Origin of the sequence: Sinorhizobium terangae (genome assembly GCF_009601505.1) — a bacterium.
GTDB classification, from domain to species: Bacteria; Pseudomonadota; Alphaproteobacteria; order Rhizobiales; family Rhizobiaceae; genus Sinorhizobium; species Sinorhizobium terangae.
In genome coordinates this window covers 1-54413 of record NZ_WITC01000135.1, presented here as the reverse complement: position 1 = coordinate 54413, position 54413 = coordinate 1, and the positions used below count along the sequence as shown (strand labels likewise).

Below are 54413 nucleotides of genomic sequence, written 5' to 3'. Positions count from 1 at the left end.
CACTATCTACCCTGCCGGACTATGTCGGGAAGCTTTTTCCTCAACAGTAAATGACTGAGGAATAAGGATATTTCTTACAGAATCTCCCAAGCTACCCGACATAATCTATCCGATTTACAGGCTGTTCAAGAACCCCAACAAATTGTCGTCAGGTCGGTAGCGGGATGATTTGCCGGAATATGGGGAGGTCTTTGCCAAGGCGGCCTCCTTCATCGCCAATGTCGCCTCGAGATAGATTTGTGTGGTCTCGACCGATTCATGGCCGAGCCACAAGGCAATCACGGCGCGGTCGACGCCCGCTTGCAGCAGGTCCATGGCCATTGTGTGCCTCAGGCGATGAACAGTGACGCGCTTTCCGTTCAGCGATGAGCATGTGCCAGAAGCAGTCTGGCGGTGCTTGTTCAAGATGTACTGGACACCATGAACGCTGAGCCGCTCGCCTCTGGCGCTGGGAAACAGGATGCCCTCTTCTCCGCGCTGAGGTTCCTTCAGCCAGCTTCTCAACACTTCGGTTGTCGACTTGGCGAACGGGGTGCATCTTTCCTTGCGCCCTTTGCCGATGACGCGCAGATGAGCGCCTGCGCCGAAGAACAGATCGTCCCGCTTGAGACCGGTGATCTCCGATAGCCGCAAACCGGTCTGCACGGCGACCAGGAGAAACGCGTGATCACGCCGCCCGGCCCATGTCGATCGATCTGGTGCGGCCAGCAGTGCATCCACTTCAGGGCGGGTCAGGAAGCTGACGAGCGTTCGAGTGAAACGCTTGCTGGGAATGGCAAGAATACGTTGAATTTGAGCGGAATGTTCCGGTACCTCGAAGGCCGCGTAGCGAAAGAATGAATGAATTGCCGTGAGGCGTAGGTTGCGGCTGCGGACGCTGATCCCTTGGTTGCTCTCAAGCTCATCAAGAAAGGCCGTAATCAACGGGGTGTCGATCTCCTCGAAGCTCAGGCGAGACGGCGCCTTATGCAAAGTTCGTTCGGCGAACTTCAACAACTGCCGAAACGTGTCCCTGTAGGAACTGATCGTATGGGGGCTTGCCTGACGCTGTTGCATCAGGCGTTGAATAAAAAAGCGCTCTAAAAGCGGCGCCAGACTGGCATACTTGATCATGTCCGATCCTCCCAGCGGCGTTCAAGACGGCGCATCGCCTCTGTCATCAGCTCAGGCGAGGCGCTCAGATACCATTGCGTATCGGCCACGTGGGCATGGCCGAGATAGGTGGATAAAATGGGCAAAAGCCGCTCTGGATCTTGCTCGGCTTGATACCAGCGCAACAGCGTATTTGTGGCGAAGACGTGCCGCATGTCGTGCAGACGCGGGCCGTGACTGTCATCGATCCCGCGCAGGCCAATCCGCCGGGACAGAGCATAAAATGTTCGATGAATGTCACCCACGTCGAGGCGATTACCTCGATAGGATGTGAACAAATAAGGGGACGCCGCCAGGGCCGAGTTATGTCGTTGTCGGCGTTTAATCAGATCTTGTAGCACCGCGCACGTTGATGCGTGCATGGGCACGAGACGGGACTTTCCGAACTTCGTGCCGCGGATCGTCAGCACCATGGCGTCGAAATCGATGTCCGAAAGCTTGAGGTTCCGGGCTTCGCCGAGGCGCAGGCCAGCAACGCTTAGCAATCCGAACAGGCAGTAGAATGTCAACGGCCTGAGCTTGCAGCAGGTGTATCGGCACGGCATCTCAAGTGCGGCGGACAGAAGACGCCGGATGTCGGCATGGGAGTAAAGATAGGGTAGCGCCCGCTTCGGGCGAAAAGGCAGCAGCCCGTCAGGCGGAATTTGTGTCCGCGGATCGGTGGCGACCCAATGACGGGCAAATCCGCGCACGTAACCCAGCCGTGCCGCCCAGTGAGAGGGCTGCGTATGGGATGGCCGCTGGGCCCATTCGAGGGCCAGTTCCATGGTGATATATGGGGCATCGTTGGCTTCCAAGAAACTGACGAAATCGATCAATCCTCTTCCCGCTTCTCGTAGCTTGAACCCCAATCCGCGGCGCATCTCGATATAGTCGTGGGCAGCCTGTCGGAGTGCGCTCATTGAACTTCTCCCGGCCATGCCACAGCCAATGTTCGCAGGGCGTTGAGGTCAACCTTGGCGTAAATCGCCGTTGTCTCCATATGACGGTGCCCCAGAACTTCGCCGATCTCACCGAGCGAGGCGCCGCCACGCAGCATCTCTGAAGCGAGGCCGTGGCGGAACTGGTGCGCTCCTGTTGTGGGGGCATTGATATCGGCCCGCCGAAGGCAACGGCGGATGACGCATCCAAACCCACTCGGACCCTCGAATCCCCGGATCGGGGCCTTGTCGCGCAAAAAGACACGGCGGCAGGCACTTCGTGGCCGCCCGTTCCGTAAGTAATCGGCGATAGCCTCACCAACATCAGCTGATAACGGCAAGTCATTGCGTTGACTGCTCTTGCCCCGGACACGGATCTGCCCGGCGACCCAATCGATATCGTCAAGATCAAGCGTGATCACCTCGCTCGAACGAAGGCCGAGCCGCGCCAGCATGAGGATCATGGCATAGTCGCGGCGTCCCATGGGTGTCTGGCGATCGATGCTGGCAAGCAACCGGGTTACATCGTCACGGCTGATCGCACGAGGAATAGACGAAAGCCTCCAGTTGGCGACGATCGGGACCGCGGCAGCCAAATCTGAGGTGATATCCCCGTTATAGCGCGCATAGGAAAGAAATGATCGCAACGCGGTGGTCATGATCTTCGCGCGTCTTATGTTCAAACGCGAAGTTCTCTTTTGAACAAAGTCGGTCACGTCGACAGCGCGCAACTCTGCGAGCAAAACAGCACCATCACTGAAGCAGAAATTGAGGAAATCCCGGACGACTGGCCGGTAATTTACAATTGTTTTGCGGTTCAGGGCGCGGGCGTCTCGCAGATACGACTCGTATGCCTGCACATGCAGTTCGATCGGCGACGGCTGATACTCGTCCTTGACCTCTTCGGGCATGGCACCGACACTTCGCAAAAAATCCAGCAAGTGTCGGAGAGCGGCGTCATCTCCACGCTTTGGCCGGCGAAATTGTGCTCGCTCCCGCAAATAACGTCCTGGGTGTTCTCCACTTATGCCAGCTAGAGCAATCCGGTTTTGCCAAAGCCAACTGCTGAAACCGGCCGCCATAAGCACCTGGTTCCTCGTTGAGACAAGACTGTAGCCCCGACCAACGAGCCATTCAGCAAACGAAATAATATAACTCGCGACGGGCCCTTCAGGAGGCCGCGACAACGCAAATTGATCATTGATGCGATACTTCATTGTTTGCTCCCTTCCCAAGCTGAATTGCTGGAAGGGCTACGAACTATCTCTACACGCTATCTATAAATCCTTGATACCTCTGATCGAAATCTAGTTACCCGACATAGTCCGGCAGGGTAGATAGTGCCTCAGATAATGCAAGGTTCCCGTCACACCGGCCGCCCGGAACGCCTCAGCAAACACCGCCGTCAATCGTGTCTTGCTGACGGCGTTTCCCTGAAGGTTGAGAAAGAGCGTGGAGGGCGGCCGATAATCCGGCCGCTGGCGCCGCAACGCCCGGGCCTGCGGCGTGCGAACCTCGTCGATATAGCGCTGCGTGCGGTCGACCAGGCGGATCGGCGGGTAGATCGTGCGCGGCTTGTCACCCTTGGTGATCGTCAGCGGCACGCCGATCAGAGGATGATCGTCGTCATCCAGATGCGCCGTCTCCGGAACCTGGAAGACAGCCAGGCCGCAGAGCTCCTTGCGCCGCAGTCCCGTCGCCAGCGCCCATTCCGCCATCAACCGGTAGGGCATCTCCAGATGCGCAAACACCCGGCGCAACTGATCGACACGCAAGGGTCGCGGCAAACGTTCGTGCTCGGCGACCGTCAGGATGTTCGCCGCCATGACACCCGGACGCCCATCCACATGCGCCAGGAACGATTGTCGCCGGCCAGAGCCCACCCGCACATCGACAAAGTGGAACGGCAGGGTCTCGATCCATCCGCGGCCCTGCGCCCACGCATAGAACCGGCAGACCGTGCGGACTCGATCGTTCACCGTCGACCGAGCATATGGCCGTTTCGTATGCGGGCTCGGCTGTGACAGCATGCGATTGCGCCAGGCAGCAATCTCAGCCTCGCTCACGCCGCGCCAGTCGAGACCAGATTGCTCCAGGCTGTCGAACCAGTCATGCAAGTGCTCGCCATAAGTCCGGATAGTTTCCGCCGCGTGGCTGCGGCCCGGGATCGTCGCCAGTTCCATCAGCCAGGCGAACGCCGGCTCGATGATCGCCATCCGTTCCGACACCAGGATCGGAAAGCCGGCCGGGATCGCGGCATAACCCATCGCCGCCTTGATAATCCGCACCACGATCTGTCCCCTTTGCTCGCGACCGCTCGAAACAGCAAAAGACATCGGCCAAGACTCAAAGCCCTGCACAGCAACAAAGAAGACAGTTTCTCGAACAGGATGTTATCTTGAGCGGAGCGCCTTCGGCGCACTCTTCTCTTTTGATTGCGAGGGGTTCCCCTCGCGCTCTCCCGTTCGCCACGTGGCAGGGGTGCAGGACTTCGCCTGCACCCCATCAAAAAGCTTGTGGTGTCGCCGCCGCCTCAAGCATTGTCCTCGCTACGCTGCGGGAACGCTTGACCCGGACGTCTGTGTGCCTTCCTCGATATGCCCCGCGAATATCGCCCACAACCATGACGGTCGTACGAACCCAACAGGACAGTTGCGACGCAGAACCTAAGAGTTGTTCGCGGGCGATGTTCTCGACCATCGAGCGCATGGCGCCGTTGTCGTTGGCAGCCTCGCGCACAAGGACCTCGATCTCCTTGAGTCCAGCGGCGATGGCCTGCTTCACCCGCCGGTGACCGGCCTGGATGGTGTAGCCGTTGCCGCCATCCACCTCAGGGGAAACCACGGGTGGCTGGATAATGCCGACGGCCTTGACCGTAGCGAGCAGCAGCGCGTCGGCTTGCGGCGAAGATTTCGAGCGGCGGGCGTCGTCGGGATTGTCCTTCAGGGCACGCGGGTCGATCTTGATGATCTGCATGGGAAACTCCTTCTATGGGGTTCTGGGACGCGGCTTCTTGCCGCTTCGTCCAGCCTTCACTCCTTTGCGAAGGCACTTCCCGGACCGCGGGGCGGGCGGACCTGCGCAACTGCGCACGAGCATTCCTGCCGCGAAGCACTAGCGGGGCTAACAGCCCTGCGCGGGGCGACTGGCAGGGGTGAGGAGGGCGCGGTTGAGCGTCAGCGGCGCAGCGAGGACCGCTCCGCGATCGCTTCCTCTTTTTCCTTTTCCTCTTCTTCCCCGAAACCGTCAGCTAATACTTTTGCTAGTTCACGCCGCCGGAAACGAGCCGTAGACAGTGCCATCGCTCAAGGAGACGCCGATGCACGCTGCCAAAGAGATTTTTGCTTACCAGGTCATTCCGGGAACCGACGAAGTCTTGGCGTTTGCCGAGACCTTGGCGACCGCCCGTCGGGAGGCCTCTGAACACTGCGAAGGCTTGAAAGCGATGGGCGAGAGCGTTGAAGGCGGCATTGCGATCTACAGGGTCCGCCTGAAGGATCCGAGCCTTTCCGACCTCGTGACTGTCCTGAACTATCCTGAGGATACCAGGGAGCGGTTGGTTCAAGCGATCGAACGCCTCGCTGTGGTCTCTTGAAGGACTGGCCCGTAACCGTCCTGGATCCGTTGCGCCCGTCGGACCCTCGTGGGAATACAGAGATAGACGCTGTGTGCTGGGACGAACACCGATACGTCGTTTGACAGAAAAAAGGGCCAGCGGAAACCGCGGCCCATAAGGTGTGAAGGTCAAAACCTCCAGAGGGGAACAGCTGGTGCGGCGGTACTGGGAGGAGAAAACCGCCATGTGCATCAGCTGCAAGCACTATGCTCATTTTTTGACCGGATGGAAAACATTTATTGTGCAAAGCAGCTATGCAAATGCTGCGTTGCTCGCAAATCACCCCTTGCAACGGCTTTCGTATAATGCGGCCTTTTGCATCACTTCGTGATCGTCACGTGCCGCCGCCGCAAGAGCTTCGTCGACCTCGCGGAGCCGGCGGCGCTTTTCTGCCAATTCGCCGGCGAAGGCGAAGCTACCGCCCTCGCGCGACCGATAGGAAGAGAGCCGCCGACGCGCTTCCTCCAGTCGTTGGCGATGGTGCTCCCTCTCCTCCTCGAAGCCGTTCAGCGCGTGTTCAAGCCGGGCGATGGCGCGGAGCGGCGTGACGGTGACGGCGAGATCGATCTCCTGCGTCGCGCCAGTGCGCTGTAGCACCGTCTGATAATGATAGTTGTCTGCCTTGCCGAAGCGCTCTCCCTCAAAGACGAGATCGAAGCCGCCGATCGATGCGATGGGGACCGCGCCTTCCTTCTGAAGCTGGACAAGCATGAGGATTTCCTTCATCAGGCCTCGACCGGCTACTTTGCGCTCGTCGTAGTGCTGGTCCGCCACAGTCATCGCGAAGGCGTCAGCGGCAGTGGGGACGAGGCGCTCGATGTCCTTGCCGACGTCGCCGATGCGCCGGGTCGAGATTTCGATGTCGCGCTCGGCATCACGGATCTGCCGCCGCACCGCGAACAGGTCGTCGTCATGGGCGGCGCGCAAACGTTCCAGCCGAGCGATGTCGGCCTCGAGCCCCGCCTTCTGCATCAGGCGCTCATCGCCCGATGCGATCGCCTTTGCCATGGCGAACTGATTTGCGGCACCCTCACCAAGGTCTTCGAGCCGCCGGATCGAGGTGTCGCCGGAGAGCGCCGCGGCGATGAAGCGGGCTTTGCGCTCGTTGTTCTGCCACATCGAGGCATCGAGCGAGCCTTGCGTTGCATAGGCGAAGATATCGACCTCGTCATGCTGGTTACCCTGGCGGACGATCCGACCTTCGCGCTGCTCGATCTGCGACGGCAACCACGGGACGTCGAGATGATGCAGTGCCTTCAATCGGAGCTGCGCGTTGACGCCGGTGCCCATCGTTTCCGACGAGCCGATCAGGAAACGGACCTTGCCGGCGCGAACGTCGCCGAAAAGACGCTGCTTCGCCTCGGTCTTCTTGTAGTCCTGCATGAAGGCAATCTCCGCCGCCGGCACGCCGAGGCGGATCAGTTCGTCGCGGATCCAGCGATAGGCCGAGAAGCCGCGCGATTTCTCGACATTGATCGTGCCGAGATCGGAAAAGATCATCTGGGCGGCGCCGGGCAAATCGAAGGGCTTGCCGTCCGGCCGGACATAGGCGTGTTCGCCGGTCTCCTGCCAGATGCGGAAGGCATTATCGACGAGCAGATTGAGCTTGTTGTCCGGTTCGTTGTCGCTGTCGGGATCGACCAGGCGCAGATCGATCGCCGCATGCCGACCGTCGGTGATGACGGAGAGTAGGATGTCGTCGCCCGGCTTGGCCGGCCCCTCACGCTTCTCGATCGCCTTGATGCGGGCGTCGAGAATCGTCTGGTAGCTCCTGAAGGCCTGGGTCGGCTTAGCCGTCAGGATCTGGCGCCGGCCGGTCGAGATCGCCGGCACCTTCACATATCGGCGAAGATCTTCCGGCATGACGACGTCCGCGAAAGAGCGGAACATGGCGATCAGTTCCGGGACGTTGACGAAGCTCGCGAAACGGCTCACCGGCTTGTACTTGCCTGACGGCTGGATCTCCAGTTCGGTGGTCGTGTCGCCGAAGGTCGACGCCCAGGCATCGAACTCATGCAGGCCGCGCTCGCGCAAAGCCTCGTGGCCGAGCATCCGTTGGACCGAGAACATTTCGCCGAGCGTGTTGGTGATCGGCGTGCCCGAGGCGAGCACCAGCGCCCGGCCCGGATTTTTCGTTTCGATAAACCTGGATTTGGCGTAGAGATCCCAGGCGCGCTGCGACCCGTTTGGGTCGATGCCCTTCAACGTCGACATGTTGGTGGCGAAGGACAGCTTCCGAAATTCCTGTGCCTCGTCGACGACGATCTGGTCAACGCCGATCTCGGAAATCGTCAGCAGATCGTCCTTTCGGGTCGAAAGCGCTTCGAGGCGCTCCTTCAGGCCCTCCTTCAACCGCTCGAGCCGCTTGCGCGACACGCGGTCCTCATTGTCGACCTTGGTCAGCAGATCCTCATAGAGCTCAAGCTCAACCTGGATCATTTGACGCTCGAAGGCCGACGGCACGGCGATAAAGCGGAACGCCGAATGCGTGATGATGATCGCATCCCAGGTGGCTGTCGCCGCGCGGGACAGGAAGCGGGCACGTTTGTCCTTCGTGAAATTGGTCTCGTCGGCGACAAGGAGGCGAGCGTTCGGATAGAGTGCCAGGAATTCGCGGGCGGCCTGAGCCAGGCAATGCCTGGGTACGACGAGCATCGCCTTGGCGATCAGCCCGAGCCGGCGCTGCTCCATGATGGCCGCCGCCATGGTCATCGTCTTGCCCGCGCCGACGGCATGAGCAAGGTAGGTCGAGCCGGACGAGATGATCCGCCAGATGCCCCGCCTTTGATGCCCATAAAGAATAAAGGCGCCAGAGGCGCCGGGTAGCTTGAGATGGGAGCCGTCGAATTGTCTGGGCGCGATATTGTTGAACCTGTCGTTATAGACTCGCGCCAAGCGGTCGGTGCGATCCGGATCCGTCCAGACCCAGTTCTGGAACGCTTCCTTGATCCGCTGAAGTTTGTCGCGCGCGGCTTCCGTATCGACGACGTTGAGCACGCGCCGCTCTCCGTCGACGCCTTTGAAGACGTCAAAAATCTGCGGCACGCGGCTGTTCAGCGCATCGGCAAGCAGTTCGCCGGCATGCCGGCGGCTGGTGCCCCATTCGGAGGTGCCGACGGCGCTAAGCCCAAGTTGCCGCGCCCCCACGGTCCATGAGCCGAGCTCAGGCATGTGGTGGATGCTGATGTCGGCGCCCATCGTTTCCTTGACGAAGGTAACGACGTCAGAAGTCGGGATCCACGGCGCACCGAGGCGGGCGGTGATGTCAGATGGACGCAAATCGGCGGGCTGGACTTGCTTGAGGGCACGCACGTTGCGCTCGAAGGCCGGGTCCAGCGCAGCGGCGGCTTCCGCGGTCGTCAGCTTGGTGCGAACCGCACCGGAGAGATAGGAGTCCGACGTCTGCCAGGATCCATCCGCCGGATCGCGAAAGATCGCGTCGGCAAGGTCGTCGACCACCTTCTCCGTATCGACGTGCAGAAGCTCGGCAATGTGCTCTATGTCGACGCGGCCGCGCTCGTTGAGCACGACGGCCAAAGCATCGGCAGCGGAGGTAATGACCGGCGGGGCAGGGGGCGCGATCACCCGCTCCGAGAAGATCGGACCGGGCTTGGCCGTGTCGGTCTCGAGATCGTAATCCTCGATTGAGGCGACCAGCCAGCAATCGGGATCGTCCAGGAACGGCTGCAGGTTCGGCCGGCGATGCGTCTCGCGGACCTCGCCCGTCTCGGGGTCGTCACTGATCGAGACCGTCGTGTGGTTGATGGGACCAAAGTCGCGGACAAAGCTCGACCAGGCAATGCGCAGCCGAACCTGGAGATCGCGCCATGGTCGATCTGCCTCCTGCGCTTTCAAGATTTCGCGCACCGCGTCACGGATTGGGATCAGCTTGGTGATGATCCGGACGTGCTTTTCGGGCAGCCCTTCGCCGCTACGGCCCTTACGGACCGTCACCGCGACGGGTGTGCCATCAATCATCTGCATCAGGCCACGCTTGACATCGATGAAAAAGCTGCCCTCGCGGATCCTGGCATTGTCGGGCTTGAGATCGACGATCTCGGCGAGTTCAGGTTCCATGTCGATGTTGATTGGCGTCGGCTCGCCGTCATAGCTGCCCTCCGGCAGCAGATCGATCGCGGCGTTCAGTGTGGCTTCGAGATCCTGATCCTTCGGAGCAATGCAGGTGTAGGTCTCGCCGAAGGGTCCGGATGTCAGGGCATGCTGGCCGAGAACGAAGTCCGGATGCCGGGCGAGCCAGCGATTGATCCTGATCGGCCCTTCATCGGCAGTCGCGGGGAGTATTTCTTCCAGATCGAGCCAGGAGAGGTCGCTTGTCGGTTCACCGGCGATGCGCTTGCGGAAGAAGAGGATGTCGACGACGACATCCGTGCCGGCGTCGCGCCGGAAGCTGCCTTCGGGCAGACGAATGGCAGCGATCAGGTCGGCCGACTTGGCGATGTATTCGCGTGCGGTTGCATCAGCCTTATCCATCGTGCCGGAAGTGGTAGCGAAAGCAGCAAGCGCGCCCGGCTTTAGAAGATCGATAGAACGGGCAACAAAATAGTCGTGCAGGCGAAGTCCGAGCGACCGATAGGCTCGGTCCGAGCGCACCGTTCGATCAGAGAAAGGCGGATTGCCGATGGCAAGATCGTAGATCGGGGACAGCTCGACGCGGGCGAAGTCGCCATTGACGATCCTCGCCTTCGGTTGCAAAAGCCTGACGATCCTCGCCGTAACGGGGTCGAGCTCAATGCCGGTAAAGAAGCTCTGATCGCGCAATGTTTCCGGCATCAGCGCCGGAAACAGTCCGGTGCCGATGCCTGGCTCCAGCACCCGGCCGCCGCGCCAGCCGAGGCGTTGGAGGCCGGCCCACATCGCCCGGATGATGAACTCCGGCGTGAAGTGCGCATACTGGGTGCAGCGAGCGAGCGAGGCATAGTCCGCTTCCGGCACCGCGGTTTCCAGTGCGCCTCCGAGCTCATCCCAGCCATCGCGGAAATCAATCTCGCCCGGTCGGCGAAACATGCCGTTGGCAAGATCGCCGGCGCCGAAACCAGTGAAACGGATCAGCCGTGCCTGTTCTTGCCGTGTGGCCGGTCGATCCTGCTTCTCGATCCCGGCGGCGAGGAGGATCGCGGCCACGTTGATGCGGGCGCGCTCCTTCCACGATGCGGCGAGGTCGCGGTCGCCGTCGAGATAGAAGTTCGCGCGCTGCCCATGCCGCTGCGGGCGGCTTGGTATCGCCACGGCAGGGGCGGGTGCTGGCGGCGTCGGGTCCGGCTCGTCGTCATTCGCCGCCTCCGGTGCGAAACCGCCGAAAGCGGTCACGCCGAGGCCGAGGCCGGAGGACAGTGCGCTCGAACCGAACATGTCGAGGGTGAAGGGCTCATTGCTCATGGAATATCTCCTGCTGACGGGCGTCGTCGTCCGGCGTTCGCCGGCGCTCGGGCGTACGGATGCGGGTAGGTGGGAGAGGTGACGCCGGACCGCCGCTCAAGCGGCGATGGGCGAGGGAAGGTGACGCAGATGCACCGGCAGCTTTGCAGCGATCTCGTCGTCGGTCAGGTCTTCGAGGAGCTTCAGAAAGCTCCCTTCGTTGCCGCCGTAGAGCATCACGGTCCGTCGGCCGCGTGAAGGTTCGGGCCAGCGCGCGCCGGCATAGCCGCGATAGTCATCCGCGGTCGTGCTCCAGATGTGCTCAAGCCGCTCATCGCGAGTCATGGACCGTGCGGGGCGGCTCTCGCGTTCGATGATGGCGAGCCGCATCTTCTCGACCGACGAGCGATCGGAGAGGTCGCAATAGCCGTGGAAATGGCGGACGACGCCGTCGATCCGCAGCGCAAAGAAGATGCTCGTCACCGAACCGATGAGGAATTCGCGCATGGCGAACATGGAACCGCGGACCCAGAGTGGCGGGAGGATCTCGAACATGTAGTCATGTTCCGCCTCGCCGATTTCGAACCACTCCCTGGCATAGAGTGCCGAGGGATCGCCGTCCCAGCGGTGCGGGCGCTGCGCATGGCGATCAAACATGCGGAACATCTGTTGGCGGCTTGCTGCGCCCTGGAAAACCTTGCGGATGGAGGTGGAAGAGGTCATCTGCTACTCCTTCGGTGTTGCGTGAAGCGGGTGCGTGGCCCTCGCGACCTTGCCATCCTCTTCAGTCCTTCATGACACCTCCCGGGCCGCCGCGATCCCGCATCGGCGGGTCAAGGGCCGGCTCTGTCGGGCGAAGCTTCACCCTTGACGCGCCGATCGGGCATGCGGCACGTCTCGTCCTTCCTTTCTCTTTCTTTTTTCGTTCTCCCGCTGCTTCAGCACGTCATTCCAGTCGTCCACTGGCGGCCGCAAGCGCAGCCAATCGCAACCCATCTCTTCGGCCACGACCCGAAGTCGTTGTGCATAGGCGTCCCCCTGCGAATTCGCGTCGGTGGCAGCAACAAGTTGAACTGCCGGCCGGACAGTGAGCATGCGCAGGGCGGCTTCCGTCATCGGCGACCAGCCGCCACCCGTACTGAGATAGAGTGTGCCCTCTCGCATCCCTTCGATGGCTGCAAGGCTCATCGCGTCGATCGCAGCCTCCGTCACGCACAGCCGTGAAGCCTGGGAGGACCCAAGGCGAAAGAGAACCTTGGCTCCGCCGGTTGCGAAGCCGCGCCAGTCGGGGCCTCGCTCTTCCCAACCCGTTACGTTGCCGGTTTCGTCGGTATGTGCCGCCCACATGCTGCCGTAAGGCCCCTCGCGTAGAACACCCTGGCTGATCGCGCGCCGAATGGTCGCGGCAGGCAATGAGCGTTCCCATCTTAAGTACCGCCACACCCCCGAACCTGGGACAGGGCTTTTCCGCGGTGCCCACCGATCGGCGCTCGACGTAACAATCGTCCGGTGCGGCGGCAGCTTGCGCCATGCGGATTCTGACGGCTGAAAGCTGACAAGCGCAGCGATCCGCTCCACGCCTTCGACGAACCCGACTCCGTCGAGGTGCGCAACCAGCGAAAAGATGTCGCCCTTGCTGTCGCTGAGGGGGTCGAACCAGCCACGGCCTTCATGCGTCACAATGACGATCTGCGAACCGCGGCGAAACTTTACCGCCCGGCGAGTGCTTTCCCTGACATCAATGGCAAAGCCCGACGTCTCCAGCACTGCCGAACAAGTGACGCGCTCTCGCAATTGCTCGATATCTTCTCTTTTCATATTTCTCCCGATCGCTCGCGATCGGCCTCTCATCTTTTTTCCTTCCCGTGAGTATCGCGGGCCCGATCCGGACCGCCGCGAAGAGCAAAGGCTGCAAGGGCGCGGACATGCAACTGTCGGATTCAACAATGCATGCCACCCCAGCCGCGGCGTGGCTTCCCTTGCCGCCGCCGGCTCGCAAGCGGCAACCGCCAACGCTGAGGGCGGCTCAGTGAGCCGCCCAGGGAAAGAATTCATGCAGGATCTCAAGATCGTCGGAGGCGTCGATTTCGTCTGAGGGCAGGACGCCGTATTCGCCGTCCACTTCGAAGACGGTGACCGGGACCATCAGGTCGCGGGAAAGCTGAAAAGCGTGGGATCGAGCGAGAGAAAGATCGTGCGACATTTGAGAGGCTCCATCGGGAGCGGGCCAATTCCCGCTCGATGGCTCCTCAAAAGGCCCGGTACCGGGCGCGATCACCGCGAAGGCGAAAGCCGATAGCGGCCGTAGCTTGGCTCACGGACCCCCTGCGGGTTGATCGTGGAAGATCCGGCACCGGGCCTAGGACGCCAGCACAAGAGAGCGGGATTGGCCTGCCCCGGTAGGCATGAGTTTGCGCTACATCTTGCCCCTTGCCGCCGCATCGGCCGCTCCCGATGTCGGCATATGCGGTGCCTGCTTCGAATATGGTTACGACATCGCGTCCTTTTTGTCGTGGACAACGATTGCCGCAACCCCTGTCTCCTGTCGCTTGCCGCTGAAGTTCTGCTCCGCCGAGGGGCCGTCATACCGGAAACCGAAGCGGAAGCGCATCGGCTTCTCTCGTGCGAGTTCCTCAAGCACATGGGCCGAAATGCCCGCAGTCCGTCCCAGAATGAACACCATGCGCGCAATAGGGGGCGCCAATCCCATGTCGGTCAGGGTCGCCGCGATCGCCCCGTCCACATTGACGGGCATTGGCCGTCCGACCGCTTCACTGAGGACTGTCGCAATTTCTCTCATTAGTGCGATGCCGTCCCCCGAGAGACCGAACGACTGCGACAAAGACCAGAGGCGGTCGGTTCGCGGATCGACGACATGGAAGCGATGCCCGAGGCCCGCCATGCGGCGCCCCGCGCTTTTGTGGTTCCACACGACCTCTTCGGCCGCCTTCCGCAGGCTGCCGCCGGACCGTCGCGCCAGGGACAATCCCTCCTGGAGAAAAACCATGGCCTCCTCACCGGCGCCGCCGTGCGCATCGCCGATTGCAAGGATGCCGCCTCCGACCGCCGCTTCCGGCGCGCGACGATTTCCGCTGGCTATGACCCTTGCCGCAAAAGTTGAAGGCGATGTCGGCCCGTGATCGGACGACGCGATCATGATCGCGTTCCACACCGCGGACTCTCCCGGCGTGGGTTGCCGACCGGTCAGCAGGAGAAAGGCGACAGCGCCGAAATCTCGAGTCCCCATCAAGTCGACGACATTCCTACCGCGGATCAGGATCTGATCTTCGTCGAAGGCAGTAATCGCAGTCGGCCAGCGGTGGGGATTGGTGGACGGTCCGCTGGTCACTGGTCGATGACTCCTTCTTTGGCGAGCGACAAGATTTCCTGCCGCGTTAAACCAAGACTCTCCTCCAGAATTGCAGCACTGTGCTCTCCAAGCCGTGGGCCCTGCGTGCGAATCCGGCCCGGCGTCGCGCTCATGCGCGGAAGCGGAGCGTGCATCCTGTAGGTCCCCAGTTCTGGATCGTCGAACTCGGCCAGAATGCCTCGGGCCTTCACATGTGGATCCGTCACGAAATCCGAGATCTCATAAACCGGCGCGCCCGCAACGCCAGCCTCCTCAAACCGGCGCATCAGTTCGTCCAACGTGAATTTGCCAAGTGCATCGGCGACGATCCGATCGGTCTCGTCGCCATTGCGGACACGTGCTTCATTGGTTGCAAAGCGCTCGTCGCCAAGAAGATCGCCAAGCCCTGTCAGTTGAAAAAGCTTCTCCGCCGTTTTCGGCGTGGACGCGGAAAGCGCGATCCATTTCCTGTCCAATGTCGGATAGGTGTTGCGAGGTGACGAGTTCGGAGAGCGGTTCCCGTTCCGCTTCGGATAGCGGCCTGTGCTTTCGTACTCCGCGGCCACCGGCCCAAGCACCGAATAGATGGCTTCGAGCAGAGAAAGGTCAATGACTTGGCCTTCGCCGGTCTCGTCGCGGTGCCGAAGAGCCGCAAGGGCAGCGAAGGCACCATAAATCCCGGTGATCATGTCAGCCATGGGAATGGGGGGCAGCGTGGGTGGACGATCAGCGAAACCGAGCATGGATGCAAAACCGCTCATCGCTTCCACGAGCGTGCCGAATCCCGGACGATTACGATACGGACCATCCTGCCCCCACGCACTGATGCTCAGGATTACAAGCCGGGAGTTCTCGATGAGAAAGCGGCTATGCGGCAAACCGAGATCTTCCAGTTTGCCGGGAACAAAGTTCTCCACGAGAATGTCGGCCCGCCCGACCAGTGACAGAAGCAGTTCCTGCCCGCGCTGCGTCTTGATATTTAGTGCGAGGCTTCTTTTGTTTCGCCCGTATTCGCGCCACCAGAGATCGAGATTGCCTTTTCGCCATTGACGCAGCGGGTCTCCGACCTCCGGCTGTTCCACCTTGATGACGTCGGCACCGAAATCAGCCAGTTGCAACGTCGCCATATTGCCGGCGACGAGCCGCGACAAGTCGAGTACCCTTACACCTGTAAGTGCCGCGCGCTTCACTTAACTCTTCCTTCTTGCGTCCCTTTCGGGAGGTTGTTGACCTGCCGGCCTGCCTGTGCGTGGGAAGTCTGAAGCGGATCAGACATGTTATTTCCTCACTTTGTCCAATCCTCGGCGCTAGCTGCAGCCTCAGCTCGGCAGCTTCGGCCGCCTTTACAAAAGACTTCAAGATTCGTGCCAACTCGGGTCGCGGGGCTGCTGAAAAGACTTAGCGGTTACTTCTCCGCAAGTTGGCCTCAGAACACTAGGAGATTGGCTAAACGAGCCTGTGTAGCGGATCCGACAAAACCGGATAGAAGGTGTCACATGCCATACCTCGAAATGCGCGCACCTTTTGGAAAAAGGGGATCGAAACCTGGATTGCGAGCCTCGCAGGCTTCATTTCGGCTGCGTTCTTAGGCTTCGCCCATTTCCGTCGTAGACGTGTGCGGGTCGATTTCGACCGCGACCGTTCGCCGCTTTCTTGAACAAAGAGAGCGGCGCGCAGAAGTTCTATCAGGGGAGAAACTCCGCTTGCTGCATGATGGTCGGCGTTCCGCCGCTGAAATACACGTCGTCCGCGGACAGCGCCTGTAGTGCTTGCTCCACCGGATTTCCTCATATGGCGCGCCGCCGTCTACGCGACGCACTCGCATCACGGTGCTTGAGACGCATCACTAATGCATCCATTCCGCAATATGATCAATTTCTTCAATTCGTTGAGTGATGTTAGAAAGCCCGATCTAACCAAATTAGGTGTATCGCGGTAGGTCAATTGGCTCTCGCGCATATCGGCCCGTACGAACAGCATCCGGCAGTGGCAGAGCCGGACATGGGTGACCTTACCTTCGCTGTCACGCCGTTGATAAGATGAACTCGTGGCTCCAGTCGAACCGATAGGCCTCGCCCGGTGCGTAGTAGCGGCACACAGATCTCCGTGATTACGGTGTCGTGGTTCTTTGTCCAGGTACCACATGGCGTCGAAGGCATCGTACCTGCCCTCATAGCCGAGCGACCGGATCTCTTCGTAAATCCGGATCAGCGTCAGCCGCTCGCGCGACGGGTTGGCTTGGCGATCAGAAATCGGTCCAGATGCTGCCGCCAGGGGTCCGATCCGCGGCAGAGGCGGTCTCAAGGATCTCCGTAGCGATAGACGTCTTGTTCCATCAAGTCGTGAACACGTTTGGCGACGAGATCCTGCTTCATCTGCGAACTGACCAGAGTCAATAGAAGGCTGGAATGATGGACATGCTCGGCACCAAAGTTAGTAATCGCGATAACAGTCGCACTTTCTCAAGACTTGTCAGCTTCTCGAAAGCTCACGTTTATAGTCTGAAGGCGTCGCTTCCCACACGGCCACCGCGTGTTGCCGGAACTGGAAAGAAAACGCCGGAGTACCCGATGGTCGGAGCAATTGGATCTGAATTTGACAACCTCGCTGTTTCCGTGGTCCGCGCGGGTCATGGGAATACCACTGAGCGGCACCACGCGTCCGCAGATCACTCTGGCGGTGGACGGTCGGTTGGTGGGAGTGGTCTGCAAGCTAGTCCTCCCACTTCTCGTGAGAACTCGCAAGCTGTGACTCAAAGCGAAGCTTTCGAGCGTGTTCTCAGTTCGATAGCAGTCCAAATTGTGAGCGACGCCATGGCTGAGGTCGACGACGCTATGGACGAAACGGAAGATGATGCCTGACGTCGGATCACCGGCGTCTGGATACGTAGGCCGTTGATAACGGCACAACTAGAACGGAAAGGAAACGATATGTCCAAAGTTGGTACTATTGGTTCGGCCGCCGGTACTGGTGTTGCGGCTGCAGCAGACGTTGCGGCCAAAGGGGTTGGGGCCGCCGCGTTCCAGCATCAAATCGCTGAGCTAACTGCTGTTAGCGCGGAGGCTACGGCGAGGAGTATCGAACTGCGCACTGTATCGACCAATCTCCAGACAATAAAAAAAGCGGCGGACGAACGCGTCCAATAATATCGCGAACGTGGCGTGGAGTTACCCCGCTCGCGCCACCTGATTGCCATGGGAAGTCGAAATAGCCGTACGGCAATTGCCGTGCGGCTTCCCTCCTTGTTTAGGAAATCATTCGTGAGTGACGCCGTTTCCCTTCATTTCGAAGTGCTATCGGGACTCTATTCCGGAATGACCGGTGAGGCGGCTCCGGGAGTGAACTTAATTGGTAGTGGTCTCGATGCCGACTTAATCTTCATCGAGCAAGGACTTGAGCCGGACCATTTTCGTATATCGCTTCTCAACAATTCGATCGAGATTAAGGCCCATGCGGGCCGGGTTGGTTTAGAGGGCGGCAGAGCTATTGAGGTTGGCGAGAGCGTCGTTGTCCCTCATCCTGCCGTCATTCACGTAGGCATGATGTCCATTCGCTGGTCGGTACAGGATGCGTCGCGAGCTGGTCCGATGGGCATGCTTGGCTTTCCGATCTCAATCCTCGCTATTGTAATACTCGGCTCTCTAGGGATCGGAGCACTTGTTTTATTCTACTACGGAAGCGCAGATGAATCGAGACCTCGTTCGCCTGGCGCCGAATTGAGATCCGAGTTGGCCCTCAATCGTTCCTTCAATCAGACGCCCCAGGCAGCGGCCAAGGCGTTGCAAGAGGAGGCGGACAGAGCGGGCCTGGTCAACATTAAAGTTGGCTACGCGAATGGTGTTGTGTCGGCTAAGGGCACCGTCCCATCTGCATCAGTCACTAGTTGGCAGAAGGTTCAGCAGTGGTTCGATCATCGAACGAAAGGCGCGCAAATTCTGGTGAATGAAGTGCTCGTTAAAGATGAGAAGGCGCCATCCTCAATCGCCATTGAAGCTGTTTGGCGCGGCCCGCTGCCTTATCTTCTGATCAGTGGTCAGAAATACTTTGTCGGGGCCCTTTTGGACAGTGGGTGGACCGTCAGTCGGATCGAGGACGGTCGTGTGCTGTTGAGCCGAAATGGCAGCCTTGCTGCTCTCCACTACTAGTCCAGGTTGTCATATTAGGAGAATTCTGTGACGTTAGCGACCGAGCGCCGTCAATGGAATAGGATGAAGATCAACAGCGTTCGCCCAGATTGATGTTGAGCACGCATCTGCAGTCTATCTCGATCGAATCATTGCGGACGGTTGTGCGAAGTGCATCCGAGCGGCAGACAGGTGAGTGTCGAACGGAAATGGATACCCGTGGCAAGGAGATCAAATCACTGGCGCCATTAGCTCTATCGATGACACACTCTCGCCTATGCTCGCATTCGACAGAACGTAGAAAGTTTTGGCCTCTCGATCCCTGCCCACGAGAACCCTCAAGGTGTCCACGCCGCGGAGCGCTGACTTGGCGTTGGCGACGATGCAATGATGATTGTGGATAACCAGCCTTCACGCCTTCTCCACCGGTTATGCGAAGCCATTCCCTTCGGGCAGGCCATCCAGAATGGATAAAGCGCACAGCGTATATTAAACCATCATAAGAGGGCCTCCATGGCCAATGTACTGCGAAATTTCATCGCGCGCGTGCCAGCCAATCCGGACATTATGGTCGCGATAGCGCTGCTTCTGGCAATAGGCATGATGATCATGCCGGTCCCGCTCATGGTGATCGACACCTTGATCGGATTCAATCTGGGCTTGGCCATACTGCTGCTGATGGTTGCTCTGTACGTCAGCACGCCACTAGATTTTTCGTCCTTGCCCGGAGTCATTCTAATCTCCACGGTATTCCGTCTTGCGCTCACCGTCGCAACGACGCGAATGATCCTGGCCGAAGGGGAGGCCGGCAGCATCATCCACACCTTCGGTGATTTCGTAATTTCAGGCAACATCGTCGTGGGCTTTGTTATATTTCTCGTCGTGACCATGGTACAGTTCATGGTCCTCGCAAAGGGCGCAGAACGCGTAGCCGAAGTGGCGGCGCGCTTCACCCTCGACGCGCTGCCGGGCAAGCAAATGGCGATCGACGCGGATCTCCGCAACGGCCATATAGATCAGAACGAATCTCGCAGGCGACGCGCTCTGTTGGAGAGAGAGAGCCAACTTTATGGCGCCATGGACGGTGCCATGAAATTTGTGAAGGGAGATTCCATCGCCGGACTGATGGTTATCTGCGTCAACATGGTAGGCGGGATTTCCATAGGCCTGCTTTCGAAGGGGATGTCCTTTGGCGAGGTGCTGCAGCAGTATACGCTGCTGACAATAGGTGATGCGTTAATCTCGCAGATTCCTGCGCTGCTGCTCTCAATTACAGCAGCGACCATCGTTACTCGCGTAAGTGGGGCTAAGGTCAATCTTGGAACTGACATAGTCAGGCAGCTCATAGCCAGTACGCGAGCGTTGCGGTTGGCGGCCTGCGTCTTGGTCATGATGGGGTTTGTTCCTGGTTTCCCTCTGCCCGTTTTTTTTGTGTTGGCCGCAGTGTTCGCCACAGCAAGCATTGTCAACGGTGACGTGCAAGGCCCCGACAATGTCACAGCCACTACAGCGCCAGCACAGCTTCAAAAGCAAACCGTGCCCGCGGAGGCACGTCCGATCGCCTTGTTCTTGGCGCCGAGCGTTGCACATGCGATCGACCAAGCGGAATTGCAACGGCACATTACACGCGTTTCGGAGCGGGTCTCAGTTGATCTCGGCATCATCGTGCCCCACATCCCCGTCGCAGTCGACCAGGAACTGCCCGAGTCGCAGTTCAGGATAGATGTCGAGGGCGTGCCGGTCGAACAGGATTTCATTGATCCCACGCAGCTAATACTCACCGGTGATCTGGCGAGCATTCAGTTGAGCGGCATCCCCTTTCGGCATGACCCAGAAACGGATGGAATTTGGGCCGAAAAAAGCCATGCTTCGGCTCTCGACGCCGCGGGGATCAGGCATCATCAGTCCAGCGAATTCCTCGCGTTGCGCGTCCATGCGACGCTGACTCGCTATGCACCGCGCTTAGTGGGCATCCAAGAGACCCGCCAATTGCTGGGCCGTATGGAGCCGGATTATGCCGATCTGGTGAAGGAGGTGCTACGAACGACGCCGATCCCCCGGATTGCCGATGTGTTGCGCCGGCTGTTGGATGACGGCATCCCGATCCGCAACACTCGCCTCGTCTTGGAGGCATTGGCCGAATGGAGCGAACGTGAGCAGAACGTCACCCTGCTCACAGAACATGTTCGTTCTGGCATGAAGCGCCAAATCTGCCACCATTATGCCAGCGCCGACGGAATGGTGCTCGCCTTGATCATCGAACGTGAGGCTGAGGGTGTGATACGCAGTGCTATACGCGAGTCTGCTTCCGGCCCTAACCTCGTACTCGAGGATCGGCAAAGCGACATGCTGCTGGCACAAATGCGTCAGGCTCAGTCAGACGTTGTCCCGGGTGAAAAGCGCCCTGTCGTATTGGCGTCGGCCGATATCCGACGCTTCGTCCGTGGTTTTCTCACTCGCAACGGAATCGACCTACCTGTGCTGTCTTATCAGGACCTCGCATCCGACTTCACGATTCAGCCGGCTGGATTGGTCAAGCTCACGGCGGAATCGAATGATGGAGCGTCAGAAGAACATAGCAACATGGGCGTTGCGGACAGCTGAGAGGCACAGTCTATGAAGGATGAGAGCATAAATTCACGTGAGAATACAGTCGCGGCGCCGTTGCGTTCAATTCGTCTGCCTTCGGTTCTCTTTGCAGCAGTCGCCATCCTGCCTCTCGTGGGCTGTGCCAGCGGCGGCCCAGTTCTTTCGGTGAGGGAGACGCCGCCGCCAGAGCTGCTCGGCGCCAAGCAGATCGATCCGGCCATGCGCGAACGCATTTTACGCGCAGTCGACCAGGATGCTAACGAGCGCGTTTTACGGGATAATCTGAAGCAGCATCCGGACAACATCGATGCGGCCATCGGTCTTACAAAGGTTTTGCTGGCCCAGAAACGCCCAGATGAGGCGCTTGACGTGCTTGATAGGCTTTTGCTTGGAGCTCCAGGTAGTTTGCGTGCGCTGAACGCGAAGGCGGTTGTCTTGGATGTTCAGGGGCGGCATGACGCAGCACAAGCACTGTATCGGCAAGCTCTCAAGATAGAACCGGAGAATGAGATGTTGCGCCACAACCTTCGCCTTTCACTTTCGCTTTAGAGGAGGTCCGAATGAAGTGCGGGGGCCAGGCAAGCTAGCCATCGCGCGCCATTACGCGAAGTCTCGGCCGTCGAGTTCCAGCAGGGACGACTTTCACAAGAGCAAAAGGGACACTTCTCTCATGTGTTATTGGCGCCCACAATTTTCGAGAGCACTGCGCTGCCGCTCATTACAAACTATTTAAGAGGACCGGGTCAGCATTTCGATCGTTAACGCGAGCAGCGCTTTGGCTTGCCAAGTTCACGTCGGTCCACGACCAGCCTCTGATCGAACGCGGTGAGGTCGCCACGCTGGGGCCTCACCCGGCTTGTCCATCCGGCTGGCCCTCGAAGCGCGCCAGCTCTTCGAGATTGCCTAAACATACGCCCGTCGGATGATCCGCGCGACGGCGCGGTGCATTTCCGAACAATGGAGTGATACGCTCCGGCAGGTCGGGGGTCACTGGTACTGTGGCGCGCGAATGTGAGGAGGCGGCCTTTCATGGACGATCAAGCTGAGATCGCTCTCGCCATTTTGAGTGTCAAATATCAATAATGCTACTCTTTAATCTATCGTATATGGCATACATCCGCAACCTGCGCCGCTCGTCACTCCAGAGGCGAACAGGTGCTGGCCAACTCCTTTTCGGGGCGGGCTCAGCGAAATCAACTTCGGACGATTGTCCCGAAATACTGAGGAATTGAGGGCGGATAGGGTCTTCCGCCGTGGATGTATCACGTCGAGGTCACCGAGCAGCCCTTGAAATTGAAGTTCTTCCCTCCAGGGGACGCGGTAATCTCGGCGCCGTATTGAACGCTGCCGACGTTTATGTCGCCAAAGTGGCCCTTCGACTTGAGCCAATCCAGGATACTCTTGATGTCCACCGTCCCGTTATTGGTCTTGGAAGTGCAAAGCAGTGAGATGACCTTGTGGCCATTATAGCCTTCGAACACGTTCCAAGTCGCTCCGCCTACATTGACATTGCGGTAGATCGGAATCGACGCCCCGGAAGCGTCATAATGATATGAGATGGGCTTAACGTTGCCGCTGCCGTCTGGATTTCCGGTGTAGTTTGTCCAGAGCATTATCTCATTCTGCTGTGAGCCGTCCCAGATGTCGTAGGCGGTGTTCCACGCGCCGCCAACAGGAACATCCTGATTGAAGCTCGACGTCAGAGTATTGATTGAACTGAGTGGTTTCCCGACATTGAAAGCCTGATGGGGGTAGCTCTTGATGCCATCAGTATTAGGCTGGTTCGACCACACGCTCCACTGGTTGTCTGCATGAACCGAAATCGTCTGAGGCCCAGCGGCCTTACCCCCATATATGTCGTTGTTCCAAGAATAGCCACCGTGTGAAAAGTCTCCGTATGGAGCGCTCGAGCTCCAAATCGGAGCGTTTGTCGATACAGGCGCGGCAGTCGATGACCTGGTTTCATTCACAGCTTGCCTGAATAGTTTATCATCCGGTCTGCCGACGTACCCCGGCTTGAAGGCTAGCGATCCGGTACCATCTATCCGATTGGAATCCATAAGGCTCCCTTTCTGTTAGGAGAACAAAGATCTCGCGCCTGTGCGATGACACTGACGTTGATACTCTCTTTTTTCTCGACACTAGGGAAATTCAGTTTTGGCATATCACTATGCAACTGACAGATAGCGGAGCGATCGTGTGACGTGCGGCGGTCGGGCAGGGGGCCTTGAGCGGAGGAGGTTCCTGAGTCTCGATTTTCAGAACGCGGACCCTGCATGACCGAACTGAACGTCGAGCCATCTTTTCCATCGCAATATCCGATTCAGCACGGGACCAGTGGTTGCCTTAGTCCGCTGGGCGCATTCGCCCGCCCGTCGACTCCTGTCACAATCCGTCTCCCATGCAACGAGGAAGCGCGGATTACACAGTTTGGAACGCGGTGCCGCTGCAGCCTGAACGACTTCCGCGCGTCAGAGCGGAGCTCCTTGGGCTGCGCCGACGAGACGTAACTCGCCACAATCAGCATGCGGATCGTCAGTTTTGCGCAATTGTGCGCGCTCTAGCATCGAACATATCCCCTGCAACTGACGAAACCCTGACCGTCAGTTCGTCATCGGCAAAAATCGCCACCGCGATGGGGTGCGGTATGCATTTTCGCCAAGCTTGACGATGTTATAGGCGGCGAATCGTCAGCGTTGAGACTGGCGTTTTCGAGCAGGTCGAAGGTGCGGTCGAAGCCGATGCTTGACCGGTAGAAGGGCGAAAGGTCGAGATCTGTCTCATAGCTACATCCTCCACAGAGCAACATAGATACGAGGGAGCGCGAAGAAGCTCGGCGCTCCCTGCTTCGACCCCATTTGGCGGTCGGCCAAAATGACGTGTATCAAATCGAGTGGCGTCTAGAGGGGAGGCGGTTGCCCCGGGCCTCGTCCATGAGGGGCCCGGACGAGGGTTGTTAATCTGAGCATTCAAACCGCATGCACGCGATTAGCTCTATGAATTCATGCCGGTAGCACTCTACAGTGGCGAGTGCTAAAAAATTCGTGCCGCCCTCTTGAAACTCGAAAGCTTAGAAACCAGATCGATTTGCGCGCGATGCCGAAAGGATCGGGCGCCTCGCGTTGGATTCGCTTCGGATGCGGCGCGGAGGACCTCTTCAAAAATCTGTTTGTCTATGAGGAGAGTTATATGACATTCCGTCCCTTGCATGACCGTATCCTGGTTCGCCGCATCAAGGCCGAGGAAAAAACGGTCGGCGGCATCATCATCCCAGACACGGCGCAGGAAAAACCACAGGAGGGCGAGGTCGTTGCCGCCGGCGCTGGCGCGCGCGACGACAGCGGGCAGCTGCGAGCCCTCGATGTGAAAATCGGTGATCGCATTCTCTTTGGCAAATGGTCGGGCACTGAGATCAAGCTCAATGGCGAGGATCTCCTGATCATGAAGGAATCTGACGTTCTGGGCGTGATCGAGATCGAGGCCGCAGCGAGAACGGCAGCCTAGTGCCTACCGGACCCACGCCAGACAAGAAATAGAAGGAGTAGAGAAATGGCTGCCAAGGAAGTGAGGTTCCATTCCGACGCCCGCGAGAAGATGCTGCGCGGCGTCGATATCCTTGCGAATGCCGTCAAGGTCACGCTTGGCCCGAAGGGACGCAACGTGGTGCTCGACAAATCATTCGGCGCTCCCAGGATCACCAAGGACGGCGTCACGGTTGCCAAGGAGATCGAACTCGAGGACAAGTTCGAGAACATGGGCGCCCAGATGGTGCGGGAAGTGGCGTCGAAAACCAGCGACATCGCCGGCGATGGCACAACCACGGCAACGGTTCTCGCCCAGGCGATCGTCAAGGAAGGTGCGAAGGCCGTAGCATCGGGCATGAACCCGATGGACCTGAAGCGCGGAATCGAAAAGGCTGTCGACGCCATCGTTGAGGAATTGAAGACAAACGCGCGTAGAGTCACGAAAAACGACGAGATTGCGCAGGTGGGGACGATCTCGGCGAATGGCGACAGCGAGATTGGTCGGTTCCTCGCCGACGCGGTCGAGAAGGTCGGCAATGAAGGCGTCATCACCGTTGAGGAAGCCAAGACCGCGGTGACCGAGCTGGAAGTCGTCGAAGGCATGCAGTTCGACCGCGGCTATCTCTCGCCGTATTTCATCACCAACCAGGACAAGATGCGGGTTGAGCTCGAAGAACCCTACATTCTCATCCATGACAAGAAGCTCTCGAACCTGCAGGCGCTTCTTCCGGTTCTCGAAGCCGCTGTTCAATCCGGAAAACCCCTCCTCATTATCGCCGAGGATGTTGAAGGAGAAGCGCTCGCGACGCTCGTCGTCAACAAGTTGCGCGGCGGCCTGAAGGTGGCTGCAGTGAAAGCTCCTGGTTTTGGCGATCGCCGCAAGGCCATGTTGGAGGACATAGCGATCCTCACAGGCGGAACCGCTATCTCCGAAGATCTTGGCATCAAGCTCGAGAATGTGACGCTCGAAATGCTTGGCCGCGCCAAGAAAATTGTCGTCGAGAAGGAAACCACGACGATCGTGGACGGCGCAGGCTCGAAGGCGGAGATCCAGAGCCGCGTCGCCCAGATCAAGGCGCAGATCGAGGAAACCACTTCGGACTACGACCGCGAGAAGCTGCAGGAGCGGCTGGCCAAGCTTGCCGGCGGCGTTGCCGTCATCCGCGTCGGCGGCTCGACCGAGGTTGAGGTGAAGGAACGCAAGGACCGCGTCGATGATGCAATGCATGCCACACGGGCGGCGGTCGAGGAGGGAGTTTTGCCTGGCGGTGGTGTGGCTTTGCTGAGAGCCGTCAAGGCGCTGGATGGCGTTCAGACCGAGAACGCTGATCAGAAACACGGCATTGAGATCGTCCGACGTGCAATTGAGGCGCCGGTACGCCAGATTGCCGAAAATGCAGGTGCTGAAGGCTCGATCATTGTCGGCAAGCTTCGCGAAAAAACCGAATTTGGTTACGGCTGGAACGCCCAGACCAACGAATTCGGTGATCTTTACGATCAGGGCGTGATCGATCCGGTGAAGGTCGTTCGCACCGCCTTGCAGGACGCTGCCTCGGTCGCCGGCCTCCTGATTACCACCGAGGCAATGGTCGCCGAGAAGCCGAAGAAGGAGGCGCCGGTTCCGCCGATGCCGCCTGGAGGCATGGACTTCTGACGAAAGCGATGGGTCCGCGCCCGAGGGGCGCGGACCCCTGGTGGAGCTGTGAACTGATGCCTCGGCCCTCGATGGGCAGGGCGTTCGAATATGGTTGGAGCAGGTTGGCAGGAGCCCTGGACGAGGCTCCGATGAGGCTGGACCCGAGGCCCGCCTATCCGCTCCGAAGGAGGATCTGAAGAATCGGGGCAAAAATGATCACGCGTTCGTCGAAATATGTTGGCGTATTCGCCGCACTCGTCCTCGTGCTGGACCCTGCGCCGTTCCCGGCGGCGCAGCCGCAGCCCGCCATTTCGGCAAGCACTCAACAACGGTCGCTCGCCGATGTCCTGGAGGAGGTTACGCCGGCGGTTGTCAATATTGCGGTGAGGTCACGCGCTCCCGCCGAAACCAATCCTCTCTACAACGATCCCTTCTTCCGCCGCTATTTCAACCTGCCGGAGCAGCAGCAGCAGCGGCTAAGCGCCGGTTCTGGCGTCATCGTCGACGCGGATAAAGGTTATATCCTCACCAATCACCACGTTGTCGCGGACGCCGGGGAAATTGCGGTAACCCTGAAGGACCGCCGCCGCTTCACCGCCGAGCTGGTCGGCAGCGATGAGGCAACCGATATAGCGTTGCTGAAGATCGACGCGGACAAGCTGAGGGCGCTTCCGTTTGGCGATTCCAATGCCCTTCGGGTCGGCGACCCGGTCGTCGCGATCGGCAATCCGTTTGGGCTTGGTCAGACCGTCACCTCCGGCATCGTCAGCGCCCTTGGCCGTGGCGGGATCAATGTCGAGGACTATGAGGACTTCATCCAGACGGATGCCTCGATCAATCCCGGCAACTCGGGAGGCGCGCTGGTCACTGCGGACGGCCTGCTGGTCGGCATCAACACCGCGATCATAGCGCCAGCCGGCGGCAATGTTGGCATTGGCTTTGCGGTTCCGATCGCGATGGCGTCGGCAGCGATGGAGCAACTGATCAAGCATGGCGAAGTGCGGCGCGGCCGGATCGGCATCTCCGTTCAGGATCTGACGCCGGACCTGGCCGAAGCGCTCCACATAGAGGAGAGCTCCGGCGCCGTGGTCGGAAGCGTTGAGCAGAATTCGCCGGCGGCGCATGCCGGGCTTCAAGCCGGCGATGTCATCACCGCCGTCAACAATCGCAAAATCACCGGCTCGGCAGATCTCCGCAATCGTATCGGCCTGGCTCAGATCGGATCGCAGGTCGAGATCGAATATCTCCATGATCGGGCTCGCAAAAAGGTGACATTGCGCATTGAGCCGGCCGAGGCAAAAGCTGGGGCCGAGGCGATACCCGCTTCCCTGCAGGGCGCGCAGTTCCAGGATGCGGCGGGTAACGTGGTTGTCTCCAGCATTGAGGATGGAAGCGCAGCAGAGCGATCGGGTTTGCGCGCGGGCGACGTGATCGTTGCCGTCAATCGCCAGCCGATCGCGACCGTCGCGGAGCTCGCCGCGGCGTTAAAGGACGCCGGCGGCACGATTGCGCTCGATCTGTTTCGCGGCGGCTCAAAACTGTTTCTGGTGATCGGTTAGGTCGCCGCGCGCATGGATATCGAACGTCGAAGGGAGAATGAGATGAGGACAATTGCTCGATGGATCACTGCAGCAGCATTGGCCCTTGGAGCGACATTTGCATGCACACCGGCTGTTGCTCAAGACCAGCGACAGGAAGTCGCCAAGCTTACCGGCTTCTGGCTCACGACACCGCATCCGGAACTGGCGATCCGCCCGGGAGAAACCGAAACAATTCCGCTGACGCTGCGCAATGCCAATCTGCCGCCGCAGCGGGCGTCACTTGAAGTTACAGGCATTCCCGATGGTTGGAAATGGTCGCTGAAGGGCGGCAACCGCGAGGTCTCGGCTGTCATGGTGGCGCCAGATGCGACACAGGAAGTTAACCTCGAACTGACGCCGCCCGAGGGCGCTAGCGGCGAGCGCGTTCCGATTAACGTGAAAGCGCGATACGCAAACCAGACCGCCGATCTTCCCCTTGTGGTGAAACTATCGGAGGCGGCGGAGGGTGGCTTGGAGCTGAAATCCGAGCTGCCGGCGCTGCGAGGTACGGCCAGCTCCACATTCAGTTTCAAGATAGAAGCCACCAATGACGGCGCGGAAGAGAACCTCTTCAGTCTCGCCGCCAATGTGCCCGATGGATTTCAGTCACGCTTCAAGCGCGGCTATGGCTCGGAAGAGATTACCGGCTTGCCGATCGAGGCCGGGGCGAGCGAGAACGTGACATTGGAAGTAACACCGCCGAGGTCAGCACCGGCTGGCCGCTACCCGGTCGTGGTCGAAGTGGCGGGCGGTGGAGCGAGCGCTACGACCGAGCTCAGTATTGAAGTAACCGGTCAGCCCGACGTTACATTGACTGGGCCGCGGGAACGCCTCTCCGGACAGGCAGAGGCTGGCAAGGAAGCGAGCTTCCCGTTCACACTCGCCAACAATGGCAGTGCGCCTGCGACCGACATCGAACTGTCGGCTAGTCCCCCATCAGGCTGGAAAGTCGAATTCGAGCCCGACCGCGTCGATCTGATCGCGCCCGATGCTACGAGGCAGGTGAACGTCAGGATTACCCCTTCTGAAAAGGCAATAGCGGGCGACTACATGGTCTCGGTGCGTGCGAGCGGCGGGCCCGTGTCGGAGTCGGCTCAGTTCCGCGTCACTGTAAACACATCGACGATCTGGGGCATGGCTGGACTTGGCGTCATCGCAACCGCGGTGCTCGTCCTCGGCCTGGCGGTGATGAGGTATGGACGGCGATGAGCACGATGGTCATAGAGGCAAAAGGACTGATGAAGCGCTACGGCTCCACCGTGGCTGTTGCCGGAATCGATTTGTCGGTTCGTGCCGGAGAAGTCGTCGGCTTGCTCGGACCGAACGGCGCCGGCAAGACGACCACGATCCTGATGCTGCTGGGTTTGACCGAGCCGACCGAGGGGAGCGTGCATATTCTCGGTAAGGACCCGCTGCGCCAGCCGCTCGAGGTAAAGCGAGAGGTCGGCTATCTGCCTGACGCCGTCGGATTCTACGACAGCATGTCAGGACGAGAAAACCTCGCCTATACCGCTCGCCTTGCCGGCATGTCTGCCGATCTTGCCCGGGAAAGCATTGCCGCGGCGCTCGACAAGGTGCGGTTGGCGCAGGTGGCAGACCGCCATGTCGGCACCTACTCCCGTGGCATGCGTCAGCGACTCGGCCTTGCCGAACTTCTGATGCGCAAGTGCTCCGTCGCCATCCTGGACGAACCGACCTCCGGCCTCGATCCACAGTCCACCCAGGAATTGCTCGACCTGATCCGGGCGCTGAGCCGCGACGGCATGACGATCCTGCTATCGTCGCACATGCTCAACGTGGTGCAAACGGTCTGCGATCGCATCGCGTTGTTTAGCAACGGCCGGATCGGTTTTCTCGGCACCATCCAAGAGCTCGCCGATAAGATCGGTGGAGGCGCATTCATCATCGATGTCGAGGCCGATGGCGTCGACCTTTCCGAACTAGGCACGTCGGCCGAGGGCGTGAAGTCGATCGTGGCTGGCCGCCGGGGTCATTGGCTGGTCGAAGCCGAACGCGATGTCCGCCCGGAGCTCGCCCGCCTCGTCGTGGATGCTGGCGGTTCCCTGAAGAATTTGGACCTGCGCCGCGCTCGGCTCGACCAAGCCTATAATCGGTTTTTCCGGGAGGTTGTCCATGACGCGTGAAGGCTCACCCTTCAAAGGCACGGCAACGATCGCGTTCAAGGAAGCGGCCGATCATATGACCAGCGCGCGGATGCATCTGATCATGCTGCTCGTGCTGCTCACCGCAATCGGCGCCGTCTATGGCGCGATCGGGCGCATCACCGAAACCACTGCCGAGGATCCTTTCCTGTTCCTGAAGCTGTTGACGGAGGCTCGCGAACCGCTTCCATCCTTCGCCGCCCTGCTTGGCTTTCTGTTGCCGTTGATGGCGATTGCGTTGGGTTTCGACGCGGTCAACGGCGAATACGCCCGGCGAACGATGAGCCGGCTCCTGGCGCAGCCGATCTACCGCGATGCGGTGCTGTTCGGAAAATTCCTCGGTGGCTTGCTTGTCATTGCGATCGCGCTGCTGACGCTCTGGCTGCTCATGACGGGCCTCGGCATCCTGTTCCTCGGTCTGCCTCCGTCGGCCGCCGACATCGTGCGGGGTGTCGCCTATCTGGCCGCGACGCTCGCCTATGCCGGTGTCTGGCTGGCGCTGGCGATCGCATTCTCGACCTTGATCCGCTCGCCGGCGACCTCGGCGTTGGCCGCCTTGTCGGTCTGGCTGGTGCTCGCGGTGTTCTGGGACATGATCGCGCCGCTGCTTGCAAGCGTGCTGGCCCCTATTGATCCGCTCGATCCGATGACTGTGGTCACGCAGTTCGAAACACAGCAGGCCGTCAGCAGGTTCTCGCCTCAGACGCTTTACGGCGAAATCACCGGGATGCTGTTGAACCCCGCGGCGCGATCGGTGGGCCCCTTGTTCTTCGATCAGGTCCAAGGCGCGATCGCCGGCGCACCGCTACCGACCCTGCAAAGCCTCCTGGTCGTATGGCCGCAGTTCGCGGGACTGGTCGCTGCGATGATCCTGCTGTTCACCCTGACCTATGTCGTCTTCCAGCGTCAGGAGGTCAGGGCATAACGGTTGCCAGGCGCTTCGTCACCCGCAAAGTTGATTACCCATGAATGGAGGAGAACGATGGAGCATGATCGCTTTCGACATCCGGTATCAATCTTCGTGGGACTCGGATTTCCGGCCGAGATCCACGGCGTCAGCGAGGCCTACACCTGGCTGAATGAGTGGCCGCCGTCAAAGCGGAATCCAACCCACGCCATCGCGCTCAATGCCTGCAAAGCGGCACTTGCGGGCGAGATTGATGCCGAGACCGCTCGCACGGCGCTTGTTGCCTGCGCGCGACGGGCAAATCTCCTCGCGCCTGACACCGGCACGATCGTGGGCGCGAATAGACCGACGCAGTCGACACTGTATCGCAGGCCGGTGGCTGCAAAGGGGTCGTTTGCGAGAGGGGGCGAAATAGTACCTTATGCGATCGGGAGGGGTACCTTAAGCGACCGTGACAACTTCACACGATAGGGATTTTGGCGGGTTTCGCCAAGCGGCCATCGAAAGAACGCGCAGGCATGGCTCGATTGAGCCCATTGCAGCCGTTCGGTTCGTCGGCGAGCGCGCCTGCCAGAGTGATCGTTCATTCCTCGCCTTGAAGGGATCGAACCATCGATACCGCAATTCGCATGCACCATTTTCGGCGCCGACACGTGCGGTTGGAGGACATGGTTCACCAGCCGCCGCCTATGCTAGTTACTCCAAGCCGAATCATAGCTCCATGCCTCATACGTTTCGATCCGGCACCTGTCGGCGGACTTCACTTCAAGCGAGGTCAGGTCTGTGACCTTATAGGTACGGCGCGTGCCGCAGACCGCGCCCCCATTGGCGAAGACCTCGACGACGCCGCGGTCGAAGAACAACGTCAACCATTCGAGCGTCAGCGGCGCTGAGCGGTACTTGATGTCACCATTGTCCTCCGCCACGGCCAGCTCAAGTCGGCGGGCGCTGTGAGCCAACCTAAAGCTCTCTCCGTCGCTGCCGCGCGCGATGATCTGAACTCCATCCAGATCGCCTGCCAAAGACAACTCGACGGGGCACCCCGGTTCGCATGCGAATTGGCAAGGTGCAGTCTGTCGAAGAGTGCGGGCGCGCAGGCGCTGGCAGCCCTTCTCCGGCATCATTGTCAAATTCCGTTCGGCGTCGAGGCCGAGCACGCGCGGGAGCGACAGCTCCCCGCTATAGGGCGAACCTCCCGGCTTGCGGAATTCCCAATTGAAGAGCCAGGCAAAAGCGATCTGGCGGTCCTTTGCCAGGAAGCTCTGCATTGCGTAAAAATCGGTGCCGAAATCCAGTTCCTGCAAAGCCGGGGTCGCGGGCATGAAGCGGTCGCCCTCGAATGTGCCGACCTGCGCGTAAAGCAGGTTATGACGGCCGGTTTCCGGCTCAGTGTATCCTACAAAGCCCATCACCAGCACATGATAACCATCGAGCTCGAAGAAATCCGGGCACTCCACGCAGCGCGCGCCGTGCCGGCGAAAATGCTCGGGAGCGCGATAGAGGACGGACAAGAATTTCCAGTCCTCGCCGTCCTCGGACCCATAGAGCAGGACGCCTGGATCACCATCGATCGCCGCGCCGAGCACCATCCGATATGTGCCGCAGGCCGCATCATACCAGACCTTGGGGTCACGGAAGTCGTGGGCGATACCGTCGGGACCATTGACAAGCACCAGTTTGTTGGCATCCGGACGCAGGAGATCGGTCGATGGCAGCACTCGCTTCTGCACCTCCTTGTAGTCCTTGAACAGGTCATAGGCCGGCAGCCGCTCCGTGTAGTAGAAGCTGAGCTTGCCCTCGGGGCCGACGAAGGCACTTCCCGAGAAGGCGCCGCCGGTGGCGCCCAGCGACCAAAGATTCTGTTCCGGATGCAGGAAGACCGGCAGATGGATCCAACGGTAGAGGTCGTCGCTGACGGCATGGCCCCAGTGCATGGGTCCCCATTCAGATTCAACGGGGTGGAACTGGTAAAACAGGTGATAGCGGCCGTCGACGAAACACAACCCGTTCGGATCGTTCATCCAGGCCTGAAACGGCGAGAATCTGAGCTGCGGGCGATTTGCGTCGCTCTCGTACCACTCCGGCCAGGATGTCCTCGGTCGAGCGATGACGCGGCCATCGCGCAACTCTAGGAAAGTCACGCCCTTCTCAGCGACGTCATCCGGATTGAAGCTGTATAGCAGTGGAATTTCAATGGCGCCATCGTCCCATTCTAGCGTGAGCGGGCCGGCCGCATAATGGGTATAGGAATAGAATTGAAAATAGGGCGGCAGCTGTGCGATCCGGTAAACGACCCCATTGCCGGCACGCAGAACGAAGGCATCGGCGTCTTCTTCCGGAGCTGATTTTCCAGGCTTTTGCCGAGCCCAGATCTCGAACCGCACGCCGTGCTCAGCATCCAAATGCACCCTGTTCTTCATTCGATGATCTCGTTGATGACTTTTCCGAATAGTCACTGAATTTCGAGAGTCTGCGCTCGGTCTATATTGAAACTCTGCCCCTTTTCCCAGGAACTGGAGTACTCCTAAAGGCGTTCATTGTTTTGTCCATCTCAACCTGTTCGTCATTTCCTGAATCCAGGACTGTATTCCGTACCGACCCCCTCTGCACAAGTACCGTCGTTACTTCGAGCGCCTTCAAGTTGTTAGTTGAAAGCAATGCGCCCACTTGCGTTGAAAAACAGGCACTGTTTGGTGCATCATTGATTTGCGATATTTCGGTTGTCGCCACGATGTGATTATTGGCTATGTAATTGCCGCTACCGGAAACCACATTAATTATCACCGGCTTTACGGCGAGAGGCCTGATATATTGAGTATCTATTGTCTCTGAAATGTGGTTCGCAATTATCGAATTGTTGCTGCCGTCAATTTTCATAAGGCCGAACAGATCATCCAAGCCGTTATCGTACTTCTGCATGGGCGCCCATGGCTCGCGATCTCGCAAAAAGTGATTTGAGGAAACCAAATTTTCGCAACAGTTGGCAGCAAAAACCAACATTCCGGGATAAAACGAATGGAATCTATTTCCGGTGACCGAGGAACGCATCACGCCGGAAAAATAGACACTGCTAGCACCTCGAGGGAATACGTTGTTTGAGGATACTAGAATGCCCCCATACTTTTCAGCATAAATGGAATGTCCCCTATATCCGGCTCCGACAAAATTATTTGCTATTCTTGAGGCCTGCCCCATACCTTTCAATTCGATACAGTTTCCGCACTCAGCAATGAAATTGTTGTCTATCGCCAGCGCATCTGCATCATGAACAATAACTCCATGCTCCAGATAGATAAGACCCATCCCCGTTATTCGGCATGAGTCATTGGCGCTGCCTACATAGATTCCCGTTTTGCCGTTCTTATATGTATTTTCTGCATCATTTTGCCCCGAACCATCGTCAATGAAATGTAGGCCATCAATGCAAAAGTCAGCAAACTCCACAGAGCTTATACGAGGATTTCCGGTACGCTTAACATAAAACGCGGCTCCAGCAGTCTCACCGTCGGCGGCCTCTGGAGAGATGTCCACAAGTATACGACTACCGCCCGGCCACACCTCGTGCCACCGTGCCAGCTCGTTTGCGGCTGTGTTGAAACGGATGCTCGAAGACGTAAAACCGTGTCCAGAGCCCACAATTTTCAGATAGCTCACGTCTATAACGACTTGAGTGGCAAGACGGTAATCGCCTGGCGGTATATAGATAACTGCTCCAGGTTTTCCGCCATCATTTAGATCGGAAACAGGTTGCCTGCTTTTGATGTCTGCAATGATGCTATTGATGACCGCTCCAATATCCTCACGGGGATTACCTACGGGATACTTCGTTACGTCGTAACAGTTCTCGCTAACCATTGTTAATGTCTTCTCGGACATTTCTTACTCCAGAGCGGTAGTAGACTGATGTTCTTGATTGGCTTGTTGCTTGCAAGCCGACTGGGGAATGCGTTCAACCAGCTCTCTGTTTTGGTTTGTAGTAAGCTCGTAGCTGGAGATCCGAAGGAGTCGCATGTGATTGGTGGCAGTAGAGGCGCTAGTCATTCTTGTTTTTTCCTGGCTATACCATCACCAGATGCTGGTGCGGGTGTCCGGTTCAAAGAAGTGAAGTTCTTCGGCATCGACAGCGACGCGCGCGATGTCACCTGCGCGTACGGTGCTCTTCGGAGAAAAACGGGCTACAGCAGCTTTTTCGTCGCCGATGTCGGCGACGGCGTCCGGGTCGCCGGCATCGACCCAAGGTGCGTCGATATTCAGATGCACCATGGATTCAGAACCTAGCGCCTCAACAAGAGTGACTGGGGCTGAGATCTCGGCCGAAGAAGGCCGAACGGCGGCGTCGTTCATGTGCTCGGGCCGGACACCGACAATGACCTGACGGTTAGACGCACCGTTGAGCGAGGGGCGATATTCGAAGACCCGCTCAGGGATTTCGAAAGTGTTGCTGCCCAGGGTCAGGGTCCTTCCGTTCAGAACGGCCTCGTACAAGTTCATCGAGGGCGATCCGATAAAGGCGGCGACAAAGACATTGTCAGGGCGATTGTACAGGTTTTGCGGTGTGTCGACTTGCTGAAGCACGCCGCCTTTCATGACAGCTACGCGGTCACCCATCGTCATCGCCTCGACCTGGTCGTGTGTCACGTAAATCGTAGTGACATTCAGTTTTCTTTGGAGGCTGGCGATCTCGGCGCGCATCTGCACGCGCAGCTTGGCATCGAGGTTCGACAACGGTTCATCCATCAGGAAGGCCGCTGGTTTGCGGACGATCGCTCGTCCCATGGCGACACGCTGACGCTGGCCTCCTGAAAGGAGTGCCGGCCTGCGGTCGAGCAAAGTCGTCAATTCGAGGGTGCGTGCGGCTTCGTCTACGCGGCTGGCAATTTCGGTCTTCGGCAGCCCCGCCATCTGCAGGGGAAAGGCGATATTTTCACGCACTGTCTTGTGGGGATAAAGCGCGTAGGACTGGAACACCATGGCGATGTCGCGATCCTTGGGATCGACATCGTTAACTAACCTGCCACCGATCCTGAGTTCACCGCTAGTAATGCTCTCCAGGCCAGCGATCATCCTGAGCGCCGTCGACTTTCCACATCCCGACGGACCGACGAAAACCATGAACTCGCCATCCCTGATGTCGAAGCTCAGATCGTGCAGAGCGTGAAAACTGTTTCCGTAGACCTTGTTGATATTGCGCAGTTCTATGGCGGACATGCTTCTGCCTCCCTCATCCCTTTACAGCGCCGAATGTCAGGCCGCCGACGATCTGCTTTTGAAGTGCGAGCGTTACGACGATCACGGGAAGCGAATAGAGCACCGCGGCTGCGGTCATCGCTCCCCAGGCAAGCCCGTAGACTGAGTTGTATTCGGCGATGACAATCGGTGCCGTTTTCGTAGCCTCCGATGTCAGCAGCAACGCGTAGAGGAATTCGTTCCAACTCGTGATGAAGGTGAAGAGCGCAGTCACTGCGATCCCACCAATCATGACCGGAAGGATAATCTTCCGGAATGCCTGGAAACGTGTGCAGCCATCTATGCGTGCTGCTTCTTCGAGTTCCTTCGGCACGCCTTCGAAGAAGGCGGACATGAGCAACAGCGCCAGCGGGACGGCAGCCGAGGTGTGGGCAAGAACCAGGCCCGGGATCGTATCGAGCAGGCCCAGAGACTTCAGAAGCTGGAACAGTGGCACACCCAGAGACACCGACGGCACCATACGCGTGACCAGCGCAAACAGCAGGAACAGGGTGGTGATCCTGCGCCGGTACTGCGTTGCGACGTAGGCCGCGGGGACTGCCGCCGCCAGCGAAAACACGGTTGTCAGCACCGCCACCGCGAGCGAGCTTGCGAACGCCTTCGGCAGCGCCGACGATTGCAGCACTTCGCGAAAGTTTTCGAGCGAGACCACTGCAGGCAGGAAGCTCGGCGGAATCTGCTGGACATCCGCCGCCGGCTTGATCGAGGTCATGAGCAGATAGACATATGGCAGCGCATAGGACAGAACGAGCGCGAGGGCCGCCGCGTTGACCAGGATGCCATTGATATTGAAGCGGCGTGCCCTACGCATGAGCCGGCCTCCATATCTTCCAATATGCCGCGGCGGCGAGAAGCATCATGACGATCAGGAACAGGGTCCCGGATGCCGATGCCTCGCCAAGATCGCCGAACCGAACCATGCGCTGATAGATGTTCATCGAGAACACTTCCGATGCGTGGTTGGGACCGCCTTGCGTCTGTATCCAGATGAGGTCGAAGGTCTTGGCCGCATCTACAGCGCGGACGATGACAATGACGGCGATAACCGGACGCATCAGCGGCAAGGTGACGTGCCAAAATCGCTTGACCGCATTCGCGCCATCAATCCGGGCAGCTTCGAGCAAGTCTTTCGGAATGTTCATCAATCCGGCGTAGGACACGAGCGCGACAAAGGAGGTCGTCAACCAGATATCGGCGAAGGAAACGGAATAGATGACGATGTCCTCGTCGGAGAGCCAGGCGATCGCATCGGGGTCTCTGATGATACCCAGTTGGACGAGCCCATAATTGAGAATGCCAATGTTGCCGACCAGCAGGAAGCGCCACAGGAGGCCGGCGACGATCGGCGGCACCATCAGCGGCAGCGTGAAAACCGTGCGATGCCAGCGCGATCGGCCAGGAAGTGCCGAAAACAAGAGAGCGGCGCAGAAGCCGAAGGTAAACTCGAAGAATAGCGCAAAGACCGAATATTGAATCGTTCTGAATGCGCTTTCGGCGACGCGCTTGGAGGTTAGCGCGTCGATATAGTTCTTGAGCCCGACCCAATCCCTGATGTGGGGGGTGATGGTGTCGACTTTGAAAAAGGAATCGAACATCAGGAGCCCTACCGGGTATGCGACCAGCAGGCCCAGAACGGCAAGCGCTGGCGCGAGCATGCAGAGCACAAATCGGTCTTCACCCGACATGGCTGTCTCCGAAAGCTGATGATATGCGGAGGATTTTCTCCTCCGCTGGAGTTGAGAACAGCGGGTTAGTTTAGGATGTCCTCGATCGTTTCTTTGGCATCCGTCAGGACCTTGCCGACATCCGCTTCGCAGGTCAGGGCCTGCTGCACGGCGGGAAGGACAGCTTCATCGACGATTTCCTGGTATTTCTCGTCCATCGGCCGCCCTTGGGTCGCAGGCGCGCTCAACGTCTCAAGCAGCGGCGTGAAATGCTCATAACCTGGTTTGCCGGAATAGCTGCGATAGGCGGAATTCGTCGCCGCAAGGCCAAGCGGCGCTTCGATACCCAATGCATTGTTGGCGATCGCAAAGGCTACAAATTTCTTCGCCGCGTCCTTGTGCTGGGAGGTCGAGGGGACAACGTTGTACCAAGGGCCGGGAATAGCCGCGATCCCGGCGTCACTGGCCAGCATCGGCGCGACGCCGACCTTGCCGCTGACCTTTGAATCCGCTGGCGTCATCTTGTAGGCATGCGCCCAGAACTTCATCATGGCCGTCCTGCCTTGATAGAACAGGTTCTGCGCCTCGCCCCAACCGATCTCATTCACATTCTCCGGCACCGAATGATCGACGCAGTGCGGGGCGATGTAGAATTCGAGCGCCTTCTTATGGGCTTCGTTATCGATGATAACTTTGCCATCCCTGTCGAGGATCACACCGGGCGAGCCCGCCTGAAGCACATGCGCCATCCACTCTTCGGAAAAGGTGCCGATGGTGTCGGTGCCCCAGAAGTCCGTTTTGCCGTCGCCGTCCGTGTCGCGGGTGAAGAACTTTGCCATGTCGCGCCATTGTTGCCAGGTCTTCGGCGGAGCAAGGGGATAGCCATACTTTTCCTGGAACGCCTTCTGCTCCTCCGGTTTGCTAAAGAGGTCCTTGCGATAAAAAACGATCTCCGCATTCGCCCAGGTGGGCATTCCGATCATTTTGCCTCCAACCTGTGCGTCGGCAAGCAGAGCCGGTGGCAGATCCTTGCGAACCGCGTCGGTGAAGAGCGGTGCGAGATCCTCGACATGGCCCGCGAATTTGGCGTTCCAGACAACATCGATCGTAACAACATCGAACGCCGATGACCCGGAGGCGATTTCGGCCGAGAACTTGTCAAATACGCCCTGGTAGGGAACGACCGTGAACTTCACCTCAATGCCGGTCTCAGCGGTGAACTTCTCGGCCACGGCCTTCTGGAGCATCTCGCCGCCGCCTTCGACCAGGATATTGATGGTTTCGGCATTCGCCGGCGCCACCATGAAGATGAGCGCGAGCGCGCTGGCTGAAAGCAAATTCTTCATGAGATCCTCCTGTCTTTAAAGCGAGGCTCTCACTCCAGCCTCCCATGAAGGCAACCATAATCTTGGTATGACGACGTTGTCAACGTGCATTGTCGACGTTGTCATTAAAATTGTCGACGTTGTCATTTCCTTGGTGTACAAGTGCTTTCAGAGGGAAAGGATTACGATATGGTCAGCATCGTCAGTGTCGCTAAAGCGGCAGGGGTATCGAACAAGACCGTGTCCCGGGTAATCAACGGCGAACCGCATGTGACCGAGGACACGCGAGAAAGAGTGGAAAAGGCCATTCGGGATCTCGGCTACATTCCCAACATGGCCGCGCGCCAAATACGCTCAAGCCGCTCCAACACGTTCGGGATCATCACCGACTATGTTTCCACGACTCCCTATTCGGTCGATATCGTGCGCGGAATCCAGGATTGGGCCAATAGGCATGGGAAAAGTATCCTGATGGCAAACACCGGAGGGTTACCCGAACGGGAGGCGGAAATCTGGAAAATGTTCCAGTCCCACCGTATCGACGGGGTGCTCTACGTGACGATGTACCACCGCGTCGTGGATCCCGAGGCCGGCGATGTGAGCATACCGACGGTAATGATCAACTGCCGGCCTCACACGAGCGAGCTCTTGCCATCCATCGAGCCTGACGACTTCCAGGGCGCCCGGGACCTCACCCGATATTTGCTTGAACGGGGACATCGAAGGATCGGCTATATCAGGCTCAACCCGATTCTGCTTGGCGCTGAACTGCGTCTCGATGCCTTCCGCCGCACTGTGAAGGAATTCGGCCTCGCGGAGAGCGACCTCTCCATTCGTCTTGGAATGGAAGGACCGGTCGGAGCAGAAGAGAATTATGTGTTTGCGGCAGCGACCGAAATGTTGCAGCAAAAGGATCGCCCAACTGCGATCATGAGCGGCAATGATGAAATGGCGATTCAGATCTATATTGCAGCTTTGACGTCGGGACTAAGAATCCCGCAGGACGTCAGCATTGTTGGCTTTGACGATTTCAGAACCGTATCATTGGCGCTCAAGCCCGAACTGACCACCGCGGCATTGCCGTACTATGATCTCGGTTTCCAAGGTGCCGAGTGGTTGAACAGCGTCATTTCTGAAGAAATGGTGCGCGCGAGTCGTCGTGTCATCTCGTGCAAACTTGTCGAGCGTGCATCTGTGTGTGCTCTGTAGAACCGCCGGAGTGATGCCGCCCGCTCTCTATTCGACAACTAGCTCAGCTAGCCACCTGAATGCGGGAACGCTTGGGCATGGAGGCCTGCCAGAACTCAGATAATGCAGTTAAACGGTTTCGAGCCAGGACCTCCTGATCGATCATCGAAGGCTAGGCCGGAATCTCTTCAACATCAGCCAGCAGCAGCTGATCGCTCTCGTCCATCATCTGAACGCGCTGCCGCGCAAGTGCCTGGGCTACCGCACGCCGGCCGAAGTCTTCATGGCGCATTTGCGCGAAAGTAGCTGATGCCCTACCCTTCACACGGCATTGTTGCACTTGGATTACATTCTCCAGAACGAGAGCAAGCCAGAGTTCTTCGCCGGATACGCATGTTTGGCGCCAGGGATGAAGGCACTTACACCAGCGCGGCCAGGATCAGCGCCGCATAGGTGAGCTGGTGCATCAATTGATCGGCGCCGTGCATGGCCCAGTAGGCCCGGGTCGTCGCATCGGCGCCGCTATGCCGCGACAGCAGTGCCTTGCCGTAGTCTATGAGATAGTGAGCCAGGAACTCCGCGAGCACGAGAATGGCGACACGCGTCATGCCGGCGCTGGCGAGCATCAGCGCCGGCACGGTTCCGAGCGCGTGCCCGCCCGCATGCACATAGCCGCCGATCATGCGGAAATTGCCCTTGCCGCGCAGGATCCAGGCTGGCTGCAGCACATAGTCAACGACAAAGTGCTTGAGTTGCAGGCAAGCGAGCATCGCCACCGTTGTAATCGCCATTTCCATCGCTTCCTCCCGCGGATCGAACTTTTGGCTGGTCAATCGTATGTACGCCAACGGGCCTGGCCTTGCCGCGGACCGTCGCAAGCCCGAGCGGTCTCGTCATCGGTTCTGCCCCGAGCTCGCGCATGGTCGCGTCGCTCAGCACGATTTCGACGCCGCGCTCCTTGGCCACGTTCACCAGTCGGCTCGCGAGATTGACCGCGTCGCCGATGGCCGTGTAGCTCAGCCGCTCGGCGGAACCGATATTGCCGATCAGGGCCGTGCCACTATTGATGCCGATGCGCACGCGGACCGCGTTCTCGCCTGCCGCGATCGGCGGGTCGTCATGCATTGCCGTCCGGATCGCGACAGCCGCGCGGCAGGCGCGGGCAGCATGATCCGGCTGCTTGCCCGGCGCGTTCCAGATCGCCATAACGGCATCCCCGATGAACTTGTCAACCGTGCCGCCCTCCGCATGGACAGCGGCGACCGCAATAGTCAGGAAGCGCGTCAGATGTGGCTCGACGCCGGGTCCGAGCCTCTCTGTCAGTTCCGTGAAACCGGGCAGGTCGGCGAACATGACCGTCACTTCGCAGAGCGCGCCGCCGGGCTTCGGCTCGATGCCGCCTTCGACGAGCGGTCGCACCACGTCGAGCGGCATATAGCGGGCGAAGGCTGAAAGCCCGACCGCCATCCGCTTCAATGCCTGGGAGAAATCGTTGAGCTCGGCGAGGAAGGTCGGGTGATGGCGGACGCTTTCCAGCGAAAAGCGCTCGACCGCACGCAATTGCGCTGCCAGCCGGGCGAGCGGGCGGGCGAAGAGAAAATTTGCAAAGCCGACCGCAGTCGCTGCGGCAAGGGCGGCCATAGCGAGCACGACTAAGGCTACGCGCCGGATATTCTTGTCAATGCCGCCTGCGAAGGTCGAGCGTGGCGTGGCGGCAACAAGGCGCCAATTCTCGAACGGCAGGCGCGACGACGACACGAAGACGGGCCCGAGCGAGGCGTTTGGCACTACCACGCGGAAGGCATCGACCTTATTGGCCGCGACAGCCTCGGCCGCGGCTGACGCCACCGCATCGGCAGCCGGAAAGTCGGAAAAATGCGCCGCCATCACGCCGTCGGAGGGTTGCGATGTCGCAAGGACACGCCCGCTGCTGTCAAGAACGAATGCCTTGCCGAGCGCCGGTAGTTCAAGCGCCTTTAACGCCTCGGAGAGACGCCGGAGGCTCACCGCCACCATCACGACGCCGATAAACTTCCCGAAGCTCACGACACGCTTCGACAGCACCATGGCGGGCTCGAAACCGTTCGGCAGCACATTGGTGACTGTCCAGACAGGCTCTCCGTTTTCCTTGCCCAATCGATACCAGGGGGCGCCGAGTACCACATAGGCGCTCTCCGCCTTGTTGCGCTCCTCGAAAAAGATGTCGCCCGGGATCGGTCGGTAGAGATCGCGCCGCAACGGACGGAGTTCGCCGGCTCTCGCGGCGCCGATTTCGACCATCTCGATCCGGCCGTCGGCGGTCGCATGCGATCCGAAAAAACGCCCATCCGGAAAGCCGAAGCCGATCCAGTCGATTGATGGCTGCTCGCGCAGCAACGAGAGGAACAGGAACTCGCGCTTGACCTCATCATCGGCGTTGATCGCACCCTGGAAGAAGATGGAGCGGACAATTTCGGCCGTGCTCGACACGAGCGACAACGTCCGGGACAGGTCGTTCCTGACGGACCCCGCCGTCTGGGCATCGAGACTCGCGACGATCTCCTCAATGCTCTCGCCGGCTGCGCGCTGCCAGATGAGATGGATAAGCGCGGCGGTGGAGAGCACCGATAGCATGACGAGAACGACGACGACGTGGGCGAGCTTCGGGCGATACATCGCTAGGCCTCATGGTGACCGGTAATCAGCCGCGCGGCGCGATCGTTGCGGGCATAGGCGACCGCCCAGTCGAGAAACACCACGAGGCGGTTGCGGAAGCCGACGAGGAACCAGAGGTGGGCGAAGTTCCAGACGAGCCATGCGGGATAGCCGGAGAGCCTGGTCTTGCCGAAATCCGCGACCGCTGCCTTGCGGCCGATGGTCGCGAGATTGCCGTAGTCACGGTAGCGGAAGGGCGCCGATTGCCGTCCCGCCATATCGCCGAGAATGGCGTAGGCTGCATAACGCCCCATCTGCTTGGCTGCCGGCGCTACGCCCGGTACAGGACGTCCGGCCGCATCGGTTACCGAGGCCGTGTCACCGATGACGAATATTTCGTCGTGTGCTGGTGGATTGAGGCGCTCGTCGACGATGACCCGTCCGGCGCGGTCGGCCGCCGCACCGATCCACTTGGCGGCGCGCGAAGCCATAACGCCCGCGGCCCAGAGAACGCAGGCGGAGCCGATTTCAGTTCCGTCGGCCAGCCGTACGCCGCTGTCGTCACAGCCGGCGACGGCATTGCCGAGCACCACCTCGACGCCAAGCTTTTCGAGTTGTCTCTGGGCCTTTCTCGAAAGGCAGGACGGCATCGCCGGCAGTATCCGCTCACCCGCCTCGACGAGCACGACCCGGGCGGAGGATGAATCGATGCGCCGGAAATCGTGAACGATCGTCCTTCGGGAGAGCTCGGCGATTGCGCCGCCGAGCTCGACTCCGGTCGGCCCACCGCCGACGACGACGAAGGTCAACAGCTTCTGACGCAAACGGGGATCATCGGTCACCTCCGCCCGTTCGAAGGCGGAGAGGATGCGAGCGCGGATCGCCGTCGCATCCGTGATTGTCTTCAGGCCGGGGGCGTGGTCCGCCCAGGTGTCGTTACCGAAATAAGTATGGCGGGCGCCGGTCGCGACGATCAGATAGTCATACGGGATGCGCTGGCCGCCGGTCACGACACATCGCGCGGCGGTATCGACCGCCTCGACCTTGTCCATCAGGACCGTGGCATTCGACTGCCGCGAAAGAATGCGGCGGATCGGCATGGCAATCTGCGCCGGCGAGAGCCCCGCGGTCGCTACTTGGTAGAGCAGAGGCTGGAACAGGTGATAGTTTCGCCGGTCGATGACGGTGACTTCGACCGGCGCGCTGCGAAGCGCCATCGCCGCGTTCAGACCGCCGAAGCCAGCACCGAGAATGACCACGCGCGGCCGGCGCTTCTCCTGGTCCTTGCCGGTCGCCCCCGGCAGGGAACCGCTTTGAGCAGGCGTTACCGACATCACTCAGCCTCCGGCACGGATGCGTCGGGCGACCACATGATCGACCGAAAACACGCCGGCGCCCCGCGAGAGGATGAGCAAGAGCAGGCTCGTCCACATCAGATGCTCGACCCAATGATCCGGGTAGACGAAGATCTGAATGGTGGCGACGACGCCGAGCAGCATCAGTGAGGCGAGCCGCGCGAGCAGTCCCAATCCGAGCATCGCCGCGCCACTGAGTTCCACTACCGTCGCCATAAGGGCGGCCAGCCCGGGATCGAGCAGCGGCAAGCGATATTCGAAGGCGAACAGCTGGAGCGTGACCGGCCACGAGGCAAGCTTCGTCTGGGCGGATTGCCAAAAAACCTCCGCGACGGCAACGCGGGACCCCAGTTGCACAATCGATAACGGCAGGGCCGCCGACCACTCCACGACCGCTTCGTGGAGCCTGTATATCGTTCTGGAAAAACTCATCGGTGTTGCGCGCATTGTAGTCATGACACTCTCTCCTGCTGGTTGGAAGACTCCTTCGCGCGATGGATGCCTGTGACGAGCTCGCTGACGAAAAGGCCTGTCACCGCTCGTGCGATATCGAACTCAGGCGAGTGGCGGCAGGCGCGGGCAACCGCAGCCTCGAGTCCCCTGCCCCGCCTCAACACGTACCAAAACGCAAACTCCGCGGCGTCGAGGCGCAGGAAGCGAACGGTGTCGCCATGTCTCCAGAGCGCGATGCGCTCCGGTTCGCGGTTGAGATTCGCGAGCCTGTCGGGATCGCCCGCCTGCTGATGCGCCGCCCATATGCTGAGGGCGGGCCAGCGGCAAAGAACAAGTCGCAGCGAAGGCTGCAAGAAGAGCGCGAAAGACCCACTCGAAAGCCCCTCATAGAGCTCGATCAGTGTACTTGGCCGCTCCAACGGCGCGTCGAGCGCTTCGGCGATCTTCCACTCGAGACGCGCGACCTCAGAGACGAAGGGCATATCGGCGGTTCCCTCGAAGTTCGCGAGAAATGGCGCAAATCCTGCGCCGTACCGGGAAAGGCGCGGCTCTTGTGGCGGGTTGCTCCGAATGAAGCGGCCGGCGGCATAACTGAAGTAGCGTTCATCGAGCAGCCGCACCGTCACGGGGAAGACGGCCTTCAAGGTCGTCGTGAGCGAGACCAGTGTATTGTTGCGGTAGATGTTGAGCCGCCTTGCGGGATCGAAACGGCCCCGTGCCAGGAGTGGCAGGATATCTGCCGGCCCGGTCGTCAGAACCGCACGCGCGACGACACTTTGCAGGGTTTCAATGGAAGACATGGCGGTCCCTCCTGCAATTATTCGATGCGCACGTGCCGCAAGCGGCTTTGACTGCCGCTGTTGCGGCGAGCGCCGGGAAAAGGATGCCAGTTGCGCCGTCGCGGCCGGGCAACCCTATGGTCTCGAAACGGCCGTCCGGTACAGTGACCGGCGGCTCCTCAAGGCGTTCGTCGAAGGCGATCCGGCGGGCGAGCATGTCGGCCCACATCGCTTCGCCCAATAAGACCTCGAGCGGCGGCACATCCGTGTCCCATTCGATGAGTGTCGGTCGCGGGCCGATCCTGCGGAGCGCGTGGGCATAGAGCGACCAGACTGCCGGCGGCACACGCGACCCATGGTCGTCGATGAGAATGACGTCGCCGTCGATTTCGTTGACCGCGTGGCCGGCAAGGTGGATCTCACCGATCGCGTCGGCAGGCAGAGCGTCGATGAAGGCCAATGCATCGAAATCGAGGTTGCTTGCGGAGACATGGACGTTATTGACGTCCAGCAGCAAGCCGCAACCGGTCCGGTTGACGAGCTCGATCAGGAATTCGGCCTCGGTCATGCTCGATTCAGCGAAGGCGAGATAGGCGGAGAGGTTTTCGATGAACACCTGGCGCTTGAGCGTGTCCTGCAGCCGATCAACGTTTGCGGAAACGATGGCAAGTGCCTCGTCGTCGTAACGGAGCGGAAGGAGGTCGTTGAGGTAGGCGCCGTCGGCGACACTCCAGGCAAGGTGTTCGGAGACGATCGCTGGCTGGAAGCGTTGGCAGACGACACGCAGCCGCTCCAGATGCGCTCGGTCGAGACCCGAGGCGCTGCCGAGCGACAGCCCGACGCCGTGCACCGAAAGCGGATAGACTTCGCGCAGCTTCTCAAGCGCATCCACGGCTGCTGATTGGCCCATGTAGTTTTCGGCATGGACTTCCAGCCAACCTGCAGCGGGCCTGCGGGAAAGCATCTCGGCAATGTGTATGGAACGGAGGCCGATGCCCGCAGCGCACGGCATCGGGTGGGTTGGAAACGTCTTGGGCATCGGTCTACTCCCTTTTTGCTTGCTGTCGCGGGCCGTCAGGCCTTCGGGGCGTCGCTGCCGCCGGCGATCTTTCCGCAGGTGCCGGCAGGCACATAGATCCAGGCATCGGCCTGGTCGTCCATCGTCGAGGTCCCCGCGCAGGAATGGGTTGCCGTCTGGCAGTCGTTCTGCCCCGCCTTGACGATGCCGTAGCACTTCTCGAACGAGTAGTCGGGCTGGGCGGCCGGTCCTGCCGAGGCCGTGGAAGCCGAGACGGAGGCGATCGCCGCAAGCGCGGAACTGATGAGCGTACGCGTGTAGATCATTGAACATCTCCTGGATCTGACGTTGTTCAGACCGCACATCGGCCTGATGCTGAGAAGCTTCGCAGACCGCTCGAGCTGTTTGAAATGCTGTTCAGGCATGGTTTCGATAGGCCGAACTATCCGTCGGCGATGGACGCACCCGAGACGAAAAAAAGCCCCCCGGTTGGGGGGCAAGACTGCCATCGGGAGGGAGATGGCAAAGAGAGCTTGCGCGCACTCCGTGGCGACGCGCTGGGATTGGTTCGGGCGTCGAACGCCCTAGATCACGATGATTTTGGGTCGAATCGACCCAAAATCATAAACGTGATCGATTCTAGAGCGGATGCGGGCGGAAATCGCTTCAGACCGCTCTAGAGATAACGCGTACTGATATCGACGCTCGAGCGCTTCCCTATTGCATCGTAGTTCGCCATCAGCCAGTCCTCCGCGCATTGTCGGCCGCGATCACGGAGGTCTACGAGGGCTCCCCACTCGGCATTAAGCTTGCTCGATACGCTGAGGTTTCTCATCGTCTCATCGTCGGAAATGCCGTGCACGAAGATGCGCTTGAGCCCGAGGGAATTACCCGCGTTGGAATCGATCAACTGCGTTACAAAGGCGATTGCACGCATCTCCCTGAGCAGCGACGAATTGAAGCTGATTTCGTTGATCCTGTTCAGGATTTCGGCGGCGGTCCGCGGCAACTCCGTTCGCTCCAGCGGATTGATATGCACCACCAGCACATCAGGAGTATCGCAGCCGTAGATCAGCGGGAAAATGGCGGGGTTTCCCATGTAGCCTCCGTCCCAATAGGCTTCTCCGTCGATCTCGACGGCTTGAAACAGGAACGGCAGACAAGCCGAAGCCATCACGGCGTCGATCGTGATCTCGTCATTGGAAAACACCTTGACCTTGCCGGAGCGCACGTTTGTCGCGCAGATGTTGAGCTTCACCGGACAACGGGACATGCGGATCGCGTCAAGGTCGATCGATTGCTCGAGGACCTGGCGCAACGGATTATAGTTCAGCGGATTGAACTGATAGGGCGAGAGCAGCCGCGTCACCATATCGAAAATGACAAAGGCCGGCGAAAACTCCAATGACTTCGATCCGGTTACGCGGTCCAGCAAGCTCGGCTGCAGCGGGCTGAAGGCTGCCGCGTGGCTGATGCGGCGCCAGAAATTGGCGAGCGCCTTCTGCGCGCCGCTGCGCCCGCCTTCCGCAAGCCCATAGGCCAAGACGGCGGCGTTCATCGCGCCGGCACTGGTGGCGACAATGCCTTCGAAGGAGAGGTGCGGCTCGTCTAGCAGCCGGTCGAGCACACCCCAGGTAAAGGCGCCGTGCGCACCGCCGCCCTGAAGCGCCAGGTTTATCGTTCGTGCCGTACGCACATCGGCCATGATAGGTCTTTCCTGATCGGCGGGCGCCGGCAGGTCCACTTTCGTGTGCTCGTTCATGGCTCTGCTCCTCTTCGCTGCGACAATCAATGGGCCGTCCATCCACCGTCGACGGGGATCGCCGTGCCGGTGATGGAGGCGGCAGCGTTGCTACACAGGAAGACGCTGAGCGCCCCCATCTCTTCGACCGTAGCAAACCGCTTGGTCGGCTGGTTCTTCAGGAACACATCGCGGATCACCGCATCGCGCGCGATGCCGTGCGATTTTGCCTGATCGTCGATCTGCTGTTCGACGAGCGGCGTCCAGACATAGCCCGGGCAGATCGCATTGGCCGTGATGCCGAATTCCGCGCCTTCGAGGGCCACCACCTTGGTGAGCCCGACGAGACCATGCTTGGCGGCCACGTAAGCCGACTTGTAGGGCGAGGCGACGAGACCATGAGCCGAGGCGACATTGATGACGCGTCCGTAACCGCGAGCGCGCATCGGCCCGTAGGTCGCCTGAACGAGGTGAAACGCAGCAGAAAGATTGATCCCAAGGATCGCGTCCCATTTCGCCGTCGGGAACTCGGAGATCGGGGCAACATGCTGTATGCCGGCATTGTTGACGACGATGTCGACCTGCCCGAAGCGGGCGCCGGCGCGCTCGACCATCATCCGGATCGCCTCCGGACTCGACATGTCGGCGCTATCATAGGCGACGTCGACGTCGTTTTCCTGCGCCATCTCGGCCCGTTGCCGTTCGATTTCGGCCGGATCGCCAAAGCCGTTGAGCATCACCGCCGCGCCCGCTTTGGCAAGCGCCTGGGCGACGCCGAGACCAATGCCGCTGGTGGAACCGGTGACGATGGCGCTGCGCCCCTCGAGCGCCCTGCGCCCGAAGATCGCCTCGATTTCAGCGTCGGTACTTTTGAACATGTCCGCGTCTCCTCATGTTTGGGCCGAAGGGCCTCTTCCGGAGCGAGAATGGCGCTGTATTCATTTCAACTGAAATGCCACTGTGCTATGAATTCGATAGGTGAATTGCATTGGTGAAAGCGGCATCTGCATTGGAGAGTCGCCGCCTGGACATGAAAACCTTGCGGGGGCGGGTATGGACATTCACCACGTTCGGTATTTCTTGGCCGTTTGCGAGACGCGAAATTTCACGCGTGCCGCCGAAAAATGCAACGTGACCCAGCCGGCATTGAGCCGTGCCGTCCAGCAACTCGAAGATGAAGTCGGCGGGCTCCTGTTTCGGCGGGAACGGAACCTGACCCACATCACGGATCTCGGAAACCTGCTGAGACCGCGGTTCCAGTCGATTCTCGACGAGCTCTCGGGCGTCAGGCAGGAAGCGTCACGCTTTCTCTGTCTGGAAGATGCGCATGTGAAGGTCGGCATCATGTGCACGATCGGACCGCGTCGGTTTACCGGCCTCCTGACCGACTTCAACATGCGCCACCGCGGCGTTCAGCTTCAGCTCGTCGAAGGTGTGCCGTCCAAGCTTTCAGAACTGCTTGGGGAAGGAGAGATAGATGTGGCCATCATGGCGAGCAGCGAGCGGTTCCCCGAACGCTTCGACGTGACCGCGCTGTTTCGTGAAAGGTTCATGCTCGCCTTTCCTCCGGGTCACCGTCTCTGTCAATACGATGCGATTCCCATTACCGCCATCGATGGCGAGATCTATCTCAGGCGCGTGAACTGCGAATACTGGGATTATCTCACGGAGTTGTGCGAGTCCTCTGGCGTGAGGACCCAGATCTCCTACTCCAGCGAGCGGGAGGACTGGATACAAAACATGGTGGCCGGCGGGCTCGGCATCTGCTTCATTCCCGAATACAGTGCCGTCATTCCAGGCTTGCAGGTGCGGCCCGTGGTCGAGCCGGAGGTCACGCGGGAGGTTTGCCTCGTGACTGTCGCAGGCCGGCGGTTCTCGCCGGCCGTCGCCACCTTCGTCGGGGCAGTCAAATCCTATGGCTGGGCGGCACCGCATTCCGGCATTGACATGCGCCGATCAGCCGCCGACGCCTCAGCCCTCCCGCAATAGCTCTGAGCTATGGAATTCAAAAGCAGGCGGCATTTCTTTGTCGGCCGAATGTCCCGCAATCTCCTTGTGCCGCCGGAATATCTCCGGCCGGACCGACCAAGGAGAACCGGACATGATTCAGAAATCCATCGCAGGCCGTCTGTCGTTGGCCGCCGTTGCGGCGCTCGGACTCTTCGCAAGCACACTCGCGGCGCCATTGGCCATGGCCGGGGAATGCCCCAAGGACCAGATCGCAGCAAATGCCATGGCGCCCGGCGCCACGACGCCTGAAGGCGTGACCGACGAAGTCCTCGCGTCCATCGATCTTTCCTCGAAGGGAAGCGCGTGGGAAGGGAATGCGCTGCGGCTGCGCAAGCTGGTCGTCCAGCCGGGCGGCATCGTGCCGTGGCATTCGCACGACGCGCGTCCCGCCAACATTCTGGTCGTGGAAGGCACGATCACGGAATATCGCAGCAGTTGCAAAGTCCCGATCGAACACAAGGCGGGTGAAGTCACTGCCGAATTCGGCGATCTTGCCCATTGGTGGAAGAACAACGGCGCGAAGCCGGCCGTGCTCTATTCGGCAGATATCCTGCCGCCGATGGCCAGCGACGCCGACACCATGTGATCTCACGGCACGCCGAATATCAACCCAACCCGGACGTTTCCCGCCATCGGGCCGGAAACGTCCCCGCTTCAGGAGGACAGGCGATGGCGAATCCCGACCGCGCCACGGTGCCGGTATCCGTCTCCGTTCTGGCAAATCCGATAGCCGACCGCTGGCACTTCGGCATCATTGCGCTCATAGCATTCCTGACGCTCGTCGATCTCTTCGCCACCCAGGCAATCCTGCCGTCCCTGCAGGCGCAGTTCGACGTCAGCCGCGCGACGATGGGCTTCGCAGTCAATGCCAGCACCTTCGGCATGGCGGCCGCCAGCCTTGCCGTCGGTATTTTTGGGCGCAACCTGGACCGGCGGAACGGCATCTGGATCAGTCTCGCACTGCTTGCCGTACCGACTGTGTTGCTCTCAACAACCCGAGACATCGCGATCTTCGCTGGCCTGCGTGTGGCGCAGGGCCTGTGCATGGCGACCGCCTTCACCCTCACCATGGCCTACCTTGCGGAGCATTCTCCGGCTGAGCGGGCAACGGGCGCGCTTGCGGCCTACGTCACCGGCAATGTCGCCAGCAACCTCTTCGGCCGCATTCTCTCGGCTGCGGTTGCCGATCTCGGCGGACTGTCGATCAACTTCCAAACCTTCGCGCTTCTCAACCTGGCGGGCGCGGCCCTCGTCTGGACCACATTGAAGAGAACGGCGCACATGATGCCGGACCGGCGAATGCGGAGCAACGGGAGCTGGCGCTTGGTGCTCGGCAATCGGCGGCTGCAAAGCGTGCTCGCCATCGGTTTCCTGATCCTCTTCGTGTTCATAGGGACTTACACCTATGTCAACTTCCAGCTCGTCGAGCTCGGGCTTTCGCCGATGCAACTCGGCCTCGTCTATTTCGTTTTCCTGCCATCGCTGTTCACGACGCCGCTCGGCGGATTGATTTCGCGTCGCTTGGGTGACGGAGCCGGCATTGTGCTCACGCTCTTCCTCGCCGTTCTCGGGCTCATCGCCCTGTTCAGCAACAGCCTCGCCGTGGTCCTTGTAGGCCTTGCCATGGTCGCCGTCGGCACGTTTCTCGCGCAGGCGCTTGCAACCAGTCAGGTCGGCCGCATCGCCGAGAGTGAGAAGGCAACAGCAAGCGGCACCTATCTCGCTTCCTATTACACGGGCGGGCTCTTCGGGAGCCTGGTGGTCGGGCAGATCTACGATCGGTTCGGATGGAGCATTTCAGTCCTGACGCTCGTCGCAACGCTTGTGCTCGCCATGCTTTTTGCCGTCCCGTTGCGGGCCATGTGGTCCAGTTATCGAAACAGACAAGAGACGGCATTACCAAATCGCAGCAGACAGCCGCATTCTTGAAGGAGCCCGTTGGGGGCCAGAGAGAGGAGCTTTACAATGATGCAGATCAGCAATGCAGTAGGGTTGGCCGCCCTGATCGCCACCACGATCACGGCATCGGCTCAAGTTTCGACGACAGAGGCCGCAGACAGGGACGGCATAGTCACGGTCAAGAGCCGCTATTCGGTCAGCGAGACGGTGAACCGCATCAGGCGCAGCGTCGAGGAAAAAGGGATCACCCTCTTCGGCGTCATCGACCAGGCCAAGCTCGGCAACGCCGCAGGCAACGAGGTGCGTCCGTCGCGCCTGGTGATGTTCGGCAATCCGGCGCTTGGCACGACCTTTATTACCGCCAATCCGCTCGCCGGACTTGACTGGCCAGTTCGGGTCCTCGTGTATCAGGCGAAGGACGGATCCGTCTACGCCGCCTACACCGATTTTGACTGGATCGCAAAACGCCATCGAATTTCGAGTCGGGGCCGCGAGTTCGCCATGGCGTCGCAGGTGGTCGAAGCTGTCACAGCAATCGTTAAGGAATAGATGCGGCCAGAGCGCTCGTCCTCGTCTCCTTCTCCAGGAGCCGGCGAGCGCTTCTGCACGTCTCCATCGACGGGCGTGAAGGCACTCGATGAGAGGGCCTCGGCCATTGGGAGCTCGCCTTGAACATGGGGTAATCGCGGGCGGTTCACCCCGTAACCCTTCTCTCGGCAATAGCTGGCATGGGTGGTTGCCCCCGGTAAGATGGAAATACGGGCTCACGATTGGAACCGGGCCCAACATCAAATGGAGGCAACCATGGACCAATATATTGGGCTTGATGTTTCGTTGAAAGATACTGCGATCTCAATCCGGCAGGATGGGAAACGGGTCTGGCGAGGGAAATGTCCTTCTGATCCAAAGGCTCTGGCTCAGATGATTTCCAAGCATGCCCCGCAAGCAAAACGAGTTGTATTCGAGACCGGCCCATTATCGACGTGGTTCTATCATGCGCTGACAGCCGAAGGGCTTCCCGCGATTTGTATAGAAGCTCGGCACGCGCAAAAGGTGCTGAATGAGACGCTCAACAAGACTGACGCCAATGATGCGGATGGCTTGGCGCAGTTGGCCGAAGCCGGCTTTTACAAGGCAGTTCGAGTAAAGGCTTTCGATAGCATGCTAACACGCACACTGGTGGCGGCGCGCAATCAGCTTTTGAGCATCTCCAAGCAGCTCAGCAACCAGATACGCGGCCTGATGAAGACGTTCGGTCTCATCGTGCCCAAGGGGGCGGGCCGGGTATTTGATGCCAATGTGAGGGGACTGCTGGATGGAAATGCTGGACTGGAGCTAGTTGTATTGCCCCTGCTCGAGGCGTGGCGCGACATACGCAGGCATGCCGCCAATCTTGATCATCAGGTGCTCGGAGCGGCGAGGGAGAGCCAGGCTACAAAGCTTCTGATGACGATTCCGGGTGTTGGCGCTGTCACGGCCGTCTCCTACATTGCAGCGATCGAGGATCCTGTAAACTTCCGGACGTCGCGCTCTGTCGGCGCCTGGCTCGGGCTGACGACGCGGCGCTATCAGTCGGGCGAGATCGACTATGATGGCCATATCTCGCGACGAGGTGACGGTCAGCTGCGGGGATTACTTTACGAGGCGGCGACCGTCCTCCTCACGAGAACCAGTCGCCGCGCCGAATGCAGTCTCAAAACATGGGGGCTGAAGCTGCGTGAGCGCTTGGGCTTCAGGCGTGCAGCGGTTGCCGTTGCGCGAAAGCTTGCCGTCATCATGCACAGCATGCTTAAAACCGGCGAAGTGTTCAACGCATTGGCTGGCGATCCCGCATAAGCGAAAAAGCTGGCCTCCTTGCCTCAGTGGCTCAGGAGACACTGGGAGTCCCTGCTGTGGACGTGGGTCGGGTCATTCCGTCGTATCCGTCGTAGCTCGATCGAGACTGCGCCTTGAACATAGGAAGACCCACCCTGCGAAAACCCATCATGCGGCGACCGCGTGTCGACCGCGGAGACAACCCTGCTCCCGGCAGTGGACGAGTTTGCAAAAAAAAGGATGCAAGCTCCCCACAATCAAGAAAAGATGTCGCGCTGCATGCTCCGCAACACGGCAACAAAGTAGGGTGTTCGAAATTCGCTTGACCCCGAGCATGCGATTAGACAACG

Annotated in this window: 44 protein-coding genes and 4 pseudogenes; 20 read left to right on the top strand and 28 right to left on the bottom strand. The window is 59.7% G+C overall.

All coding sequences use genetic code 11. The features are described from left to right. Positions 1 to 114: 114 nt before the first annotated feature. From GHK62_RS32505 to GHK62_RS32485, 5 genes and pseudogenes are all read right to left on the bottom strand, one after another. Positions 115 to 1113 (bottom strand): site-specific integrase, encoded by a 999-nt coding sequence (locus GHK62_RS32505; protein ID WP_153439764.1) that lies wholly within the window; start codon positions 1111 to 1113, stop codon positions 115 to 117. Further along, a complete protein-coding gene (locus tag GHK62_RS32500; RefSeq protein ID WP_153439765.1) occupies positions 1110 to 2054 on the bottom strand; it encodes a tyrosine-type recombinase/integrase in 945 nt (314 codons plus the stop codon). Before GHK62_RS32500 ends, GHK62_RS32505 begins: the two co-directional genes overlap by 4 nt. Beyond that, positions 2051 to 3289: a site-specific integrase gene (locus tag GHK62_RS32495; RefSeq protein ID WP_153439766.1), complete on the bottom strand. Its 1239-nt coding sequence runs from the start codon at positions 3287 to 3289 to the stop codon at positions 2051 to 2053. Before GHK62_RS32495 ends, GHK62_RS32500 begins: the two co-directional genes overlap by 4 nt. Positions 3290 to 3379: 90 nt before the next feature. Then, positions 3380 to 4408 carry a tyrosine-type recombinase/integrase gene (locus tag GHK62_RS32490; protein WP_234887128.1) on the bottom strand — a complete coding sequence of 343 codons (1029 nt, stop codon included), beginning with the start codon at positions 4406 to 4408 and terminating at the stop codon, positions 3380 to 3382. 334 nt (positions 4409 to 4742) lie between these two features. Further along, positions 4743 to 5048 (bottom strand): annotated as a pseudogene (locus GHK62_RS32485) (ParB N-terminal domain-containing protein); the annotation flags it as partial. A 343-nt stretch (positions 5049 to 5391) separates the two neighbouring features. Here GHK62_RS32485 and GHK62_RS32480 point away from each other — a divergent pair. Next, positions 5392 to 5667, top strand: a complete 276-nt coding sequence (locus tag GHK62_RS32480; protein WP_153443119.1) for a hypothetical protein — start codon at positions 5392 to 5394, stop codon at positions 5665 to 5667. Between the two features lie 300 nt (positions 5668 to 5967). Here the strand turns inward: GHK62_RS32480 and GHK62_RS32475 are convergent, their stop codons facing one another. From GHK62_RS32475 to GHK62_RS32455, 6 genes are all read right to left on the bottom strand, one after another. Then, the gene (locus GHK62_RS32475) at positions 5968 to 11085 is read right to left on the bottom strand and encodes a DEAD/DEAH box helicase family protein (protein ID WP_153443117.1); all 5118 of its coding nucleotides are present in this window, start codon (positions 11083 to 11085) and stop codon (positions 5968 to 5970) included. 96 nt (positions 11086 to 11181) lie between these two features. Further along, positions 11182 to 11787, bottom strand: a complete 606-nt coding sequence (locus tag GHK62_RS32470; RefSeq protein WP_153443115.1) for a DUF1419 domain-containing protein — start codon at positions 11785 to 11787, stop codon at positions 11182 to 11184. A 138-nt stretch (positions 11788 to 11925) separates the two neighbouring features. Then, on the bottom strand, positions 11926 to 12882 hold the full coding sequence (locus tag GHK62_RS32465; RefSeq protein WP_167528421.1) for a DUF3991 domain-containing protein: 957 nt from the start codon (positions 12880 to 12882) through the stop codon (positions 11926 to 11928). Positions 12883 to 13090: 208 nt separating this feature from the next. Further along, the gene (locus tag GHK62_RS33790; RefSeq protein ID WP_167528420.1) at positions 13091 to 13267 is read right to left on the bottom strand and encodes a hypothetical protein; all 177 of its coding nucleotides are present in this window, start codon (positions 13265 to 13267) and stop codon (positions 13091 to 13093) included. A 285-nt stretch (positions 13268 to 13552) separates the two neighbouring features. Further along, positions 13553 to 14413, bottom strand: a complete 861-nt coding sequence (locus GHK62_RS32460) for a citryl-CoA lyase (RefSeq protein WP_153443113.1) — start codon at positions 14411 to 14413, stop codon at positions 13553 to 13555. Continuing rightward, entirely contained in the window at positions 14410 to 15603 is a 1194-nt protein-coding gene (locus tag GHK62_RS32455) for a CaiB/BaiF CoA transferase family protein (RefSeq protein ID WP_184108962.1), read from the bottom strand. Before GHK62_RS32455 ends, GHK62_RS32460 begins: the two co-directional genes overlap by 4 nt. 1218 nt (positions 15604 to 16821) lie before the next feature. Between GHK62_RS32455 and GHK62_RS32450 the strand changes: the two genes are divergently transcribed. The 5 genes from GHK62_RS32450 (at position 16822) to GHK62_RS32430 (ending at position 21675) form a co-directional block, all read left to right on the top strand. After that, positions 16822 to 17274, top strand: a complete 453-nt coding sequence (locus GHK62_RS32450) for a hypothetical protein (RefSeq protein ID WP_153443111.1) — start codon at positions 16822 to 16824, stop codon at positions 17272 to 17274. Between the two features lie 69 nt (positions 17275 to 17343). Beyond that, positions 17344 to 17559 (top strand): nodulation protein NopA, encoded by a 216-nt coding sequence (locus GHK62_RS32445; RefSeq protein WP_153443109.1) that lies wholly within the window; start codon positions 17344 to 17346, stop codon positions 17557 to 17559. 114 nt (positions 17560 to 17673) lie between these two features. Further along, on the top strand, positions 17674 to 18558 hold the full coding sequence (locus GHK62_RS32440; protein ID WP_184108960.1) for a SctD/MshK family protein: 885 nt from the start codon (positions 17674 to 17676) through the stop codon (positions 18556 to 18558). A gap of 492 nt (positions 18559 to 19050) precedes the next feature. Further along, positions 19051 to 21141: a type III secretion system export apparatus subunit SctV gene (gene sctV / locus GHK62_RS32435; RefSeq protein WP_153443107.1), complete on the top strand. Its 2091-nt coding sequence runs from the start codon at positions 19051 to 19053 to the stop codon at positions 21139 to 21141. A gap of 12 nt (positions 21142 to 21153) precedes the next feature. Further along, positions 21154 to 21675 (top strand): tetratricopeptide repeat protein, encoded by a 522-nt coding sequence (locus GHK62_RS32430; RefSeq protein WP_153443105.1) that lies wholly within the window; start codon positions 21154 to 21156, stop codon positions 21673 to 21675. Between the two features lie 713 nt (positions 21676 to 22388). Here the strand turns inward: GHK62_RS32430 and GHK62_RS32425 are convergent. After that, on the bottom strand, positions 22389 to 23186 hold the full coding sequence (locus GHK62_RS32425; protein WP_153443104.1) for a GH12 family glycosyl hydrolase domain-containing protein: 798 nt from the start codon (positions 23184 to 23186) through the stop codon (positions 22389 to 22391). Between the two features lie 538 nt (positions 23187 to 23724). After that, positions 23725 to 23935 (bottom strand): annotated as a pseudogene (locus tag GHK62_RS35120) (alpha-crystallin domain-containing protein); the annotation flags it as partial. Positions 23936 to 24315: 380 nt separating this feature from the next. Between GHK62_RS35120 and GHK62_RS32415 the strand changes: the two are divergent. From GHK62_RS32415 to GHK62_RS32385, 7 genes and pseudogenes are all read left to right on the top strand, one after another. Next, positions 24316 to 24630: a co-chaperone GroES gene (locus GHK62_RS32415; RefSeq protein ID WP_153442085.1), complete on the top strand. Its 315-nt coding sequence runs from the start codon at positions 24316 to 24318 to the stop codon at positions 24628 to 24630. 45 nt (positions 24631 to 24675) lie between these two features. Next, the gene (groL, locus tag GHK62_RS32410; RefSeq protein ID WP_153442086.1) at positions 24676 to 26304 is read left to right on the top strand and encodes a chaperonin GroEL; all 1629 of its coding nucleotides are present in this window, start codon (positions 24676 to 24678) and stop codon (positions 26302 to 26304) included. A 194-nt stretch (positions 26305 to 26498) separates the two neighbouring features. Further along, positions 26499 to 27845 (top strand): DegQ family serine endoprotease, encoded by a 1347-nt coding sequence (locus GHK62_RS32405; RefSeq protein ID WP_153441666.1) that lies wholly within the window; start codon positions 26499 to 26501, stop codon positions 27843 to 27845. Between the two features lie 42 nt (positions 27846 to 27887). Continuing rightward, complete coding sequence (locus GHK62_RS32400) at positions 27888 to 29075, top strand: NEW3 domain-containing protein (protein ID WP_153441667.1); 1188 nt, start codon at positions 27888 to 27890, stop codon at positions 29073 to 29075. Further along, positions 29072 to 30010, top strand: a complete 939-nt coding sequence (locus GHK62_RS32395; RefSeq protein ID WP_153441668.1) for an ABC transporter ATP-binding protein — start codon at positions 29072 to 29074, stop codon at positions 30008 to 30010. Before GHK62_RS32400 ends, GHK62_RS32395 begins: the two co-directional genes overlap by 4 nt. Next, positions 30000 to 30953 carry an ABC transporter permease gene (locus tag GHK62_RS32390; protein ID WP_153441669.1) on the top strand — a complete coding sequence of 318 codons (954 nt, stop codon included), beginning with the start codon at positions 30000 to 30002 and terminating at the stop codon, positions 30951 to 30953. Before GHK62_RS32395 ends, GHK62_RS32390 begins: the two co-directional genes overlap by 11 nt. A 57-nt stretch (positions 30954 to 31010) precedes the next feature. Beyond that, a pseudogene (locus GHK62_RS32385) lies at positions 31011 to 31280 on the top strand (DUF982 domain-containing protein); the annotation flags it as partial. A gap of 347 nt (positions 31281 to 31627) precedes the next feature. Here the strand turns inward: GHK62_RS32385 and GHK62_RS32380 are convergent. From GHK62_RS32380 to GHK62_RS32355, 6 genes are all read right to left on the bottom strand, one after another. After that, positions 31628 to 33355, bottom strand: a complete 1728-nt coding sequence (locus GHK62_RS32380) for a GH32 C-terminal domain-containing protein (protein ID WP_153441671.1) — start codon at positions 33353 to 33355, stop codon at positions 31628 to 31630. Between the two features lie 61 nt (positions 33356 to 33416). Next, positions 33417 to 34790, bottom strand: coding sequence for a NosD domain-containing protein (locus GHK62_RS32375; protein WP_153441693.1), 1374 nt, complete (start codon positions 34788 to 34790; stop codon positions 33417 to 33419). A 210-nt stretch (positions 34791 to 35000) separates the two neighbouring features. Then, on the bottom strand, positions 35001 to 36143 hold the full coding sequence (locus GHK62_RS32370; protein WP_153441672.1) for an ABC transporter ATP-binding protein: 1143 nt from the start codon (positions 36141 to 36143) through the stop codon (positions 35001 to 35003). 13 nt (positions 36144 to 36156) lie between these two features. Then, entirely contained in the window at positions 36157 to 36993 is an 837-nt protein-coding gene (locus tag GHK62_RS32365) for a carbohydrate ABC transporter permease (RefSeq protein WP_153441673.1), read from the bottom strand. Beyond that, a complete protein-coding gene (locus GHK62_RS32360; RefSeq protein WP_153441674.1) occupies positions 36986 to 37867 on the bottom strand; it encodes a carbohydrate ABC transporter permease in 882 nt (293 codons plus the stop codon). Before GHK62_RS32360 ends, GHK62_RS32365 begins: the two co-directional genes overlap by 8 nt. Positions 37868 to 37932: 65 nt before the next feature. Further along, positions 37933 to 39192, bottom strand: coding sequence for an ABC transporter substrate-binding protein (locus GHK62_RS32355; protein ID WP_153441675.1), 1260 nt, complete (start codon positions 39190 to 39192; stop codon positions 37933 to 37935). Between the two features lie 168 nt (positions 39193 to 39360). Here GHK62_RS32355 and GHK62_RS32350 point away from each other — a divergent pair, with 168 nt between their 5' ends. Together GHK62_RS32350 and GHK62_RS34710 are read left to right on the top strand one after the other, a co-directional pair. Continuing rightward, positions 39361 to 40380, top strand: coding sequence for a LacI family DNA-binding transcriptional regulator (locus tag GHK62_RS32350; RefSeq protein ID WP_153441676.1), 1020 nt, complete (start codon positions 39361 to 39363; stop codon positions 40378 to 40380). 172 nt (positions 40381 to 40552) lie between these two features. Continuing rightward, positions 40553 to 40669: pseudogene (locus GHK62_RS34710) on the top strand (IS30 family transposase); the annotation flags it as partial. A 109-nt stretch (positions 40670 to 40778) separates the two neighbouring features. Here the strand turns inward: GHK62_RS34710 and GHK62_RS32340 are convergent. From GHK62_RS32340 to GHK62_RS32300, 9 genes are all read right to left on the bottom strand, one after another. Next, complete coding sequence (locus GHK62_RS32340) at positions 40779 to 41156, bottom strand: DUF3307 domain-containing protein (RefSeq protein ID WP_153441677.1); 378 nt, start codon at positions 41154 to 41156, stop codon at positions 40779 to 40781. Beyond that, positions 41092 to 43014 (bottom strand): adenylate/guanylate cyclase domain-containing protein, encoded by a 1923-nt coding sequence (locus GHK62_RS32335; protein WP_153441678.1) that lies wholly within the window; start codon positions 43012 to 43014, stop codon positions 41092 to 41094. Before GHK62_RS32335 ends, GHK62_RS32340 begins: the two co-directional genes overlap by 65 nt. 2 nt (positions 43015 to 43016) lie before the next feature. Beyond that, entirely contained in the window at positions 43017 to 44327 is a 1311-nt protein-coding gene (locus GHK62_RS32330) for an NAD(P)/FAD-dependent oxidoreductase (protein ID WP_153441679.1), read from the bottom strand. 3 nt (positions 44328 to 44330) lie between these two features. Next, on the bottom strand, positions 44331 to 44804 hold the full coding sequence (locus GHK62_RS32325) for a DoxX family protein (RefSeq protein ID WP_153441680.1): 474 nt from the start codon (positions 44802 to 44804) through the stop codon (positions 44331 to 44333). After that, a complete protein-coding gene (locus tag GHK62_RS32320; protein WP_153441681.1) occupies positions 44801 to 45601 on the bottom strand; it encodes an HvfC/BufC family peptide modification chaperone in 801 nt (266 codons plus the stop codon). The genes GHK62_RS32325 and GHK62_RS32320 overlap by 4 nt, the downstream gene beginning before the upstream one ends. Continuing rightward, positions 45588 to 46619, bottom strand: coding sequence for an MNIO family bufferin maturase (bufB, locus tag GHK62_RS32315; protein ID WP_153441682.1), 1032 nt, complete (start codon positions 46617 to 46619; stop codon positions 45588 to 45590). Before bufB ends, GHK62_RS32320 begins: the two co-directional genes overlap by 14 nt. 35 nt (positions 46620 to 46654) lie before the next feature. Then, entirely contained in the window at positions 46655 to 46924 is a 270-nt protein-coding gene (locus GHK62_RS32310; RefSeq protein WP_153441683.1) for a BufA1 family periplasmic bufferin-type metallophore, read from the bottom strand. 350 nt (positions 46925 to 47274) lie between these two features. Continuing rightward, positions 47275 to 48360, bottom strand: a complete 1086-nt coding sequence (locus GHK62_RS32305; RefSeq protein ID WP_153441684.1) for a patatin-like phospholipase family protein — start codon at positions 48358 to 48360, stop codon at positions 47275 to 47277. A gap of 26 nt (positions 48361 to 48386) precedes the next feature. Next, positions 48387 to 49217 (bottom strand): 3-hydroxybutyrate dehydrogenase, encoded by an 831-nt coding sequence (locus tag GHK62_RS32300; RefSeq protein ID WP_153441685.1) that lies wholly within the window; start codon positions 49215 to 49217, stop codon positions 48387 to 48389. A gap of 175 nt (positions 49218 to 49392) precedes the next feature. Between GHK62_RS32300 and GHK62_RS32295 the strand changes: the two genes are divergently transcribed. From GHK62_RS32295 to GHK62_RS32275, 5 genes are all read left to right on the top strand, one after another. Then, positions 49393 to 50328, top strand: a complete 936-nt coding sequence (locus tag GHK62_RS32295; protein WP_153441686.1) for a LysR family transcriptional regulator — start codon at positions 49393 to 49395, stop codon at positions 50326 to 50328. A 112-nt stretch (positions 50329 to 50440) separates the two neighbouring features. Beyond that, the gene (locus tag GHK62_RS32290) at positions 50441 to 50935 is read left to right on the top strand and encodes a cupin domain-containing protein (protein ID WP_153441687.1); all 495 of its coding nucleotides are present in this window, start codon (positions 50441 to 50443) and stop codon (positions 50933 to 50935) included. Positions 50936 to 51018: 83 nt separating this feature from the next. Beyond that, on the top strand, positions 51019 to 52278 hold the full coding sequence (locus GHK62_RS32285) for an MFS transporter (RefSeq protein WP_153441688.1): 1260 nt from the start codon (positions 51019 to 51021) through the stop codon (positions 52276 to 52278). A gap of 36 nt (positions 52279 to 52314) precedes the next feature. Next, entirely contained in the window at positions 52315 to 52797 is a 483-nt protein-coding gene (locus GHK62_RS32280; RefSeq protein WP_153441689.1) for a DUF302 domain-containing protein, read from the top strand. A 255-nt stretch (positions 52798 to 53052) separates the two neighbouring features. Next, positions 53053 to 54084 (top strand): IS110 family RNA-guided transposase, encoded by a 1032-nt coding sequence (locus tag GHK62_RS32275; protein ID WP_153441690.1) that lies wholly within the window; start codon positions 53053 to 53055, stop codon positions 54082 to 54084. Positions 54085 to 54413 lie beyond the last annotated feature (329 nt).

Excerpts from the sequence above, each read along its gene's own strand:
- GHK62_RS32430 (WP_153443105.1), top strand. The coding sequence starts at position 21,154 with ATGAAGGATGAGAGCATAAATTCACGTGAGAATACAGTCGCGGCGCCG.
- GHK62_RS32390 (WP_153441669.1), top strand. The coding sequence starts at position 30,000 with ATGACGCGTGAAGGCTCACCCTTCAAAGGCACGGCAACGATCGCGTTC.
- GHK62_RS32360 (WP_153441674.1), bottom strand. The coding sequence starts at position 37,867 with ATGTCGGGTGAAGACCGATTTGTGCTCTGCATGCTCGCGCCAGCGCTT.
- GHK62_RS32340 (WP_153441677.1), bottom strand. The coding sequence starts at position 41,156 with ATGGAAATGGCGATTACAACGGTGGCGATGCTCGCTTGCCTGCAACTC.
- GHK62_RS32500 (WP_153439765.1), bottom strand. The coding sequence starts at position 2,054 with ATGAGCGCACTCCGACAGGCTGCCCACGACTATATCGAGATGCGCCGC.
- GHK62_RS32405 (WP_153441666.1), top strand. The coding sequence starts at position 26,499 with ATGATCACGCGTTCGTCGAAATATGTTGGCGTATTCGCCGCACTCGTC.
- GHK62_RS32490 (WP_234887128.1), bottom strand. The coding sequence starts at position 4,408 with ATGTCTTTTGCTGTTTCGAGCGGTCGCGAGCAAAGGGGACAGATCGTG.
- sctV (WP_153443107.1), top strand. The coding sequence starts at position 19,051 with ATGGCCAATGTACTGCGAAATTTCATCGCGCGCGTGCCAGCCAATCCG.
- GHK62_RS32305 (WP_153441684.1), bottom strand. The coding sequence starts at position 48,360 with ATGAACGAGCACACGAAAGTGGACCTGCCGGCGCCCGCCGATCAGGAA.
- GHK62_RS32470 (WP_153443115.1), bottom strand. The coding sequence starts at position 11,787 with ATGACCTCTTCCACCTCCATCCGCAAGGTTTTCCAGGGCGCAGCAAGC.
- GHK62_RS32380 (WP_153441671.1), bottom strand. The coding sequence starts at position 33,355 with ATGAAGAACAGGGTGCATTTGGATGCTGAGCACGGCGTGCGGTTCGAG.
- GHK62_RS32465 (WP_167528421.1), bottom strand. The coding sequence starts at position 12,882 with ATGAAAAGAGAAGATATCGAGCAATTGCGAGAGCGCGTCACTTGTTCG.
- GHK62_RS32325 (WP_153441680.1), bottom strand. The coding sequence starts at position 44,804 with ATGACTACAATGCGCGCAACACCGATGAGTTTTTCCAGAACGATATAC.
- GHK62_RS32415 (WP_153442085.1), top strand. The coding sequence starts at position 24,316 with ATGACATTCCGTCCCTTGCATGACCGTATCCTGGTTCGCCGCATCAAG.
- bufB (WP_153441682.1), bottom strand. The coding sequence starts at position 46,619 with ATGCCCAAGACGTTTCCAACCCACCCGATGCCGTGCGCTGCGGGCATC.
- GHK62_RS32375 (WP_153441693.1), bottom strand. The coding sequence starts at position 34,790 with ATGGTTAGCGAGAACTGTTACGACGTAACGAAGTATCCCGTAGGTAAT.
- GHK62_RS33790 (WP_167528420.1), bottom strand. The coding sequence starts at position 13,267 with ATGTCGCACGATCTTTCTCTCGCTCGATCCCACGCTTTTCAGCTTTCC.
- GHK62_RS32350 (WP_153441676.1), top strand. The coding sequence starts at position 39,361 with ATGGTCAGCATCGTCAGTGTCGCTAAAGCGGCAGGGGTATCGAACAAG.
- GHK62_RS32445 (WP_153443109.1), top strand. The coding sequence starts at position 17,344 with ATGTCCAAAGTTGGTACTATTGGTTCGGCCGCCGGTACTGGTGTTGCG.
- GHK62_RS32450 (WP_153443111.1), top strand. The coding sequence starts at position 16,822 with ATGATGGACATGCTCGGCACCAAAGTTAGTAATCGCGATAACAGTCGC.
- GHK62_RS32335 (WP_153441678.1), bottom strand. The coding sequence starts at position 43,014 with ATGTATCGCCCGAAGCTCGCCCACGTCGTCGTCGTTCTCGTCATGCTA.
- GHK62_RS32505 (WP_153439764.1), bottom strand. The coding sequence starts at position 1,113 with ATGATCAAGTATGCCAGTCTGGCGCCGCTTTTAGAGCGCTTTTTTATT.
- GHK62_RS32285 (WP_153441688.1), top strand. The coding sequence starts at position 51,019 with ATGGCGAATCCCGACCGCGCCACGGTGCCGGTATCCGTCTCCGTTCTG.
- GHK62_RS32425 (WP_153443104.1), bottom strand. The coding sequence starts at position 23,186 with ATGGATTCCAATCGGATAGATGGTACCGGATCGCTAGCCTTCAAGCCG.
- GHK62_RS32275 (WP_153441690.1), top strand. The coding sequence starts at position 53,053 with ATGGACCAATATATTGGGCTTGATGTTTCGTTGAAAGATACTGCGATC.
- GHK62_RS32475 (WP_153443117.1), bottom strand. The coding sequence starts at position 11,085 with ATGAGCAATGAGCCCTTCACCCTCGACATGTTCGGTTCGAGCGCACTG.
- GHK62_RS32400 (WP_153441667.1), top strand. The coding sequence starts at position 27,888 with ATGAGGACAATTGCTCGATGGATCACTGCAGCAGCATTGGCCCTTGGA.
- GHK62_RS32295 (WP_153441686.1), top strand. The coding sequence starts at position 49,393 with ATGGACATTCACCACGTTCGGTATTTCTTGGCCGTTTGCGAGACGCGA.
- GHK62_RS32290 (WP_153441687.1), top strand. The coding sequence starts at position 50,441 with ATGATTCAGAAATCCATCGCAGGCCGTCTGTCGTTGGCCGCCGTTGCG.
- GHK62_RS32300 (WP_153441685.1), bottom strand. The coding sequence starts at position 49,217 with ATGTTCAAAAGTACCGACGCTGAAATCGAGGCGATCTTCGGGCGCAGG.
- GHK62_RS32495 (WP_153439766.1), bottom strand. The coding sequence starts at position 3,289 with ATGAAGTATCGCATCAATGATCAATTTGCGTTGTCGCGGCCTCCTGAA.
- GHK62_RS32280 (WP_153441689.1), top strand. The coding sequence starts at position 52,315 with ATGATGCAGATCAGCAATGCAGTAGGGTTGGCCGCCCTGATCGCCACC.
- GHK62_RS32370 (WP_153441672.1), bottom strand. The coding sequence starts at position 36,143 with ATGTCCGCCATAGAACTGCGCAATATCAACAAGGTCTACGGAAACAGT.
- GHK62_RS32480 (WP_153443119.1), top strand. The coding sequence starts at position 5,392 with ATGCACGCTGCCAAAGAGATTTTTGCTTACCAGGTCATTCCGGGAACC.
- GHK62_RS32330 (WP_153441679.1), bottom strand. The coding sequence starts at position 44,327 with ATGTCGGTAACGCCTGCTCAAAGCGGTTCCCTGCCGGGGGCGACCGGC.
- GHK62_RS32395 (WP_153441668.1), top strand. The coding sequence starts at position 29,072 with ATGAGCACGATGGTCATAGAGGCAAAAGGACTGATGAAGCGCTACGGC.
- groL (WP_153442086.1), top strand. The coding sequence starts at position 24,676 with ATGGCTGCCAAGGAAGTGAGGTTCCATTCCGACGCCCGCGAGAAGATG.
- GHK62_RS32355 (WP_153441675.1), bottom strand. The coding sequence starts at position 39,192 with ATGAAGAATTTGCTTTCAGCCAGCGCGCTCGCGCTCATCTTCATGGTG.
- GHK62_RS32320 (WP_153441681.1), bottom strand. The coding sequence starts at position 45,601 with ATGTCTTCCATTGAAACCCTGCAAAGTGTCGTCGCGCGTGCGGTTCTG.
- GHK62_RS32365 (WP_153441673.1), bottom strand. The coding sequence starts at position 36,993 with ATGCGTAGGGCACGCCGCTTCAATATCAATGGCATCCTGGTCAACGCG.
- GHK62_RS32310 (WP_153441683.1), bottom strand. The coding sequence starts at position 46,924 with ATGATCTACACGCGTACGCTCATCAGTTCCGCGCTTGCGGCGATCGCC.